Annotated in this window: 50 protein-coding genes and 1 tRNA gene (1 of these 51 running past the window's edge); 17 read left to right on the top strand and 34 right to left on the bottom strand. The window is 58.8% G+C overall.

Annotated features, from left to right (window positions below):
* Window positions 1-550, bottom strand: partial view of a sulfite exporter TauE/SafE family protein gene (locus HMPREF2681_RS03095; protein WP_049193775.1) — the 5' portion only. 476 nt of this gene lie to the left of the window's left edge; only the first 550 of its 1,026 coding nucleotides appear in the window; the start codon lies at window positions 548-550; the stop codon falls past the left edge of the window.
* A 253-nt stretch (window positions 551-803) separates the two neighbouring features.
* Here HMPREF2681_RS03095 and HMPREF2681_RS03090 point away from each other — a divergent pair, with 253 nt between their 5' ends.
* Together HMPREF2681_RS03090 and HMPREF2681_RS03085 are read left to right on the top strand one after the other, a co-directional pair.
* A complete protein-coding gene (locus HMPREF2681_RS03090) occupies window positions 804-2,309 on the top strand; it encodes an FAD-dependent oxidoreductase (RefSeq protein ID WP_049189473.1) in 1,506 nt (501 codons plus the stop codon).
* 64 nt (window positions 2,310-2,373) lie between these two features.
* A complete protein-coding gene (locus HMPREF2681_RS03085) occupies window positions 2,374-2,877 on the top strand; it encodes a phosphoribosyltransferase (RefSeq protein WP_048734520.1) in 504 nt (167 codons plus the stop codon).
* A 93-nt stretch (window positions 2,878-2,970) separates the two neighbouring features.
* Here HMPREF2681_RS03085 and purT read toward each other — a convergent pair whose 3' ends face one another.
* From purT to HMPREF2681_RS03055, 6 genes are all read right to left on the bottom strand, one after another.
* The gene (purT, locus tag HMPREF2681_RS03080) at window positions 2,971-4,191 is read right to left on the bottom strand and encodes a formate-dependent phosphoribosylglycinamide formyltransferase (RefSeq protein WP_049169873.1); all 1,221 of its coding nucleotides are present in this window, start codon (window positions 4,189-4,191) and stop codon (window positions 2,971-2,973) included.
* A 117-nt stretch (window positions 4,192-4,308) separates the two neighbouring features.
* Window positions 4,309-5,340 (bottom strand): nucleoside hydrolase, encoded by a 1,032-nt coding sequence (locus HMPREF2681_RS03075; protein ID WP_070546043.1) that lies wholly within the window; start codon window positions 5,338-5,340, stop codon window positions 4,309-4,311.
* A 96-nt stretch (window positions 5,341-5,436) separates the two neighbouring features.
* Window positions 5,437-6,693: a glycerophosphodiester phosphodiesterase family protein gene (locus HMPREF2681_RS03070; RefSeq protein ID WP_070546041.1), complete on the bottom strand. Its 1,257-nt coding sequence runs from the start codon at window positions 6,691-6,693 to the stop codon at window positions 5,437-5,439.
* A 192-nt stretch (window positions 6,694-6,885) separates the two neighbouring features.
* On the bottom strand, window positions 6,886-7,524 hold the full coding sequence (locus HMPREF2681_RS03065) for an LppP/LprE family lipoprotein (protein ID WP_070546039.1): 639 nt from the start codon (window positions 7,522-7,524) through the stop codon (window positions 6,886-6,888).
* A 162-nt stretch (window positions 7,525-7,686) separates the two neighbouring features.
* On the bottom strand, window positions 7,687-8,277 hold the full coding sequence (locus tag HMPREF2681_RS03060; RefSeq protein ID WP_049169864.1) for an LppP/LprE family lipoprotein: 591 nt from the start codon (window positions 8,275-8,277) through the stop codon (window positions 7,687-7,689).
* Window positions 8,278-8,534: 257 nt separating this feature from the next.
* A complete protein-coding gene (locus HMPREF2681_RS03055) occupies window positions 8,535-9,824 on the bottom strand; it encodes an adenylosuccinate synthase (protein WP_070546037.1) in 1,290 nt (429 codons plus the stop codon).
* A 51-nt stretch (window positions 9,825-9,875) separates the two neighbouring features.
* Between HMPREF2681_RS03055 and HMPREF2681_RS03050 the strand changes: the two genes are divergently transcribed.
* Both HMPREF2681_RS03050 and HMPREF2681_RS03045 read left to right on the top strand, forming a co-directional pair.
* Window positions 9,876-10,820: a hypothetical protein gene (locus tag HMPREF2681_RS03050; RefSeq protein WP_246815984.1), complete on the top strand. Its 945-nt coding sequence runs from the start codon at window positions 9,876-9,878 to the stop codon at window positions 10,818-10,820.
* Between the two features lie 133 nt (window positions 10,821-10,953).
* Entirely contained in the window at window positions 10,954-11,646 is a 693-nt protein-coding gene (locus HMPREF2681_RS03045) for a DUF1707 SHOCT-like domain-containing protein (RefSeq protein WP_016421544.1), read from the top strand.
* Window positions 11,647-11,703: 57 nt separating this feature from the next.
* Here the strand turns inward: HMPREF2681_RS03045 and HMPREF2681_RS03040 are convergent, their stop codons facing one another.
* The 11 genes from HMPREF2681_RS03040 to clpB form a co-directional block, all read right to left on the bottom strand.
* Window positions 11,704-13,107: an FUSC family protein gene (locus HMPREF2681_RS03040; RefSeq protein WP_070546033.1), complete on the bottom strand. Its 1,404-nt coding sequence runs from the start codon at window positions 13,105-13,107 to the stop codon at window positions 11,704-11,706.
* Between the two features lie 97 nt (window positions 13,108-13,204).
* Window positions 13,205-13,615 (bottom strand): DUF3151 domain-containing protein, encoded by a 411-nt coding sequence (locus HMPREF2681_RS03035; RefSeq protein ID WP_016421545.1) that lies wholly within the window; start codon window positions 13,613-13,615, stop codon window positions 13,205-13,207.
* A gap of 132 nt (window positions 13,616-13,747) precedes the next feature.
* A complete protein-coding gene (locus tag HMPREF2681_RS03030; protein ID WP_005510131.1) occupies window positions 13,748-14,965 on the bottom strand; it encodes a glycoside hydrolase family 76 protein in 1,218 nt (405 codons plus the stop codon).
* Window positions 14,966-15,034: 69 nt separating this feature from the next.
* A complete protein-coding gene (locus tag HMPREF2681_RS03025; protein ID WP_070429389.1) occupies window positions 15,035-15,706 on the bottom strand; it encodes a TrmH family RNA methyltransferase in 672 nt (223 codons plus the stop codon).
* Window positions 15,693-16,538 (bottom strand): lysoplasmalogenase family protein, encoded by an 846-nt coding sequence (locus HMPREF2681_RS03020; protein WP_016421548.1) that lies wholly within the window; start codon window positions 16,536-16,538, stop codon window positions 15,693-15,695. Before HMPREF2681_RS03020 ends, HMPREF2681_RS03025 begins: the two co-directional genes overlap by 14 nt.
* A gap of 117 nt (window positions 16,539-16,655) precedes the next feature.
* On the bottom strand, window positions 16,656-17,216 hold the full coding sequence (gene pyrE / locus HMPREF2681_RS03015) for an orotate phosphoribosyltransferase (RefSeq protein ID WP_049189439.1): 561 nt from the start codon (window positions 17,214-17,216) through the stop codon (window positions 16,656-16,658).
* Between the two features lie 51 nt (window positions 17,217-17,267).
* Entirely contained in the window at window positions 17,268-19,304 is a 2,037-nt protein-coding gene (locus tag HMPREF2681_RS03010) for a type III secretion system chaperone family protein (RefSeq protein ID WP_070546031.1), read from the bottom strand.
* 188 nt (window positions 19,305-19,492) lie between these two features.
* Entirely contained in the window at window positions 19,493-20,323 is an 831-nt protein-coding gene (locus tag HMPREF2681_RS03005) for a sulfurtransferase (RefSeq protein WP_016421551.1), read from the bottom strand.
* A gap of 265 nt (window positions 20,324-20,588) precedes the next feature.
* Window positions 20,589-22,127 (bottom strand): HNH endonuclease signature motif containing protein, encoded by a 1,539-nt coding sequence (locus HMPREF2681_RS03000; RefSeq protein WP_070429391.1) that lies wholly within the window; start codon window positions 22,125-22,127, stop codon window positions 20,589-20,591.
* 247 nt (window positions 22,128-22,374) lie between these two features.
* A complete protein-coding gene (locus HMPREF2681_RS02995; RefSeq protein ID WP_049193764.1) occupies window positions 22,375-23,022 on the bottom strand; it encodes a GNAT family N-acetyltransferase in 648 nt (215 codons plus the stop codon).
* A gap of 184 nt (window positions 23,023-23,206) precedes the next feature.
* On the bottom strand, window positions 23,207-25,786 hold the full coding sequence (clpB, locus tag HMPREF2681_RS02990) for an ATP-dependent chaperone ClpB (protein WP_070546029.1): 2,580 nt from the start codon (window positions 25,784-25,786) through the stop codon (window positions 23,207-23,209).
* A 360-nt stretch (window positions 25,787-26,146) separates the two neighbouring features.
* Between clpB and HMPREF2681_RS02985 the strand changes: the two genes are divergently transcribed.
* Window positions 26,147-27,034 (top strand): fructose bisphosphate aldolase, encoded by an 888-nt coding sequence (locus tag HMPREF2681_RS02985; protein WP_038626781.1) that lies wholly within the window; start codon window positions 26,147-26,149, stop codon window positions 27,032-27,034.
* Window positions 27,035-27,165: 131 nt separating this feature from the next.
* On the opposite strand, the gene HMPREF2681_RS02980 is transcribed toward HMPREF2681_RS02985, so the two are convergent.
* The 3 genes from HMPREF2681_RS02980 to HMPREF2681_RS02970 form a co-directional block, all read right to left on the bottom strand.
* Complete coding sequence (locus HMPREF2681_RS02980; protein WP_016421557.1) at window positions 27,166-27,804, bottom strand: DedA family protein; 639 nt, start codon at window positions 27,802-27,804, stop codon at window positions 27,166-27,168.
* Window positions 27,805-27,887: 83 nt separating this feature from the next.
* Window positions 27,888-28,505 carry a trimeric intracellular cation channel family protein gene (locus HMPREF2681_RS02975; protein ID WP_016421558.1) on the bottom strand — a complete coding sequence of 206 codons (618 nt, stop codon included), beginning with the start codon at window positions 28,503-28,505 and terminating at the stop codon, window positions 27,888-27,890.
* Window positions 28,506-28,604: 99 nt separating this feature from the next.
* Window positions 28,605-29,453 (bottom strand): carbon-nitrogen hydrolase family protein, encoded by an 849-nt coding sequence (locus HMPREF2681_RS02970; protein ID WP_070546027.1) that lies wholly within the window; start codon window positions 29,451-29,453, stop codon window positions 28,605-28,607.
* A gap of 143 nt (window positions 29,454-29,596) precedes the next feature.
* Between HMPREF2681_RS02970 and HMPREF2681_RS02965 the strand changes: the two genes are divergently transcribed.
* Together HMPREF2681_RS02965 and HMPREF2681_RS02960 are read left to right on the top strand one after the other, a co-directional pair.
* The gene (locus HMPREF2681_RS02965) at window positions 29,597-29,914 is read left to right on the top strand and encodes a hypothetical protein (RefSeq protein WP_049189443.1); all 318 of its coding nucleotides are present in this window, start codon (window positions 29,597-29,599) and stop codon (window positions 29,912-29,914) included.
* Window positions 29,902-31,464 carry an alpha/beta hydrolase gene (locus HMPREF2681_RS02960; RefSeq protein WP_070546025.1) on the top strand — a complete coding sequence of 521 codons (1,563 nt, stop codon included), beginning with the start codon at window positions 29,902-29,904 and terminating at the stop codon, window positions 31,462-31,464. Before HMPREF2681_RS02965 ends, HMPREF2681_RS02960 begins: the two co-directional genes overlap by 13 nt.
* A 108-nt stretch (window positions 31,465-31,572) precedes the next feature.
* Here HMPREF2681_RS02960 and HMPREF2681_RS02955 read toward each other — a convergent pair whose 3' ends face one another.
* The 4 genes from HMPREF2681_RS02955 to dnaK are packed head-to-tail and all read right to left on the bottom strand — an operon-like array spanning window position 31,573 to window position 35,671.
* Window positions 31,573-31,983 carry a heat shock protein transcriptional repressor HspR gene (locus HMPREF2681_RS02955; RefSeq protein WP_016421562.1) on the bottom strand — a complete coding sequence of 137 codons (411 nt, stop codon included), beginning with the start codon at window positions 31,981-31,983 and terminating at the stop codon, window positions 31,573-31,575.
* Entirely contained in the window at window positions 31,983-33,179 is a 1,197-nt protein-coding gene (dnaJ, locus tag HMPREF2681_RS02950) for a molecular chaperone DnaJ (RefSeq protein WP_005511752.1), read from the bottom strand. The genes HMPREF2681_RS02955 and dnaJ overlap by 1 nt, the downstream gene beginning before the upstream one ends.
* Before the next feature lie 60 nt (window positions 33,180-33,239).
* Complete coding sequence (grpE, locus tag HMPREF2681_RS02945) at window positions 33,240-33,827, bottom strand: nucleotide exchange factor GrpE (protein WP_016421563.1); 588 nt, start codon at window positions 33,825-33,827, stop codon at window positions 33,240-33,242.
* Between the two features lie 2 nt (window positions 33,828-33,829).
* Window positions 33,830-35,671, bottom strand: coding sequence for a molecular chaperone DnaK (dnaK, locus tag HMPREF2681_RS02940; protein ID WP_048734453.1), 1,842 nt, complete (start codon window positions 35,669-35,671; stop codon window positions 33,830-33,832).
* A gap of 518 nt (window positions 35,672-36,189) precedes the next feature.
* Between dnaK and HMPREF2681_RS02935 the strand changes: the two genes are divergently transcribed.
* The gene (locus HMPREF2681_RS02935) at window positions 36,190-36,921 is read left to right on the top strand and encodes a YcnI family protein (RefSeq protein ID WP_049171733.1); all 732 of its coding nucleotides are present in this window, start codon (window positions 36,190-36,192) and stop codon (window positions 36,919-36,921) included.
* 277 nt (window positions 36,922-37,198) lie between these two features.
* Here HMPREF2681_RS02935 and HMPREF2681_RS02930 read toward each other — a convergent pair whose 3' ends face one another.
* Complete coding sequence (locus tag HMPREF2681_RS02930) at window positions 37,199-37,963, bottom strand: cyclase family protein (protein WP_049171735.1); 765 nt, start codon at window positions 37,961-37,963, stop codon at window positions 37,199-37,201.
* A gap of 246 nt (window positions 37,964-38,209) precedes the next feature.
* Between HMPREF2681_RS02930 and HMPREF2681_RS02925 the strand changes: the two genes are divergently transcribed.
* Window positions 38,210-38,986, top strand: coding sequence for an enoyl-CoA hydratase (locus HMPREF2681_RS02925; RefSeq protein ID WP_049193758.1), 777 nt, complete (start codon window positions 38,210-38,212; stop codon window positions 38,984-38,986).
* Window positions 38,987-38,992: 6 nt separating this feature from the next.
* Here the strand turns inward: HMPREF2681_RS02925 and HMPREF2681_RS02920 are convergent, their stop codons facing one another.
* Window positions 38,993-39,601, bottom strand: coding sequence for a YdcF family protein (locus tag HMPREF2681_RS02920; protein ID WP_016421568.1), 609 nt, complete (start codon window positions 39,599-39,601; stop codon window positions 38,993-38,995).
* 790 nt (window positions 39,602-40,391) lie between these two features.
* Between HMPREF2681_RS02920 and HMPREF2681_RS02915 the strand changes: the two genes are divergently transcribed.
* From HMPREF2681_RS02915 to HMPREF2681_RS02905, 3 genes are all read left to right on the top strand, one after another.
* Entirely contained in the window at window positions 40,392-43,781 is a 3,390-nt protein-coding gene (locus tag HMPREF2681_RS02915) for a (Fe-S)-binding protein (RefSeq protein WP_070546023.1), read from the top strand.
* A gap of 249 nt (window positions 43,782-44,030) precedes the next feature.
* Entirely contained in the window at window positions 44,031-45,134 is a 1,104-nt protein-coding gene (locus tag HMPREF2681_RS02910) for a histidine kinase (protein ID WP_246815985.1), read from the top strand.
* A gap of 136 nt (window positions 45,135-45,270) precedes the next feature.
* Window positions 45,271-45,924 carry a response regulator transcription factor gene (locus tag HMPREF2681_RS02905; RefSeq protein WP_070546019.1) on the top strand — a complete coding sequence of 218 codons (654 nt, stop codon included), beginning with the start codon at window positions 45,271-45,273 and terminating at the stop codon, window positions 45,922-45,924.
* A 140-nt stretch (window positions 45,925-46,064) separates the two neighbouring features.
* Here HMPREF2681_RS02905 and HMPREF2681_RS02900 read toward each other — a convergent pair whose 3' ends face one another.
* Genes HMPREF2681_RS02900 through HMPREF2681_RS02890 form a run of 3 tightly spaced genes read right to left on the bottom strand, consistent with a single transcriptional unit; the run spans window position 46,065 to window position 47,991 of the window.
* A complete protein-coding gene (locus tag HMPREF2681_RS02900; RefSeq protein WP_016421572.1) occupies window positions 46,065-46,664 on the bottom strand; it encodes a hypothetical protein in 600 nt (199 codons plus the stop codon).
* An 8-nt stretch (window positions 46,665-46,672) separates the two neighbouring features.
* Window positions 46,673-47,347: a hypothetical protein gene (locus HMPREF2681_RS02895; protein ID WP_005511744.1), complete on the bottom strand. Its 675-nt coding sequence runs from the start codon at window positions 47,345-47,347 to the stop codon at window positions 46,673-46,675.
* Window positions 47,348-47,394: 47 nt separating this feature from the next.
* On the bottom strand, window positions 47,395-47,991 hold the full coding sequence (locus tag HMPREF2681_RS02890; RefSeq protein ID WP_048734421.1) for a hypothetical protein: 597 nt from the start codon (window positions 47,989-47,991) through the stop codon (window positions 47,395-47,397).
* Window positions 47,992-48,509: 518 nt separating this feature from the next.
* Between HMPREF2681_RS02890 and HMPREF2681_RS02885 the strand changes: the two genes are divergently transcribed.
* On the top strand, window positions 48,510-48,701 hold the full coding sequence (locus tag HMPREF2681_RS02885) for a hypothetical protein (protein WP_048734418.1): 192 nt from the start codon (window positions 48,510-48,512) through the stop codon (window positions 48,699-48,701).
* A gap of 49 nt (window positions 48,702-48,750) precedes the next feature.
* Here the strand turns inward: HMPREF2681_RS02885 and HMPREF2681_RS02880 are convergent, their stop codons facing one another.
* On the bottom strand, window positions 48,751-49,518 hold the full coding sequence (locus tag HMPREF2681_RS02880) for an FMN reductase (protein WP_070546017.1): 768 nt from the start codon (window positions 49,516-49,518) through the stop codon (window positions 48,751-48,753).
* Window positions 49,518-50,639: a CE1758 family FMN-dependent luciferase-like monooxygenase gene (locus HMPREF2681_RS02875; protein WP_070546015.1), complete on the bottom strand. Its 1,122-nt coding sequence runs from the start codon at window positions 50,637-50,639 to the stop codon at window positions 49,518-49,520. Before HMPREF2681_RS02875 ends, HMPREF2681_RS02880 begins: the two co-directional genes overlap by 1 nt.
* A 303-nt stretch (window positions 50,640-50,942) precedes the next feature.
* Between HMPREF2681_RS02875 and HMPREF2681_RS02870 the strand changes: the two genes are divergently transcribed.
* The 3 genes from HMPREF2681_RS02870 to HMPREF2681_RS02860 all read left to right on the top strand — a co-directional run bounded on the left by HMPREF2681_RS02870 (window position 50,943) and on the right by HMPREF2681_RS02860 (window position 54,983).
* Window positions 50,943-51,479 carry a YceI family protein gene (locus HMPREF2681_RS02870; RefSeq protein ID WP_016421578.1) on the top strand — a complete coding sequence of 179 codons (537 nt, stop codon included), beginning with the start codon at window positions 50,943-50,945 and terminating at the stop codon, window positions 51,477-51,479.
* A 149-nt stretch (window positions 51,480-51,628) separates the two neighbouring features.
* Entirely contained in the window at window positions 51,629-52,999 is a 1,371-nt protein-coding gene (locus HMPREF2681_RS02865) for a pyridoxal phosphate-dependent aminotransferase (RefSeq protein WP_370449407.1), read from the top strand.
* Window positions 53,000-53,495: 496 nt separating this feature from the next.
* Window positions 53,496-54,983, top strand: coding sequence for a YibE/F family protein (locus HMPREF2681_RS02860; RefSeq protein ID WP_070546013.1), 1,488 nt, complete (start codon window positions 53,496-53,498; stop codon window positions 54,981-54,983).
* Here HMPREF2681_RS02860 and HMPREF2681_RS02855 read toward each other — a convergent pair.
* Window positions 54,980-56,362 (bottom strand): UDP-glucose dehydrogenase family protein, encoded by a 1,383-nt coding sequence (locus HMPREF2681_RS02855; RefSeq protein ID WP_070546011.1) that lies wholly within the window; start codon window positions 56,360-56,362, stop codon window positions 54,980-54,982. The two genes, HMPREF2681_RS02860 and HMPREF2681_RS02855, sit on opposite strands and share 4 nt — an antisense overlap.
* A gap of 201 nt (window positions 56,363-56,563) precedes the next feature.
* Window positions 56,564-57,145, bottom strand: coding sequence for a dCTP deaminase (dcd, locus tag HMPREF2681_RS02850; RefSeq protein ID WP_005511764.1), 582 nt, complete (start codon window positions 57,143-57,145; stop codon window positions 56,564-56,566).
* A 265-nt stretch (window positions 57,146-57,410) separates the two neighbouring features.
* Here dcd and HMPREF2681_RS02845 point away from each other — a divergent pair.
* Window positions 57,411-57,481 (top strand) — tRNA-Gly (locus HMPREF2681_RS02845).
* Window positions 57,482-57,671: the final 190 nt, after the last annotated feature.

The raw sequence follows: 57,671 nt of genomic DNA, 5'->3' as shown, positions 1-57,671 counted from the left end.
CGAGAAATTCCGCCGCAGAGACAGTACCGATAATCTTGCGCGGCTGGTCAGCCTCAGCGCCGAGCAAAGTTGAGGTGGTAACAGGCCCCCAACCACCGCCTCCAGTGGAATCAAGCAGGCCACCAAAGAGCCCCAGCGGAGCGAGCTTCTTCGCCCCCCAGGCCTTCTTCTTGCGCTTAACATTGGCCAAAAAGGCGAAGCGGATAATCACCCACAGACCGAGGAAAAGCAAGATTGTCGAGGTCACAGGCGTCGCGGCATCACCGTCGAGATTCGCCAAAAAGGTCGCACCAATAAAGGCACCGATAGCACCCGGCACGCCAAGACTCAGCGCGCGTCGCCAGTCGACATTGCCGAATCGCCAGTGTGAAATACCGGAGGCCAGTGTCGTACCCACCTCTGCTACGTGAACCACCGCCGACGCAGTGGCAGCACTACTACCAGCGACAATAAACAGCGAAGTAGCGGTGACACCGAAAGCCATCCCCAGAGTGCCGTCGACTAATTGCGCGCCAAGGCCGATTAGCACGAAGACTATGAGTTTTTCCATGACAAGCCCTTCCCCGCTTACCCAACCAGAGCCTGCCGTTGCCACGATGCTCGCACGACGAGCCCCTTTCAGAGCTCATTCAGCAGAAGCGATGCGCAGCAAAACCCTCTCAAGCCAAAGCAGTGATTCTTGCGGTGTTTTGTGTTTGCTTTTTGTAGACCAGTTTGTCTATATTCTGTTTCAGCAAGCATAGACCGGTTGGTCTACGATAAGCAATCGCGACAAAGAAAACGTAGAAAAAGGATTCCACCCAATGACCAACGACCAGACTGCAGCCCAGAACACGGCCGCTTCCTCACTGCCCGATCTCGCCAACTCCACCACGCCACTGCGTGTAGCCGTGGTTGGCTCGGGCCCGGCCGGCATCTACGCCTCCGACGCGCTGATGAAGTCCGGCCGCGATGTCGCCATCGACCTCTACGAGCGCCTTCCAGTGCCGTTCGGCCTCATCCGCTACGGTGTTGCGCCAGACCACCCGCGAATCAAGGGCATCATTAAGTCCCTCCACCGAGTGCTGGACAAGCCGCAGGTTCGACTGCTGGGCAACGTGGACGTCGGCAAGCAGGTCAGCGTTGATGAACTGCGCCAGTTCTACGACGCCATCATCTTCGCCACTGGCGCGACCGGCGACCGCGATCTGAACATCCCGGGCTCGGATCTGCCGGAGCACTACGGCGCCGGTGAGTTCGTAGGTTTCTACGACTCCCACCCGGAGTTTGCTCGCGAATGGGACCTCTCTGCTGAGTCGGTCGCTGTGATCGGCGTCGGTAACGTGGGCCTCGACGTCGCCCGTATTCTCGCCAAGACTGCCGATGAGCTGCACGTCACCGAAATCGCCGACAACGTCTACGACGGCCTGGCAAAGAATGCCGCCCGCGAAGTCCATGTCTTTGGCCGTCGCGGTCCGGCTCAGGCAAAGTTCACTCCACTGGAGCTGAAGGAACTGGACCACTCTGACACCATTGAGGTTGTCGTGAATCCGGAGGACATCCAGTACGATGCCGCCTCCGAAACGTCCCGTCGCGAGTCCAAGATCACCGATCAGGTCTGTACGATTCTGGAAAACTACGCCATCCGCGAGCCAAAGGGCGCCCCGCACAAGCTCTTCATCCACTTCTTCGAGTCCCCGGTCGAAATCATCGGCGAGACCGGTGAAGATGGAGTACAGCACGTCAGCGCTATCCGCACCGAACGCACCGAACTCGACGGCGAGGGTGGCGTCCGCGGCACCGGCAAGTTCACCGAATGGCCGGTCGGTGCGGTCTACCGCGCAGTCGGCTACCGCTCCGACGCAGTCACCGGCGTACCGTTCGACACCGGCACGCACACCATCCCAGATGCCGGCGGCCGCGTGCTTGACGACATCGACGGCAACCACATCCAGGGCCTGTACACCACCGGCTGGATTCGCCGTGGCCCGGTCGGCCTAATCGGTAACACCAAGGGCGATGCCAACGAAGCTGTCGGCAACCTCATCGCCGACTGGGAGGCAGGTCGCCTGGCCGCACCTGCAAAGCCCACGCATAACGACGTCGACGAGTTCCTGGCCGACAAGGGCCTCCAGGTCACCACCTGGGAGGGCTGGCACGCACTCGACGCCGCCGAGCGTGCCGCGGGCGAAGCCGAAGGCCGCGAGCGCAAGAAGCTGGTCGAGTGGGCTGACATGGTTGCGGCCTCCACGGTCGTCGCAAAGCAGCCAGATGCCGATGACGTGGCCGAAGCTGTGCACGAAGCTGTTGTGGAGACCGTCGCGAGCTAGCGCATCGGGTCTAACCGGACAGTTGATTGTGCACGTCAGTCGATCTTCGGATTAGAGTTAATACATGGCTTATCATGCAGACTCATCCAACCTGGACGTCAAGGAAGTTCTGACCTGGGAAGGCTTCGGCGTCGCCTCCCGTGAACTGGCACAGCAGATTGTCGACTCGGACTTCGACCCGGAGATTATTATCGCCGTGGCCCGCGGTGGCCTGCTGCCAGCAGGCGCACTCAGCTACACCATGGGCGTCAAGCTCTCTGACGCCATCAACGTCGAGTTCTACACCGACGTGGCGGAGACCCTGCCGGATCCGGTTCTGCTGGAGCCGCTCCTGGACATCGAATCGATTTCCAACCGCCGCCTGCTGGTCGTTGACGATGTGGCCGACTCCGGTCGCACGCTGCATCTGGTGCTCGACCTGCTCAAGAAGCACGGCGCTGAAGTCCGTTCCGCTGTGCTCTACGGCAAGTCCCGCTCGGAGATTGCACCGGACTACGTCTGGAAGCACACCGATGACTGGATCGTCTTCCCCTGGTCGGCCGAGCCACCGGTACAGAAGTCCAAGTAGATCAAGTAGCTTACGCACCACAGCGGGCACAAAAAAGTGCGCTGCAGCGTTCCTTTCCCAAGCAACACCAGCAGCGCACACTAGGTCGTCGAACTAGCCCAGTTCGACGACCTTAATCTTTGATGCCGCCTCCGATGCACGCTCACGAGCAGCATCGACAGAATCCGCGGTTGAAACAGCAACGCCCATGCGGCGACGCGGGCCAGCGACCGGCTTACCAAAGATACGAATATCAGTCTCCGGAATAGCCATGGCCTCCGTCAGCCCGGTGTAACCCGGCTGCTCGATGTCAGCACCGCCGTAGACCACAGCGGAGGCTCCCGGGGACACCAGCGTGACGTCGATAGGCAGACCCAACACTGCACGCGCGTGCAGCTCGAACTCAGAGAAACGCTGGGTGCCCATGGTGACCATGCCGGTGTCGTGCGGACGCGGGCTGACCTCGGAGAACCACACCTCATCGCCGCGGACAAACAGCTCGACGCCGAAGATACCGCGACCGCCCAGCGCGTTGGTGATGCGCGCGGCGACAGAGCGCGCATTGTCCAGGGCGTTTTCACTCATGGCAGCCGGCTGCCATGACTCAACGTAGTCGCCGTCCTGCTGACGGTGCCCAATGGGCTCACAGAACCACGTTGCCCCCTCGCCGGTCTCCGGATCAACGGAGCGCACGGTCAGCAGCGTGATCTCGTAGTCGAAATCGACGAAGCCCTCCACAATGACGCGGCCGGACTCGACGCGGCCGCCACTCATGGCATAATCCCACGCGGCCTGGACATCCTCCGGCGAACGCAGCGTGGACTGCCCCTTGCCCGAGGAACTCATGACCGGCTTGACCACACACGGGAAGCCAATCTCATCGACAGCTGCGGTGAATTCATCAAAGCTGGAGGCGAAGTGATAGCGGGAAGTCGGCAGCCCAACCTCTTCCGCAGCCAGACGGCGAATACCCTCTCGGTTCATGGTCAGCTGAGTCGCCCGTGCGGTTGGAATAACGGTGACGTCCAGCGTCTCGTCTTCCTCAACCTCTTCCAGCACCTCGGTTGCCAGGGCCTCGATCTCGGGGACGATGAAGTGGGGCTTGACCTGGAGAATCAGATCCCGCAGTGCACTGGAATCCGACATATTCAAGACGTAGGCGTGGTGAGCGACCTGGTGTGCCGGTGCATGCTCGTAGCGATCGGCAGCGTGCACCTCAACGCCAAGACGTTGGAAAGCAATGGTCACCTCCTTGCCGAGCTCGCCAGAGCCGAGCAGCAGAACTCGCGTTGCTTCCGGCTGGTACGGGGTTCCGGTGACTTCAGGGGTGAACATCGAGATAAACTCGCTTTCGTCTACGGCACGTACGCTGCACAACCAGCAGCTGTGAAATTGATTGTCTCCAGCATACGACAGCGAGCGGATTCACCGCGGCGGGCACGGGCGGGGAACCTAGCGCGGGAACACCCGCTGGAACTCAGCCAGCGCCACCTCACGGTCAGCGGCCAGGACAACATTCGCCACCGAACCGGCAGGATCTTCCACCACCTGTCCGCGCCGCGCAGGCTCATCTGCAAAAGTTCGCCTATCGACGCCCACGAGGCGCATCTTCTCCACTTCCCCGGTCACCGCACCGACGGCCACCATCGCAGCGAAGAGGTCATGAACCTGCGCCTTGTAACCGACTCCAACTCCCTGGTGGAACTCAAAGTAGAACTTCAGCGAGCGGCGCAGAACACGCAGCAGCTCCGAGTTCATACCGGCATCTCGCCAGGATTCAATCTCAGTATCACTAATGGTGATGGTCTCGGTGACATTGAGCGGAACCAGCGTCGGCACCGGCGCGCCTGCGGCGGTGGCGATGCTGCGCACGGCATCCTCCGGGCGCTCGACGGCCACAGCGCCCGCGGTGCCGAAGACCTCGGTGACCGCGGTGGGGTCGACCCAGAAGTTCCATTCCGCAAACTCGGTAACGTTACCGTGGTACTCCACAGCACCGCCCATAATGGTCACACCGTCGAGCTCCCGCATGAGTTCTGGGTACTTCTTCAAAGCGGCCACGTAGGTAGTCATAGGGCCAGTGACCAGCAGGTGCACCTTCTCCCCCGTCGACCGCGCCTGTTCGATGACCTGGCGCCACAGCGCCAGCGGATCCGCCGCCCCTCCGCGCCCCGGCTCGTAGATGACGGCCGGTGGCGCCAGGTTGTAGCCCAGCCCGTACGGACCATGAGTCTCAGGCGTGGTAGTCAGCTCACGGTCAGCGGGCCCCTCGAAACCGCTGACAACCGGGACCTCCGGGCAACCGCAGAGATTCAACATGTACTTGGTGTTGCGAGCGGACCATGCCGCAGTGGTGTTACCACCTGCGCAGGTCACACCCACCAGCTCGATCTCGCCTGCGGTATGTAACCCTGCGAGGTAGACGAGAGCAAGACTGTCATCGATACCCGTGTCAACGTCGGCAAGCACTTTCAAACGCGTCATAAGGTCAAGTGTGACACGAAACACGCTCAGCCCGCAGAGCTAAACACGGGCAAAACAGGGATACAGACGAGTTTTCGCTGGTGCTAGCCGGGTTTACTAGTTCGTCGACATCGCTGCATCACCCACCGGAGCGGGCTCTGGCAGCGGCATATTCAGCTCGGCCAAGACCTCGCGCAGTCGCGTCGGGTAGTCGGTGATGATGCCATCGACACCAGCGGCAATCTGCTCGCGCATGGTCTCCTTTTCGTTCACCGTCCACGGCACCACCTTCATGCCGGCCTCGTGTGCGCGGGAAATCAGCTCCGGCGTGGCGACCGGGTGGTAGTCAGAATCCGACGGTGTCTTGCCGTAAGGAATGCTGTGCGTCGGTGAGAGCACCTGCACGCCGAGCTGCTTGGCGGCCTCGATGATGTCGCCATCGACCTCGTCGTAATTGACATCGCCGATCCAAGGAGAATCCTTCTTCCAGGTGGTTTCGTCCCACAGCATGACCAGCGGAATCTCCGGGTTCCGTTCCGCGACCAGCGGCAACGAGCGCCAATCGAAGGATTGAATCATCACACGATCAGCCACACCCGCGCGGTCAATCTCGTCGAGAATCACATCGACGAACTCCTGCGGTTCTGCCGAGTCAGCGCGCTTTTCGCCCTCGATCTTGGTCTCAATGTTGAAGTGGATGTCCTGGTTGTCCTTAGTCAGCTCGAACAGCTCCGGCAGGGTCATCATCCTATTGCCCTTGATTGGCTCCGCATCCGGGAAGTCCTCGAGCTTCTTGTCGCAGACCAGGGTTTGTACCTGCTCATAGGTGAGATCATGTACGAGCTTGCCGACGTACGGGTACTGCGGATCCCCCTCCGTCACTGGCTCGGTGTCCGAGCACTTGTCATCTTGGATTTCCGGATCGTGCCAGACCATAGGCACGCCATCCTTCGTCAGAACGATGTCCAGCTCCAACGTCGTAACGCCCAGCTCCAGCGAGTTGGCCATCGCCTGCTTGGACTCCTCCGTCCACTCACCGCGACCACCACGGTGCGACTGCAGATCAAACCCCTCCGGCAGCTTAGCCATCGCAGCCGGCCGCACATTCGCGGACGCATTCAGCTCAGCGACCTGCTGCTTTTCAAAGGTCTTCTCTTCGCTCGCCGTAGTGCTAACCGCGCTTGCACTGCTTGACGACGATGCCGCATCGTTGTCCGCATCATTGCTGCAGGCTGCAATGGGAGAAATAGCAAACGCGCCCATAGCAATCGCCGCGATTGCGCGGCGCGTGCCGTGGACGCGTGAATTCTGAGGCTGCTCGCTCTGCTTGGCCCGTTCGTCAAACATGGAGTCAGATGAGTTGCGAGAAGACATGGCCGGTGATTTTCCTCTTTGGGCGTAGTATTAGCGACTTCATAGCGACGGCGCAGTACCGACAACACAGTGTCGACAAACTACCGTCGGAGGTTTACGGAACACAGAAATCTAGATGAAAACTGTGTGGCGCGCCACTACTTTAAAACGGCCTGACAGCACTCGCATCTGGAGAGAGTGCGGGGTGAGCGTTTAATTTCCCTCTGCTTTTGGAATCTCGCCTTCTTGAGCGACCTCTGACCCATCCCAGGAGTACGTAACGGGAGCGTTGTACTGGTCTTTAAAGGCGAAGGCACCGCCGTCTTCGATCATTTTATTGACATCGAAGAAATTGACGGTCACAGTTTTGCCATCGCCCTCGACCGAGTTGATTGTCTGCGGACCACCGGCGGTACCCACGTACTCGCCCTTATGAAACAGCAGCACTGCACCAGCGGTAGTTGAATGCGTAATTTCATTCTGTACTGCTGAGGCAAAGGTCAACTCGCTGGTGGTATCCCAGTTCGTATCGTCCGTGACTGTCCAACCGCTGCCATTGCCACCTTCCATTGAGTTCAGGTCGGCAACCGCTTCTTCGAAAGCCTCTTCCTGGGTTGGCGCAGAAGAACCCCCATCGGAGTCGTTGTCATCGACATCCGGATTGGGGGTATCTGCACTTTCACTGTCATCCTCGACAGTGGTGGTCGTAGTGATGGTGGTCGTTTCTTCATCTACCTGAGGAGCAGAGGTCGGTGCTGCAGTCTCATCAGTGGAGCAACCGGACAAAGCCACTACACCTGCGACCGCCGCGCTAACCAGCATCGACCCGCGACGAACTGAACGACCACTCATGGCTGGAACCTCTTCTGTTCTCTCAAGTTTTCTCAAACACTTAGCGACGGCGGAGCATTACTTTCTCATGTCCGACTCTGAATTGAGTTTACTTGGAAAAAATCAAGAGTCCCCGCGAGTGCCCAAGAATTCTCGAAAGCTCTCGAGAGTTCTCGGGAGCCGTTAGGAAGCGGGCTTCGCGCCGCCGGGAATCTTCCCCTCGTGAACGACGTGATCGCCGTTCCAGAAGAAGTGAACATTAGAGGTGAACTTGGCCACATCAGCGTTCGGCGCACCTGCGGCCTCCTGGGCCTCCCAGTCGTGGTAGATGACCGAGATGTTCTTACCATCAGGGGTCGGCGTCACCTTGTTGATGTGCTGAGGCCGGTCAGAGTCCGTACCAATGTATTCACCCTTGTGGAACATCAACAACACAGTGGAGGACTGAGCGTTACCCTGCTTGGCCTGATCTGCGAGAGCAAAGCTCAAATCGCTACACGGGCTGAAGTTGGAGGTGCCAGTGTACTTCCACCCATCATGGTTGTTCGGACGCTCCCTGTTGACCTTATCCAGGGCCGCCTGGATTTCAGGTGCAGCCGGGTTCGGGGTACAGCTATCCGCCTGCGCCGGAGCTGGAGCCGGTGCTGGTGCCGGAGCTGGTTTCGCCTGAGCCGCAGGAGCTGCAATTGCTCCACCTACTGCGGAGAAAACCATCGCGCCGGAAAGCACGGCGGAACTTGCCAGTCGTTGTACTCGGTGTCCTGTGTTTTGCATGAAAACCACACGCCTTCTGTCGTTTGGACTTCTGTCGTTGGACTACGCGGTGAGGCCTACGATACAAAAATGACTCTGGGATGCCAGGGGCAACTGACAATTCCCAGAGCCTTCGCGTGGTTAGCAAATGTTCTTTTTTACAGCAGCCAGCGGTTTCGGCACCGAAGATTTTTTATCTAACAGTTCGATAAAGCCGGGTCGAAAGCCGGACTATTTTCCGGTTAGTTCGCCACTGCCTCCAGGTTAAGTGTCCAGCGCTAGTTATCCAGCACGTCGTGAACAACGATGGTCTGGTCACGACCCGGACCAACACCGATGTAAGAAATGCGAGCGCCGGAGAGCTCCTCCAGTCGGTTCAGGTAATCCTTGGCCTTGTCCGGCAGCTCATCGAAGGTGCGGCAGCCAGTGATGTCTTCGTCCCACGCAGGCATGGTCTCGTAAATCGGGACAGCGTGGTGGAACTCCGACTGGGTGAGTGGCATTTCGTCGTGACGCACGCCATCAACGTCGTAAGCGACACAAATCGGAATCTCACCGATACCGGTCAGGACGTCCAGCTTGGTGATGAACAAATCCGTGAAACCGTTGACGCGCGCGGCGTAGCGAGCCAGCACCGAATCGTACCAACCACAGCGGCGCTTACGGCCGGTGTTGACTCCGACCTCACCGCCGGTGGTCTGGAGGTACTCGCCCCACTTGTCGAACAGCTCCGTCGGGAACGGGCCAGCACCGACGCGGGTGGTGTAGGCCTTCATGATGCCCAGCACCGAAGTAATCTTCGTCGGGCCGATACCGGTACCCACGCAGGCACCACCAGCGGTTGGGTTCGAGGAAGTCACGAACGGGTAGGTGCCGTGGTCGACATCGAGCATGGTGGCCTGACCGCCCTCCATGAGGACATGCTTGCCGGCATCCAAAGCCCGATTGAGCTCAAACTCCGAGTCGATAATCATCGGACGCAGACGATCGGCGAAGCCCATGAAGTAATCGAAGACCTCATCCGGGTCGATGGCGCGGCGGTTGTACAGCTTGACCAGAATCTGGTTCTTCTGAGCCAGCGAAGACTCAATCTTCTGGCGCAGAATCGACTCATCCAGAATGTCCTGGACACGCAAGCCCGTACGTCCGACCTTGTCGGCGTACGTCGGGCCAATACCGCGGCCAGTGGTGCCGATAGCGCGCTTACCCAGGAAGCGCTCGGTCACGCGGTCCAGCGTCTGGTGGTACGGAGCAACCATGTGGGCATTGCCCGAAACGCGCAGGCGGGAGGCCTTTGCACCGCGGGCTTCGAGGCCATCAATCTCGTCGAAAAGCGCCTCGAGGTTGACCACACAGCCGTTACCGATAATCGGCACCGCGTTTTCCGACAGCACACCCGCCGGAAGCAGCTTCAGCTCGTACTTCTCACCGCCGACGACAACGGTGTGGCCGGCGTTGTTGCCACCGTTGGGCTTGACGACGTAGTCGACGCGGCCACCGAGAATATCGGTTGCTTTGCCCTTGCCCTCGTCGCCCCACTGGGCACCGACGATAATGATTGCGGCCATAGTCCTACTTCAACTCCTGGGATTGCAGACGACGCATTAGAGTGTAGTCCTATGCGTATTGTTGTGCTGCAGTGTGGCCCCGATGTACCCGCGTTTTCCCAATTGCTCCGCCAATCATGGTCTACATCAGCACCGTCCACACCATCAGCACCAGCTACTCCGGCACCACCCGCCTATGCGCTTCACGACGTCGCGATGATCCCCACCCGCAAGGAGCTGGCTTTCATCGACGACCTGGCCAAGGACGTACTGCCTGTCGATACAGCTCCGACGCCGGAGGAAATCTCCAAGCAGAAGAAAGTCGACCACTTAGGCGCTCCGCAACCCGCTCCGCAAAAGCCGAGCGAGCCGTTACGAATTGTGGTCGTTGGCCCCGACGCGGCACTGGCTACCGTGGCAACCTACCTGATGCGCAAGAACCTCCTGTGGATTGAAGTGGCACATGTCCCCACCGCGCCCTCGACCGCGGCCAAAAACTGGGGCATCGAAGGAGGAGAAGGGCTCGATGCGGCGGCCGCGCTCACACGCCCGACGACGCCAGTGCCGCTGATTCGCGACGACACCGGCCACGCAATTGTTGGTTACGCCCTACTGACAGAGCCGGGAATTACCGGAGTGTCCTCGGCAAACGGGTTTACTGGCGAGGTCTATGTCGACGAGCATCAGATGTTCTCCGGCACATCCACCGGCCTGCAGATTCGCCCTACCCCCGATGCCCCGGGCATCGTTGCGGCCGAAGTTCCGGCGCCGGATGCGGAAAACGGTAACGAGGGTGAGAGCGGCAAAGGCCTGCTGAGCCGACTCGGATTGGGGCGCGGTGGCCGTCGTAAAGCGAAAGAAGCCCCGGCCCGCGAGCTACACCGTCCGATGACGGGTCGGGCAGTTCAAGTTGGTGGCCTGGGCTTCCGATATGTGCGCGATGGCGTGGAGTCACGAAAGCCGAGAGAGAAGACAACTCTGTACCGACACCTTCGCGACTTGCAGATTGTGCACTAACTGCGGCGGGCAATAGCCACGGTCTGCCTGTGCGAAAGTGGCGTGCATGAAAGTGACCTGCGCGAAAGTTCGAGTACAGATAACATTTGGGTGTTAAAGCCACTGCCCGCCACTGCCTCGATAGGACAGCATCATGACTGACAACACCCCACGGCTACGCGCTGGCGACCAAGCCCGCCACACTGCGCTGGAACGCTTGGAATGGGCATTCCGCGATGGCCAGATTGACTTTGCGGAACTGCAGGAGCGCACCGAGAAAGCCCAAAAGGCAACGTACATTGATGAGTTGCCCACATTGACACAGGACTTGTCGCTGCCCGCGAACCTGGCCGAGCCGACTCCACATGCGCACCCAAACCCTAACCTGCGCCCGAACCTGCACAGCGTCCCGGACGAGCACCATTCAGTGGCACCGAATGCAGCCAGCAATCATCAACCAGCCCGGATTGATAGCTCCGCCGCGGCAACTGGTTCGAAGCTCTCCATCGGCATCTTTGGCGGCACCGACAAGAGAGGCCCTTGGACGTGCGCTCCCACGCACACCACGGTGGCGGCCTTCGGCGGGACTGGCTTGGATTTCCGCGAGGCCATCCTTACCGCGGAAACCACTGTCGTCAACATTGGCTGCGCCTTCGGTGGAGTCGACGTCATTGTCCCCGACCACTACCAAGTTGATGTCGACGTGCTGCCCATCTTCGGAGGCACGGATGTTACTGGAAAGCCGGGACGCAACCTTCCTGCTCCTGGCGCAGGACAGGCTCCGAAGATTATTGTGCGCGGCTTCGTCGCTTTCGGCGGCGTCGAGGTCAAGCGCGTACCGCACTAGAGCATGCTGCAGTAGCAAGTGCGCCTGGCGAGCCACTACTCGCCCACGTCTCACCGGCTACTCGTCCCATACCTCCGGCGGCATTGCTGGGAACGGCGTCGTCGGCGGCAGCGTTGCCACAGCTGAACGTCTGGACAGGCCACACACCTGCAACAGGTCCACCACCAAGGAGTGGGACTGCGCAAACACAACCTGTTCCGACAGCGTTGCGTCCTCGATCACGCGCGGGTGCATTTTCGCCGCTAGACGACGCAAGTACCGAACCACGTCTTCAAGCTTGACCTCTCCGGATCCCTCGGAAAGCTGAGCGATAGCGATGTCGCCGGATTCGAAAGGCAACTCGCCCCACTCTGGGATTCGGCGCACGGCGGCTTCGTCGTCAAGCACATGACTGACCAGGCGCGTACCTTCAGACACGCCGAGAACAAGTGCGCACAGTTCGGACGAGAAGTCGATGTGATCCTCACGTGCGGTGATAGCGCGACGCGCGAGCACACGGATGTTGCGCATGGCGTTGTCGACGGGATGTACCATGCGCGACAGCGAGTGGATTCTATCCCGAGAGCGCCAGAGCAACGGCGAGATACGGACCTGCTCGCCCGCGTCGGCGACAGTGCGGTCCATCAGCGAGACCTGCGCCTGCATGGAGCGCACCACGCTCAGTGCGGTGCGGATGCGATCGGTGTCGCCCTCTTTCATGCCGATGCCGATGTCATAAAGTACGTCTGCACCCATGTCGAGGACCTTGGCCACCTTGCGGCGAGCACCCGCCAGCGGGCTTCGCGGCAATATCATGAGCACAATAATGCCCACCACACCACCGACGAGAGCATCGATCATTCGGTAATAAGAACCGGCGGTGCCCGGCGGAATAATGGTGGCGATGAGCACGGCTGAAGATGCCGCTTGGTTGACCACAAGCGGACCGCGACCGACAAACACGCCAATGACCATGGCGACGAACACACCGACAGTCAGCTGCCAGATACCCGAGCCGAGGATGGAGATAATCACATCACCAATGCCGACTCCCAACGAGGCGCCGAGCACCAACTCCACAGAGTGCTTTAGGCGAGGACCTGCGGTCATCACGTTGAGGCTGATGAAAGCGGCCATCGGCGCGAAGAACGGGTTGGGGTGCCCCAGTACCTCAAGTGCGAACCAGTAGGCCAACCCAGCGGCTAACGTGGCTTGGACAATGAGCATCCAACGGGAGCGCACACGGTCAATCGCATGGAGGAAACGCGTGCGGGGCCTCACTTTCTGACGCAGCTTGTTTGCTGCGCGGGAGGCCGGATGTAGGTACGTATTGCGAAAGTCTTGGAAATCCGGGCGCGGATTATCCTCGACGAATTGCGTTTCCTTAGCTTCGACGAGGTCGTCGACATGCGCGGGAGCAAGGTCCTCTAGATTCCTGGCAGCTGCGGCATCCTTATCTTCCCCACCAGCTATGCCAGCCATGCCGAAGTCACCATCCTCATGTAAAAAACTGTGCGCTTTTTATGTACCCGTTGTGCTGTTGTGCACTCTTATGTGCCCGCTGAATCTCTATGCGCGATTAAAGACCCAGTTCTGGCAACGCGGATTCATCACTGTCACGCAGCAACGCCATCATGCGATCGAATTCATCATCCTCGCCGATAGCCTTAGCAGCCTTAGCCAACGCTGCGAAGGCGCGGAGCACACCACGATTCGGCTCGTGCTCCCACGGAATGGCTCCGAACCCCTTCCAGCCGTTTCCACGCAGCAGGTCCAGACCGCGGTGGTAACCAGTGCGAGCGAAGGCATAGGCCTGAATCTCCTGGCCCTCGGACAAGGCGCTTTCAGCCAAATCCGCCCAAGCCTGGGAATCGCGCGGGCATGCGCGAACCACGGCCTCCGGGCTTGCGCCACCGTTGCGGGCAGCAACGGCCTCGTCAAGAACGGGGAGCTTCACGGGAGCAGGAGCCATCATGTCATTGAGTTTCATGCGTCCTATTGTGCCAGGCATCACGTGGCGATGGCAGGGGCTCAGTATGTGACTCTCTGTTGGCAACGGCGGGCACAGCGTGGTGGGGCGACGTCGGCAAGCGCCAGATGACGACCAACTAGCGTTCCCCGACTACTCCGGGCAGCTCGGCTTCGTCGAATCCAACGACTCACCATTTTCCAGCTTGGTCGCAACAAAATCGGCCACTCGGGCGCACGCTTCCATCAGCATCCAACCCGACAGCTGGACAGAGAGGTCACGCTCCTTAATCGCCGAACCGCGAACCGCGCCACCGACTGATTGCGCAACCGAACCGCCCTGTGGGAACTGAGCATTGTCGTTCCAATCTGCGGGGAAAAGCGGCAGGCCATCAACCTCGAGGCGGTGGTACCAGCACTTCTCCCCCGAAGCCAGAACCAGTCGGCGAGCAATGCGGGCCGCCGCGCGATTCATGCGATTGTCTCCAGGCAAACGCACCGCCGCATCGGCGAGGTATCGCACGAGGATGCCGTTGAACAGACCACCATCGCCGCCACCGGCACCGGCGATGACATTGTCGGTGGTCGCCAAATCCTTTGCCACCGCGTGGATGAGGTTTTGCACGCGCGTGAAATACTTCGTCGCCTGTTCACGCTGGCCGTGCGCCCGAAGCGCAAGTCCCACTTCGAGGCAAGCGCCAATCATGACACCCTGGTTGTACGTAAACATGCCCTTCTGTACGACGGCACCTGCCATGGACAAGCGAATGCCGTCGTAGAGCAGCCCTGAGTCCGCCAGGAGGTTGGCGTAAACCCAATCGATAAGTTCCTCTGCCTCCTTGATACGACCAGCCCGGGCCAGAGCGATGGCTGCAGGACCGTTCGAGGGAACGTTGAAGAAGAGGTCCTGCTCACGCCACGGCAGCACACCCGTGGACTCCTGCCGACCATCACCCAAGCATGAAATCAGCCGTGCTGTCGTCTTCTTGGGCACCGATGCGCCGAGGACCGCGTCGGCACGCCCGAGCGCCAACGCCATCCACGCGCGATCGTCGTAGTACTTGTTCTTGGTCAGCAGCGTGAGGTTGCGAATGCGGATACCCCGAGTGGTCTGGCGGATAGCGCGGTACTTCTCCTTAGAAGGCACGCGCTTGGCTGCGTCTACCAGGCAGTCGAGATACTGCGCCTGCCACCAGTAATGCCAGTTGATGAAGACCTTATGTCGCAGCGGCGCGGGCCAGGAAGCCATTGCCAAATTCGTGCCCGGAAGACCCCACAGCTTCGCCGCATGACGGTTGCGAATCGCCTGTTCAGCCACGTCCGCACGATAGGCCCACGTTTCGGCCTCCGGACGCGACATTTTTAGAACCACTGGCTCTCCTTAAAACGGCTGTGAAACAGCTCTAAAACAGCCTTCGAAATAAAACACCTAAGCAGACAATTACCAGGCCGCGGTGATATCTGCATGAGTACGAATCCAAGAGTGCATGGCAATACCCGCCGCTACCCCCGCATTTATCGAACGCGTCGAGCCAAATTGGGCAATCGACACCGTCAAATCCGCCGACTGCTGTGCTTCTTCAGTCACTCCCGGCCCCTCCTGGCCGAAGAGCAAAAGACAACGCTCGGGCAACTCAACGGTTTCGATGGGTACGGAGCCCGGCACATTGTCCACGGCCACGACAGCCAAATCATGCTCGCGCGCCCAGCTAATGACCTCCGACACCGTCTCGTGGTGCAGCAAGTGCTGGTAGCGGTCAGTCACCATCGCGCCGCGACGATTCCAACGCTTGCGCCCCACGATGTGCACGGCCTCCACCAGGAAGGCATTTGCGGTGCGTACCACGGTGCCAATGTTGGAGTCATTCTCAAAATTCTCGATGGCGATGTGCAACGGATGACGACGCTTATCCAGCTCCGCGACGATAGCCTCCATCGTCCAGTAGCGGTAGGCATCGACGACATTACGTCGGTCGCCCTCATCCAGAAGCTGCTCATCGTATTCTGGGCCGGTCGGCCGGGGTTCGTTCGGGTGCTCCTGCTCCCACGGCCCCACCCCGACACGAGCCTCAAACCATTCCGTCGGCCCCTTCCCGGGCTCAGGCGCGGTCAAGAGCCAACAGCCCCTCGACCAGGAACAACTGCGCCACGGTGTAGGTGTCCATCACTGCCGCATTCAGAAGCTTGCCGACGACGCCCTCCTCCGCAAACATCTTTCGAGCCATCAGTAGCGTGTCGGAGACGAGGAACAGGTTGCCACCGTGGCCGAGGCCGTAGGCGGCATCGGCAATCGGTAGGCCGGTCTGCTCATCAGTACCGACAGCACCGGCACCCTCCAGCAGCGCCGGGTCATCGGCCAGTGCGGAGGTCACAGCCAGCAGCGGACCGTAGCCAACAGCAGCGGGCAGCGCCTCGGGCTTTACAGCACCGACCAGCGGTACCGAACCAGCCCACAGTGGGAAGCGAATGGCAGCACGCAGCGCGCTAATCCGAGCTCCGGCACGCCACAGCAGCACGTGGTAGGCAACCTGGTTAACTGCGAACGGCACAGAACCGCGGTTCAGGTTCGGCTTATTCGGCATGAGAATCAAGTCGCCCAGCCAACCGCCGGCGAGGCCGATGAGCAGGGTGGTCGTCGTAAAGCGAGACGTCTCGTGGCGACGGCGCCAAACATTGGCCGCCAACAGTGGCATGAGGACAGTCTTGGAAACTCGACGTGGAGTCTCCCAGCCGAAGGCACTGGAGACAACGTTGACCGCACTGGCGGCGATGTAGCCGGCACGTTCTGGGGCACGGCGAGTGTCGGAGCTCGCGCTGGCGATACCGACGAGTGCGCCGAGGCCCTCGCCCGTGCGACGCACAAACATGTCAGCGACGGTTTCCTTTGTGCCGGGAAGTTTGGTCGTGGTGAGCTTGGACAGGAGTCCTGCGCGCTTGGTGGTCATGGGGATGTTCCTCTTTCGTGGGACTGCGTTGGGGCGGTGAGCTGGGTGAGGCTCGGTGAGCAGGGTGAGGCTCGGCGAGCAGGGTGAGGCTCGGCGATAGCTCTAGCGCTCAGATTCTTAGGCCAGACCCAAGTCATCCAAACCGAGCAGATAACGGTACTCCAGGCCTTCAGCCTTGATGACCTCGCCGGCACCCGTCGCGCGGTCAACCACCGTGGCGACACCGACAACCTCAGCACCGGCCTCACGTAGGGCAGCGACGGCGGTCAGCGGAGAGTTGCCCGTCGTGGTGGTGTCCTCAACAACCAGGACCTTCTTGCCCACAATGTCCGGCCCCTCGATGCGGCGCTGCATGCCGTGCTTCTTGGCTTCCTTACGCACCACAAAGGCATCAATTGGGCGCCCTTCGGCGTGCATGACAGAGGTAGCCACCGGGTCCGCGCCAAGCGTCAGACCACCGACGTGCGCGTAGTCCCAGTCTGCAGTGAGCTCCCGTAGCAGGGAACCAATCAGACGCGAGGCCTCATGATGTAGGGTGGCGCGGCGCAGGTCAACGTAGTAGTCAGCCTCACGTCCAGACGACAGCGTGACCTTGCCATGGACAACCGCCAGCTCCTTGACCAACTCGGCCAAACGCTGCAGCTTCTCCTGATTGACATTGCTCGTGTGGATGCTCATCTGAGGTTGTCTCCTAAATAAACGACTGTGTGCTCAAGGATATGTCTGGTTCTACTCGTCCGCGGAATCAGGGGTTGCGCCCTTGTCCTCGGATACAGATTCGGTGGGGTCGTCGCTGCTGTCGAGGTCTGGGGCGGCGTCGGTAAAAATACTGGCGGGCTTCACAATTGATCGCACCACACGCCCCTGGCTCGAGCGCATCCGGCTATGTTCGGGGTCCTCACCAAGCGCAGGAATCTGCTGGCCAGAATCCCCAATGTCCTCCGACTCACCAACGTTTGCACCCATCTTTCGTGCCGTTGACCGCGAAGGCAGCGCCGTCGGATCCAGCGGTATATCCCGCGTAGGGCGCCACGACGAACCGTCAATCGCCTGCACCACCGTGGGTTGTGCATTGCTTTGCGACGGCCACTGCGAATCATCCGTGGTTGCATCCGCGGTAGCAGCGGACGAGGACGAAGGAGAATCTGCGTAAACAATTTCCTCAACGTCCAGCGGCTCTTCGCCCTTGCTATTCTGCGCGCTGTGACTCTGGGCATGCCCGTTCTGTGAGCTGTGATTCTGCGATTCGTGGTTAGCAGAACCGTTGCGACGCTGATCTGGTACCGCGTGCAAGTGCCCACGCCCGGTTCCATCCGAAATCAAGGAACCAGAGTCAACGGACTGCTCGGTGAGCTGCAAACGAGTGGGATCCCACTGATTAGTGTCCGGAGCGACGGTTTCGCCTTCCGCCGGTGGCAACCTGCGCGCAATGTCGGAGAAGTCCGACAGCGATGCCAGTGCACCGTCCCAGTCCTCTGGCACTGAATTATCAATCAGCTGAGCCAAGGACCAGGAGTTTTCGGACCACATGCGGGTAATGGCCGGGTGTACGTCGGCAAGCATGCGGGTTGCACGGTCGTCGAAGATGCGATGAATGAGCTCTGGGTCGGTAGCTGCGACTACCAGGCCGGCTTCGGTAGCTACGTGAGGCAGCGTCGTGCCGCCGCTGCGGCGCAACTCGAAAACCTCATCGCTGGATACAGAGCGGCGGATGGCGATGGTGGTGATGCCGCCGACATCGGCGAGGTGCATTTCCCGGCCAAAGGCGAAACCGGAGACCACGGCCTTGGCATCGCCGTCCGGCGTACGCTGCCAGTACGACGGCAGCTCATGGTCCACACGGTTATAGACAGAATTACGTTCCTGCGCCCAGGCCTTCCGCAAGTGACGCACACGGCGACCGCTGATACGTCGACGGATAGGGGCCACTGATTGCTGCTGAGCGCGCTGCGGTTGCGCGGGCTGGGTGGGCTCAGTGGGCGGGGTGGGCGGGGTGGCCTGGGTGCGCGCCGCACGATCGGATGATTGCGGCACTTCGTCAGTCTCGGCATTTTCGCCGGCTGCAGCCCGGAATTCTGTACCCCCAACAGTTCCAGTGCGAGCGTCAGCAGCGGTGGTGCTGTCGGCCCCTGTGGCAACGGCATCGCCCACTAAACCTGTCTCGGGCTCATCCGCGGTATCGGTATCTTCAGCAGTCACCGACTCGGCTGGCTCCGCGCCAGGCCCTGCTCCAGATTCTGTGCCAGACTCCGCGCCGCTTCGGAGAGTCACGTCCGTTCCCGCATTCAGATCAGCTGCTGCTTCCGATGTTTCGGCAGCACCCGCGTCTTCTGTTGCTTCGGGCATTTCAGCAGTGGCCGCCGGCTCGATTCCCGAGACAGATTCAGGCTCCGTCGGTGTCTTTTCTACAGCTGAAGTCCCCAGTTCTGTCGTCGAAACCTCAGTTTCAGAATCAACTTCAGCGGCGCTATCAGTCTCAGCGGCAACCTCAGAGTGAGAGTCAGCATCAGCTGCGATATTCGGTCTCGCCACAGAAGCTGTCTCGGAGCTTCCTTGCTCTGAAGAATCCGGCAGTTCGGGCACAACATCTTCTGCCGCCACACCGGTTACTTCGCCGGTGAAGTCCGAGGGCTCGTCGTAAAGCGATGGCGATGACGGAGACGCCACAGCAGTCTCACTTGTGCTGCGACGGCGGCGGTCGACAACGAACAGCGCGACTGCGGCGATGATGAGAATCGCTGCGAGGGTGAATACTAGGGGAATCATTAATCTCCTAGCTTAAGCCAGAAGCCGTTCTATTTGGTCAGCGACAAGATGCCGTCCCCCGTCTGGCGCAATACCAATGCCCGAGGCGAGAGCGTTCAGGACTCTCTAGGACGGTAAAGGGCGAGGGGCAAAAGCCACATGGACGGCACATCAGGGGTCCTGGGGCGGTCGCCCTGGCCCGAGCCCGCTTAGAAGCGGACGATAGGCAGGCTCGGATCGCCAGCCCACTGGGACCAGCCGCCGACATACAGAGCGGCGCCCGTGATGCCCGCTTCTTCCATAGCCTGAATGAACAGCGAGGAATGAAGACCGGAACCGGAGTAGACCGCTACATTGCGACCGTCTTCGATACCGACGGAGGCAAAGCGCTCACGGAGCTGCTCAACAGGCAGGAAGGAGCCGTCGGCATTTTGCAGACTGCGAGCCGCCAGGTTCACGGCACCCGGGATGTGACCCGCCTGCAGATCGACGCGCTCACTACGACCTTCAAAACGGCTGGGCTCACGCGCATCCACCAAAATTCCACGCTCAGACCAGGTGCGTACGTCATCGAGGCTGGCAACAGGCATATTGCCTTCACTCACCGCAATCGTTCCAGGCCGCGGCAGATTTCCGGGCCCGAAGGCAGTCTCGTTTCCATCTGCTTCCCAAGCAGCTAACCCACCGGTGAGGACACGCACATTCTCCAAACCTGCCCAGCGCAGAATCCACCAAGCACGTGACGCGAACAGTCCATCGCCCGCGTCGTAGACGATCACCAGATGCTCCGAGCGGACTCCCCATCGACGGACGGCATCGCGCACACGCTCGATATCCGGCAACGGGTTGCGACCAGCTTCTCGGCTTGGAACACCTGCTAGGTCCAACTCGGGATCACAGAACACGGCCAGTGGGATGTGAGCCGTGGCGTAGGAGTCATATGGTTTTTTAGCACGCGACCAGCGTGCGTCAACGACGACGATACGACCGCCGCCGGCAATCTTGTCACGAAGCTCTTGTACCGAGATGGATGTTGTCATAATTCCGGATTCTAAATCGATTGACTTGGTAGCGCGATATGTACGTTATTAAAACTAGGAGCTTGGGAAGGTGCATGAAGACGCTGCTCACCTGGCCGTTTTCATCTCAGGCACAGGCCATGGAATCGGCTGTGCCACCGCAGAAAAACTGCTGCACTATGCCGCCAGCATCGGCACCCCCCTTTCCTCAACCGCTTTATTAACACAAAGCTGACTACGAAACGGAAGATCAGCCTCTAAGCCAGGCCTCGGTCTCCCAATCCGACTACCCACCGGGATCCGGCCCCATCTCGTCATTGCCATCCACTGTGTCCCCCGCCCGTTTCTCTCGCGCTTTACGACGCAACCAGCGCCCCGGGCTATCGAACGTATCGGGGTCCTCATTGGATTCCGCTTTCCGGTTTCCTTCCTCGTCTTTCGGGGGCACCCAGACCACACGATCAGTAGAGGCCTGCTCACACTCCCCGCTAACCCCGTCCCCTTCGTCAGTTCCTAGAATCTCCGCCACCTCATCCGGCCGGAGCGTCCACCAAGCATTTTCATTACATCGAGCATCGTCGATCTTTCGATGCGTACCCGGATCCACCAACGTGAGATTATCCAGGTCAGTGCCACCACCGGAAGCCCACGACTGCACATGGTGAACATCGCACATAGCTCCCGGAGTGCCCATGCCCGGCGCGGAGGAACCTCCTTCCTCTCCAAGAAGGGCCAGATACTGCGGCAAAGTCCCCAGCCTGCGGGACCGACCAAAATACAAGGTCTGCCCCTCATTCCCCAATACTTGGAGGAACGAATTTCTATCAACCATCTGTTGCACGGCCTGACTAATGGAAATTCGCACTCCCGCGTCTGAGACCGCTTTGCCCGATCCAGGAAGTACAAAATCTTTCCCCTCAGGCAGGGAGACTCCAGCTAACGCTGCCACATCTGCGATATGCGCGACGGTGACCACCGATGTCGTCCCCCGCGCCGGCTGAAGCTCACCGCCTGGTTGAAAGCCCCCGTTCACCGCCGCTTCCACGGCATCATGGAAACGCTGCTCCGGATTCCGCTGGTCATCGGCGCCTTCTTCGAGTAACCCACCAGGCCGCGCATGATCTGCCTGCAGCCTTTTGAGCACCGCCGCAAACGAAGGCGTAACCACACCGCTCAACCGGCTCATGCCGTCCGGCCCCTGAGCACCGATTTTTAGACTTCGTTTCCGAGCGCGGTCCTCATCCGTATACGGGTCATCAACCCCCAACATCGCCCGCAGGCGGTTCGGCAATTTATTGAGATCATCAACACGGATTTTGTCCACTAAATCTGAAATGTGCTTGTCCAGCAGCCTAGACAGCTGTGCATGCTCCGTTGCCGGCAGCTCCCGAACGGCTTTGTCAATCTTCGCAACAGCATCCGCACCGACAACACCTTCCTCAACCTTCTGACGAAGGTTCGGCATTCGCACATCCTCATTCGCCGGAGCAAACGGATCAACATTCCTACTCAGACGTCCGACGACATTGATACGCTGCCTCGCTTCTGCTCGCGAGATTCGCATCTCCTGCGCTAGCCACGCGATCCTTCGGTGCTCCGCGCTGGGCATCCGCCCCTTCATAGTCTCCACATAAGTCGCATCAATTACTGCGAGTCGTTTTCGCGCTTTCTCAATCGACTTATATGCATCGTGCGCATGATCCGGTGCAAGTACTTCGAAGTTCTCCACGATGACTGTCGACAGAGCTTCAAACTGCGCAACCGCATCTAAAACCTGCGATGTCGAAAGCGGTCCACCGCCGTTTGACGCCGATGGTGTAGACATTTCCCCACCCCTTTTAAAACGCTAGCAATCCGAATCCCCAAATGGACTAACTAATTTCCCTCCCCCACATTATCGCACACCCATTCGACACACCACAACCCCCTAAGTCAACTTTTTCGAACCTTTTTCCGAAACGCTGCCTCGCTTCCAGCGCCTAAACACCCCACCATCCGCCCTGAAAACCCCACCAACTCGCGCAGTCCCTCACCACCCGCGCAGCCCCCACCAAAAACTGCACGCCGAAAACCTAAAACCGCACCACCATCACATCATGGTCCGGGAAGCTCGAGCGTCCCACTAGCTCAAACCCCGCCTTCACATAAGCTTTCGCCGCCCGCGGATTGGCATCATGGACAGCCAGACTAACCCCCGGGTACCCCAGCTCACGCGCATACTCAAGGAGCCCCGCAATCATCGGCTGCGACAGCCTGCGCCCAACAACACCTGGACGCAGCGCAATCGCTACCTCAGGAATCCCATTTTCCACGAAACCGTACCCCGGTCCGTCCTGCGTAAACGTACGCAGCCAGGCCGCCCCCACCGGCACTTCATAGCTCTCGTGCTCTTCGCTTGACGACGAATCCCCGCGCTCCAACCATTCCTTCTTAATGGCGGCCGCACTGTAGGTAGCCTCGCGAGAAACCCTCGGTTCAAATGGGTCAGTGCGGGTCATGTCGCTACTGAGCGACTCGAGGTCAGCGTCGTCAAGCGAAGTGGCGAAAAGGATAACCCCGCCCTGACTCGCGTCCCACTGGTCGACGTATTGACGCCTCGTGACTACATAATCTTCCGGCAGTGGCTGACTTTCATCTCCGAATGTTTCCGTTAGTTCGTCCATCCAGGCAATGAAGGGGAGGTCGGAGTCTGTCGCTGGTCGCCACTGAAAGTTAGTCATATTTGCGCACTATACCGGCGCACTCCAGACTGACCGGAATGCAACAAGCCCACACGGTCGGTCACAAGACACATAAATCTGGACAATAAAAGCACAAAAAGGGCGGTTCAGGAGAATACTCTCTCAAACCGCCCCAACAAACAGACAGCCTGCTCAGCAGTTATCGCCCTGAGTATCAGGCGCCCTAGATTCGGGCTACGCCATCCTCGTCATAGCCGACAACCTTCAGCGACTCGCCATCGTCAGCAACCGTGACCTCTACGCGGTCACCATCGCGAACATCACCAGCGAGCAGTCGACGTGCCAGCTCATCGCCGATTGCCTTCTGCACCAGACGACGCAACGGACGGGCGCCGTAGGCCGGGTCGTAGCCGCGCTCCGACAGCCAATCCAGTGCCTCATCGGAGACATCCAGCACCAGACGACGTGCCTCCAGGCGTTCTGCCAGGTTGCGAACCTGAATGTCCACAATGCCGCGCAGCTGCTCGGAGGTCAGCGGATCGAAGATCACTACATCGTCGAGACGGTTGATGAACTCCGGCTTGAAGGCCATCTTGACCGCATCCATGATCTGCTCATGCGTACCACCAGCACCGAGGTTGGAGGTCAGAATCAGAATCGTGTTTCGGAAGTCCACGGTTCGGCCCTGACCATCGGTCAGGCGACCCTCATCGAGCACCTGCAGGAGCACATCGAACACGTCCGGGTGAGCCTTCTCGACCTCGTCGAAAAGCACGACGGTGTACGGACGGCGACGAACAGCCTCGGTGAGCTGACCGCCAGCGTCGTAGCCGACGTATCCAGGAGGAGCACCAATCAGACGAGCGACAGAGTGCTTCTCGCCGTACTCGGACATATCGATGCGCACCATCGCACGCTCATCGTCGAAGAGGAACTCCGCCAGCGCCTTGGCCAGCTCTGTCTTACCAACGCCAGTTGGACCGAGGAACAGGAAGGAACCAGTCGGACGGTTCGGATCGGCAACACCCGCACGCGAACGGCGGACGGCATCGGAGACAGCCTCCACAGCGGCATTCTGACCAACAACGCGACGGCCGAGGTTGAGCTCCATTTCGAGCAGCTTCTCGGTCTCACCCTGCATCATCTTGCCAGCCGGGATACCCGTCCAGGCGGAGACAACCTCAGCGACTTCCTGAGGCGTGACCTCCTCCTTGAGCATGGAGTTTTCCTCTGCGTCAGCGACCGATTCCTCGGCGGCCTCCAGCTTCTTCTCCAACTCAGGGATGCGTCCGTAACGCAGCTCTGCGACGCGCCCGTAGTCACCTTCGCGCTCAGCCTTTTCGGACTCAGTGCGCAGGGCATCGAGCTCTTCGCGGACGGAGCGGACATCATCAATCGAGGACTTCTCGTTCTGCCAGCGAGTCTTCAGAGCGTTGAGCTTCTCGCGCTCATCTGCAAGTTCCTCACGGAGCTTGTCCAGGCGTTCCTTCGACGCGATGTCAGTTTCCTTCTCCAGGGCCATTTCCTCGATTTCGAGGCGGCGCACGATGCGTTCCGCGGAGTCGATTTCCTCCGGCGAGGAGTCAATCTCCATACGCAGACGCGATGCGGCCTCATCAACCAGGTCGATAGCCTTATCCGGCAGGAAGCGGGATGTGATGTAGCGGTCCGACAGCGTTGCTGCAGCCACCAGCGCGGAGTCCTGGATGCGAACACCGTGGTGGACCTCGTAGCGCTCCTTCAGACCACGCAGAATACCAATGGCGTCCTCAACGCTCGGCTCACCGACAAAGACCTGCTGGAAACGACGCTCCAGCGCAGCATCCTTCTCGATGTACTTGCGGTACTCATCCAGGGTCGTCGCACCGACCAGACGCAGCTCACCACGAGCCAGCATCGGCTTGATCATATTGCCCGCATCCATCGAGCCATCACCCGTGGCGCCAGCGCCAACGATGGTGTGAATCTCATCGATGAAGGTAATAATCTGACCGTCGGATTCCTTAATCTCGTCCAGAACCGCCTTCAGGCGCTCCTCGAACTCACCGCGATACTTCGCACCGGCGACCATAGAGCCCAGATCCAGGCTCATCAGCGTCTTGCCCTTCAGAGATTCCGGCACATCACCTGCAACAATGCGTCGTGCCAGCCCCTCTACAATGGCCGTCTTACCAACGCCCGGCTCACCAATGAGCACCGGATTGTTCTTGGTACGACGACTCAAGACCTGTACCACGCGACGAATCTCCGCATCGCGGCCAATAACTGGGTCAATCTTGCCCTCACGTGCCCGCGCGGTTAAGTCCGTCGCATACTTTTCCAGAGCCTGGTACTGCTCTTCTGGATTCTCCGTTGTTACCTTCCTCGATCCACGCACACTAGTCAGCGCACCCTTTAACGCCTCGGCAGTAGCACCCGCCGACTGCAGCACAGTTGCCGCCTCCGACTGGCCAGTTGCCACACCGATAAGCAGAATTTCCGTGGAAACGTACTCGTCTCCCAGCTCCCCCGCCAGCTCCTCGGCGGCGTTCAGAGCATTAACGGCGTCCCTATTAAACTGTGGGTTCGCCATATTCGCCCCGCTTGCCGACGGGTACCCCGCGACCAACTCCTTAGCGCGGGTCAAAACCCCGGAAGGATTAACGCCCGCTGCTTCAAGCAGTGGAGCCGCAATACCCTCCTTTTGCTCCAGCAGTGCTACCAGAATGTGCCCAGGCCGGATATCCGGGTTACCCGCGCTGGTCGCGGCCTTCATAGCTTCCTGGAGAACTTCTCCAGTCTTAGTTGTTGGTGTAAAACTCATAACTTGCGCCCCTTTGGCTCAACTTTGTCATTCACTACCCATAACGCATTCAACCTTGAGTCTGTTCCACTCAACTTCAAGTTTTTCAATTTCCCGACCGTGATTCACACCACACCTATAGCAAAAAGGATTGAGCTCGGCAGCGTCGTTAAGCGTAGTAGCACGCCGGAAAGCACTAGAAAACGTTGGAAAGCTCCAGAAACCACGTGCGAACACACTCCGACACACCGCCCGACGTCCTCACCAGCACACTCCCGCCGGATTCAACTTCCCCCATGTGAGTGATGGGTGGACAGCGCACTCATACTGTTTTGGTTACCCTGGTAGGTGACATTCCTTCATTCTCACGAAAGGACTCGAATGAACATCGAGCAGGCACGTCAGATGACTGAGGGCAAAGGCTTCATCGCCGCTCTCGACCAGTCCGGTGGATCTACCCCGAAGGCTCTGCGCCTGTACGGCATCAACGAGGATCAGTACTCGAACGAAGATGAAATGTTCGACCTGGTTCACGAGATGCGTACCCGCATCATCACTTCCCCGTCCTTCAACTCTGAGCAGATTATTGGCGCGATTCTCTTCGAGCAGACAATGGATCGCGACATCGAGGGAATCCCGACCGCTCAGTACCTGTGGGAAAAGAAGGGCATCGTCCCGTTCCTGAAGACCGACAAGGGCCTGGCAGACAAGGAAAACGGCGTTCAGCTTATGAAGCCGTGCCCGGGCCTGGATGAGCTGCTGGAGCGCGCTGTCGCTAAGGGCATCTTCGGCACCAAGATGCGTTCCTTCATTGCTGAGGCAAACGAAGAGGGCATCAAGGCCAACATTGCTCAGCAGTTCGAGTTCGGCAAGCAGGTTCTGTCCCACGGTCTGGTTCCGATCCTGGAGCCGGAGGTCGACATCAACGCTGCTGACAAGGCAGAGGCTGAGGACATTGTCCTGCGCGAGCTGCTCGCTGGCCTGGATGACCTGGCTGATGACCAGAAGGTCATGATCAAGGTTTCCATCCCAACCAAGGATGACCTGTACAAGCCGCTGATTGAGCACCCGAAGGTCATGCGCGTTGTCGCCCTGTCCGGTGGCTACGAGCGCGAGGACGCCAACGAGCGCCTGTCCCGCAACCACGGCATGATTGCTTCCTTCTCCCGTGCACTGTCTGAGGGCCTGTCCGCTCAGCAGTCCGACGAAGAGTTCAACGCAACTATGGCTGAGTCCGTCAAGGGCATCTACGAGGCTTCGATTTCCTAATCGTCCGCGCTGTGCATCTGCGCTTGTGCGCGCCTCTAGGTAGTCGCTAGCGCAATTAAAAACTCCCGCACCAGGTTTTCTTGGTGCGGGAGTTTTTCTGTCGGCGCCTCTGCCCTTACGACAGCACCGTCCTACACCGAGCGCTTCGCAACAGCTGCTTTACGACGCGCATTCACACCACCAATGACAACCGGTAGCACGGAAATTGCAATGACCAGCAACATGATCTTGTCGATGGAACTGGTGATTCCCGGAATGTTGCCCAGCAGCACACCAACAGCGACCATACTGGCGACCCAGCCAATCGCACCGGTGACATTCCAGCCGATGAACTTTCCGTAGGGCATATTCGCAGTGCCCGCCGCCAGCGGAACGTAGGTGCGCACAATGGGAACAAATCGCCCCAGCACCAACGACAGTGGTCCGTACTTGGCAAAGAACTTCTCGGCCGCTTCCAGCCGATTAGTTCGGAGCACCTTGGCATTGTCGCTGAACAGTTTGCGGCCGAAGGAGTGGCCTAAGAAGTAACCGACTTGATCACCCAGCACCGCGGCAATAATACCGATAACCAGCACCTGCCAGGTGTGGACATCTAGCTCTGACCTTAAGACGGCAGCAGTGACCAACAGCGAGTCACCGGGCAGAAAAGGAAAGAGCACACCGGACTCAATAAAGATGATGAGTCCAAGCCCCGCAAGCACCCAAGGGCCAAACCCCTGGAGTAGAGCTTCGGGGTCTCCGATACCGGAGAGGAATCCAGAAAAATCCATAACGGCAATCTTTTCAGCAACAACTATCGATTCTGCTGAGCTAATTAGAGTATTTTGCTGAGAGTTTTTCTGGGTACTGTGTTTTAATCGCGCCCCTGATAGTCAAATACCGGCAGCGACCAGCCACGCCAAAGCGCCGCTAGTCGAATGAACAGTGCGGACAGCACCGCACAGATGATGTTGATGTTCTCGTGCAGGCCAACCATGTCGAGCACGTAGTAAAGCGTCGCCGCGACGACTGCGATGGAGGCATAGAGCTCCTTTTGAAACACCAGCGGGACGCGGTCACACATCAGGTCGCGGAGCACACCTCCAAACGCACCGGTAAGAACGGCGCCGACAATAGCGATGATGACGCCGTGCCCCATTTCCATGGCCACGCGGGCACCAATGATGGAAAACGCCGACAAACCGATTGCGTCAGCGACCAAGAACACGACCCGGAAGTGCTTCATCAGGAAGTCGGCCAACAGCACCGTGATCAGTGCTGCACCGACAATAACCAGCAAATATTGTGGGCTTGCAACCCACACCAACGGATAGTGACCGAGAATGACATCGCGCAGGGTACCGCCGCCGATAGCAGTCATGCACGCAATTGTTGAAACTCCAAAGAGATCCATGCGCATTCGACCGGCCGCTAGTGCGCCGGTGACGCCTTCGGCCGTAATTCCGATGACCCAGAGGATGTGGAGCAGCATGATAAGAAATATAAAGGACTTCGCCCGAATCGGTAGAACTATAGGCTAATATCCCGCAATCTTCGCCCCCTCGACTCGGCCCGCTTCATTGCTTCCCGGCTAGCCCTGATCGCGAATTTCCAGCACCGGAATCGAGCGACGAATCCGCTCCACCTCCGCTATATCCACATCGGCCACAAGCAACTGCGGGTCGTAGCCCGCCGAGGCAATAACTCCGCCGTCCGCATTGACCAACATGGAGTGCCCCGCGCCGGTCGGCCCCTCATCTTTCCCCGCGGCCTTCGCCCCACCAGGCCGGGCTGCATCGACTGCCGCAATCACACAAGTGCTATCCAGTGCGCGTGCCGACACCAGCGTCTGCCACTGCCTTACCTTGCCCGGGCCGTCATTCCACGATGCAGGCAGCGCGATGACCTCTGCGCCCAGGTTGGCCAGTTGAATGAATTGCTCCGGGAACCTGATGTCAAAGCATGTCGCAAGACCGAGGGCGACCGACGATCCGTCGGCAAGCGGGACATCACAGACCACGTGCGCGTTGCCCGGCGCGACAGTATCCGATTCGCGAAACCCAAAAGCGTCGAAGAGGTGGAGTTTGTCGTAGAACTCGACACCGGGGCCGTCCTCATCACGCCAAGCCAGAAGCAGCGAATTGAAGACGCGGTGCATCGTCTTACCGTCGCGCTCCACTTCATCTGCCGGCCGGAACATGCCGACCACCACGCTGATTCCGGCATCGTGAGCGGCCTGCGAGACCTCCGCTACGAACCTATCGCTGCTGGACTCCGCCACGACATCCAGGCGACCGGAATTGAACGCCTTCATCGTGGCTTCGGGGAAAACCACCAAATCGGCGTTGTCCTGTGCTGCCCGCGCGATAGTCACCTTCACCGCGTTCAGATTCTCTTCAACCGACGCTGACAATTCCAACTGAGCCAGTGCAATACGCATGCCTAAATGTTACCGACTACCCCGGATTGACCGCCCTGAAGTTATCCACAGCGCGGCTTCCTGCGTTGCTTCCGCTCAGAGTTATCCACAGTTCGCTGAAGATGGTCTTCCGCTGCCTTACTCCACCCAGCAGAATCAAAAACATGGCCGAACACATCACAGTCAACCCAGCTCAACTATCCGCCTTAAGTCGTTCCTACCAGCAGATTTCCACTCGTATTGATGCTCTTTCCACCATCGTCGCAGCTGCCCCAGGAAGCGCCGGGCTCACCTCTGCCCTGCCCGGTTCACGGATTGTCCCCGCGGTCTCCACTACTTGTGGGAAGTGGTCGGAATCATTGCTTGCCGCGTGCACAAACATCGACGTTATTGCGCAGGCTGCCGATGCCCTCGCTGTCAGCGCTCTCGCGCACGAGCATGACCAGTCCGCCGCCTTGGAAAAGCTGTCATGGTCACGGTAGGCGAAGCGCTGCTGTGGCGTGTGGATTCGCTGGAGACGCTTGCCCGGGCACTGCGTTCCGGGGCGCGCGCCCTCGCCGATTCCGCCGACAGTTCCCAGGCCGCACTCAACGCGCTTTCAGAGGATGACTTCGCCGGCGACAACCGCAGCGCCGCCGAGGTTTCTGTCACCCACAGCTCCACGCGTCTGCGCCGAAGCAGCGTCGCGCTCGAACGTCTCGCCGCCTGCTGCAGCGACACCGCCGCCATGCTTAACGACGTCATCCGCGAACTTACCGACGCGGTAAACCAGGCAACCAACCTGGGATTTCAGGTGAACCTGGTTTCTGGTGCGGTGACTCCGCCGGAGGGCATGCTTTCTACGATTGCGCGCAGCCTCGTTCATCCCAAAATTCCTTCCGGGCCTTTCACCATGGCCGAATGGCGTGCAACCTCGCAGCTTCGGATTCAGTCGGCTTTGGCTGAACTCAACCGACTCGATGAGAAGGCGGCGGGCGCAATCTCAGCTCTTTCACCACTGGTGGCAAGCGGAGTTAGCGGCTCGGGTAGATTGCAGCCATCACAGGCTGGCAGTGGTACTGGCAACCCTGCTGACAGAGGGCTTGACGGTGGTTGGGACTTGGAAGTTGGGAGCGGATTGACTGGGGCGTATTCGAGTAGACCGCTATCGGAGATAGACGCTGCCATGTCCGCTCGCGCCCGGTCTTTGGGGCTGCCTCCTGGACAACTATTGGAGTCCTCGCCTGGACATTCTGCGATTGCGTTCGGTGACGTTGAGCGAGCATCGACTGTGATTACTCTCGTCCCCGGCACCAGCTCTAGCGCGGAGGACGCTAGCAGGCAGTTCGAGCGCGTAGCCGCGACCTTCCACGCCGCCGGTGAAGATCCGGAGGATGTGGCGGTGGTGTTGTTTTCCTATGACGCGCCACCCGACCTCCGTGAGGCCATACGCACCGAGTATCACAATTTTGCCGCTGAGCGGCTGCAGCATTTGCAAGCTGGTTTGATTGAGCGTTCCGGTGGCGTCGATAGTGGTGACACTGCGATTGCCGGTGGCCTTACTAGCCACGGCACGTCTTCTACTCAGCGGCACGTTGTCGCCGGCTATAGCTATGGGGCGACGGTGGTCTCGCAGGCTTCCCTTGGTAGTGGCCTCTACGCGGATAGGGTGCTGCTCATAGCTCCGCCAGGTGTTGGCCCCGGACTGGAGCGCGCAAACGACATGAAACTACTCAAGCCGGACGGCACAGTCCGACCCGAAGATGAAAATAGCCACCGTGTGGCAGTGGCGACGTCCCCGATGGACCCCATTCGTATTCCTGCCGAACTGGGGATTCATGGGAAAAACCCAGCGGATAAGGATTTCGGCGCGTACGCACTCAACCTGAGTGAGCGTGGCCTGTCCATGCGAGACTTGGCCGAATTCATGGTCACTCCCGTGCAGGATATTCCTCAAAAGTATCGGCACATCCAGGGCAACCCACACATCGAACACTACTTTGACGACGAAGTTTTCACCCGCGAGGCCAACCGGTGGCTAACTGACAGCTGACCGGTCTCTCAGATCAGCGGTTGCGAATCCACGGCCCAAATTAACAAGCCAAAAGAAAACGGACTAACCAGGCGACGCTGGTTAGTCCGTTCACTCAGCCGTGTGGGATTACCTTTCCCCACCGCGGTTGTCTTTGTGCCGGCGTCGTGTGCGCGGCTCCCACATCACCACTGCCGTAGAGCGTGGGACGTGAACCAGTTCGCCTCGCGAACGACGAGCCTGTGCCTTTGCTTGATAGAGCTGCTCTCGCAGTTCTGCATTTTCCTGCTCAAGCGAATCCACCCGCTCAGTCAGGTCGATGATGGCCTTAATACCGGCCAGGTTGACGCCGTCTTCCTGACTCAGACGCTGAATCTCACGCAGCAGCGCCACATCGCGTTTGGTGTAGCGCCGACCTCCGCCGGAGGTTCGCTGCGGAGTTACCAACCCGAGTCGGTCATAATTGCGCAGCGTCTGCGCATGCATGCCCGCGAGATTCGCGGCTACGGATATGACATAGACCTCAGTGTTGTCGGACATTATTTCGCACCTGCCCAACCCTCACGAGGATTGAACCCGCTGGCACGTTCCGCTTCGACGTAGGAGCGCAATGCCGAAGTGGCATTGTCGTCCAAATTGGTCGGCACCTTCACACGCACGGTTACCAGCAGGTCACCCGGAGTGCCATTGCGCTTCGGGATTCCTCGACCGCGCACACGCAGTGTTCGGCCATCGGCTGTGCCAGCCGGGACACGCACGCGAATCTTGTCACCCAACGTCGGCACGGTAATGGTGCCGCCGAGTGCGAGCTCGCCGAAGCTCACGGGCACCGTGACCTCAAGGTCGTTGCCGCTGCGGGTGAAGACTTCATCCGGGCGAACATGAACGGTGACAAAGAGGTCACCGGCCGGACGTCCCCGCAGTCCCGCTTCACCTTGGCCCGCAAGACGGACCTTCTGGCCGTCCACCACACCTGCGGGGACGCGAACGGTGATGGTACGACGGCGGGTGGTCACACCGGTGCCGTTACACTGCGAGCAAGGGTTCTCGATACGAGTGCCCTGGCCACCACAGTCCGCACACGGACTGGAGAAGCCGAAGGCCCCCTTTTGCTCCTTGACATATCCCGAACCATGACAGGTGGTACACGTCACCGGTGAGGTTCCCGGCGCTGCACCCGAACCATTGCAGTTCGTGCATGGCGACGGGTTGGTGAGCTGCAGCGGGATGGTGACACCTTGGGCAGCCTCGCGGAAATCGAGCGTAATCTCTGTCTCCACATCCGCACCACGGCGGGCCTTCTGCCGCCCGGCAGCACCAGCGCCACCATTGCGGTTTACGAAGCCGCCCAGGAAATCACCTAGGCCACCTGCACCACCAGCATTGCCACCGAATCCGGCACCTCCGCCGAAGAGATCCGACACGTCGAAGTCGAATCCACGTGCACCGGCAGCACCGGCTCCGCCGGCACCTGCGGCACCGGGGAATCGGAAACCACCTGCGAGAGCTGCACGCAGCTCATCGTATTCGCGGCGCTTGTCCTCGTCACCGACCACCGAGTATGCCTCGGAGATTCGCTTGAACTTATCTTCAGCGGCCTTGTTACCCGGGTTCTTGTCCGGGTGGTTCTCCCGGGCTAACTTGCGGTAGGCCTTTTTAATCTCGTCGAGTGACGCAGACTTAGAGACGCCCAAGTCAGCGTAATAGTCCTTATCTGCCCATTCCCGTTGAGTCATGGTGCATCTCCTCCTTTCAGAAAAACTAATTCAAAGAAATCTGCGTCACTTGTGTCTCCGCTACTGCGGATCGCCGATGATTACCATCGCCGTACGAATGACACGGTCATTAATTCGGTAGCCCTTGCGCAGCACATTGGCTAGAACCTTGTCATCCCCTTCAGAGAGATCCTGGACAGCCTCGTGGATGTCCGGGTTGAACTCCTCTCCTGCGGCACCAAATTCCTCAACACCCTGTGCGGTCAGCACGCCACGGAATTTATCCGCGAAAGCCTTCAGCGGCGTGCCGTCTGCCAAGTCGCCGTGCTCTTCAGCCCGGTCGAGGTCATCAGCCAAAACCAGCAGTTCTCCAGCCAGCTTTGCCTTCGCCTGTACGCGCTCGGCTTCACGGTCTCGGTCAACTCGACGACGGTAGTTTGCGAACTCCGCCGACAGGCGCTGCAGGTCCTCCGTGCGCTCATCCAACTCACGCTGGATGGCTGCAACTGGGTCTGCAGCTTCCTCCGCGGCGGTGTCGCCGGCGGCACCTTCGGTCGCCGGCTCCACGTCGTCGTCAAGCTTGGCCTGCTCGAAGACCTCGTTGACCTGATCGGCCAGGTTGGCCGGCTCCTCCGGGGTGGGCTGGTTTCCCTGATCCTGGTCAGTCATTCTTACTTGTCCTTCTCGTCCTCGTCGACGACCTCAGCGTCAACGACGTTGTCGTCAGCGTCAGCGGCCTCAGCACCCTCGGCTGCGGTTGCACCCTCAGCTGCCTGAGCCTCGTAGATAGCCTTACCCATCTCCTGGCTCTCGGTGGACAGCTTCTCGACGGCGGACTTGATGGCCTCGATGTCGGAGCCCTTCAGAGCCTCGTCGACTTCCTTGGCGGCCTCTTCAACGCGGTCGCGGATGTCCTGGGAAACCTTGTCCTCGTTCTCCGATGCGAACTTGCGGGTCTGGTAAGCCATGGACTCAGCCGAGTTGCGGACTTCCTGCTCCTCGCGGCGCTTCTTGTCCTCGTCAGCGTGCTTCTCAGCGTCCTTGATCATCTGGTCGATCTCCTCCTTGGAGAGGCCGGAGCCGTCCTGGATGGTGATCGTGTTTTCCTTACCAGTGCCCTTGTCCTTAGCGGTGACGTGGACAATGCCGTTGGCGTCGATGTCGAAGGTGACCTCAATCTGCGGGACACCACGCGGTGCCGGAGCGATACCGCCCAGCTCGAAAGAGCCCAGCAGCTTGTTAGCTGCAGCCATCTCACGCTCGCCCTGGAAGACCTGAATCTGAACGCTCGGCTGGTTGTCTTCAGCAGTGGTGAAGGTCTCCGAACGCTTGGTCGGGATAGTGGTGTTGCGTTCGATCAGCTTGGTCATGACACCGCCCTTGGTCTCAATACCCAGCGACAGCGGGGTGACGTCGAGCAGCAGCACGTCCTTGACCTCACCGCGCAGAACGCCGGCCTGCAGAGCAGCACCAACTGCGACAACCTCGTCCGGGTTAACGCCCTTGTTCGGCTCACGACCACCGGTCAGTTCCTTGACCAGCTCGGAGACTGCCGGCATACGGGTGGAACCACCGACCAGCACGACGTGGTCAATGTCGGAAACCGAAACATCAGCGTCAGCAATGACCTGCTGGAACGGCTTACGAGTGCGGTCAAGCAAATCAGAGGTGATGCGCTGGAACTCAGTACGGGACAGGGTCTCGTCCAGGAACAGCGGGTTCTTGTCAGCATCAACGGTGATGTACGGCAGGTTGATAGATGCCTGCTGCGAGGAGGACAGCTCAATCTTGGCCTTCTCAGCAGCCTCACGCAGACGCTGCAGAGCCATCTTGTCCTTGGTCAGGTCAATGCCGTTGCTGGACTGGAACTTCTCAACCAACCAGTCAACGATGCGCTGATCCCAGTCATCGCCACCGAGCTTGTTGTCACCAGCAGTTGCGCGAACCTCAACAACACCGTCGCCGATCTCCAGCAGGGAGACGTCGAAGGTACCGCCACCGAGGTCGAAGACCAGAATGGTCTGCTCCTTGTCGGACTTCTCCAGACCGTAAGCAAGTGCAGCAGCAGTCGGCTCATTGACAATGCGCAGGACGTTCAGGCCAGCAATCTGACCCGCTTCCTTGGTTGCCTGACGCTCAGCGTCGTTGAAGTAAGCCGGAACGGTAATAACCGCATCAGTGACGTCGTCACCCAGGTAAGACTCAGCGTCGCGCTTCAGCTTCATCAGCGTACGAGCGGAAATCTCCTGCGGAGTGTACTTCTTGTCATCAATCTCGATGCTCCAGTCAGTACCCATGTGGCGCTTGACCGAACGAATAGTGCGATCAACGTTAGTGACAGCCTGGTTCTTAGCGGACTGGCCAACCAGGACCTCACCATTCTTTGCAAATGCAACCACCGACGGAGTGGTGCGCGAACCCTCAGCGTTCGCAATCACCTGAGCCTCGCCGCCCTCGAGGACGGAGACACAGGAGTTCGTCGTACCCAAGTCAATACCAACAGCGCGTCCCATGATGAACACCTTTCTAGAAAAGTAAAAGAATTGCCCTTAAGTCTTACGCGCTCAAGTCTGCATTGCCGTAGAAAATCTGTCAAGCAAACTTGAGTGTGTCCGACTCAATGTTTGTCATGCTATGCAACGGACTATGGGACAAAGTTATTCCAACCCGACTCAACTTTTCTAAAAAAACCGTCATCACCGCAGGTCACCGCGATAAAAGATTTTTACAAGACTATGCTCTAAAGCCACTCACGGTAGCCGACAGCGCAATTTTCTATACAGAATCCTGCCTCTGGACTCCAGGGGGACAAAGAATTTCCTAGCACTAGCCCTGGGAACTTTCCTGCACAGCGAACCGACTAATCCCCTGACGTGTTTTGCAGCCACCGGCTCATCAACAGGCCATGCCCTTGTTACCCCATGGCCTGACACCGAATCAGCTCTGGCGGCTCCACTAATACATGTCTAAATTCTCCCCATTTACGGGGCGATTGAGCCAAGAATTCATCCCACTTATTTAGGAGTTTTTCGTGCCTCAGAATGCACAGCGACACCATTTCCCCTTTTTCCGTGGGCTCGCAGTAGCGTCGGCAAGCGCCGCACTAACCCTCGCCTTCCCTGCCATTGCATCCGCACATGTGCATGCAACCCCGTCGTCTGCCCCGATTGGCGGCTACGCGGATCTGGCTTTCGGGGTCGGCCATGGCTGCGACGGTTCGCCGACGACGAAGGTCGAGTTCACCATCCCGGAGGAGTTCGAAAAGGTTACGCCGAACGTGAACGCGAACTGGGATGTCACCAAGGAGTCGACCGGCTCTGGCAAGAATGAAAAGGTGCAGAAGGTCATCTACACCGCAAAGACTCCACTGCCGTCGGACCTGAAGGATTCTCTGACGCTCAGCGTGAAGGTGGCTGATGACGCAAAGCCGTCGACAGTTGAGGTGCCGACGCTGCAAACCTGTGAAAAGGGTTCGATGAACTGGGCTGAAAAGGACCACGATAGTGACTACCCGGTTCCAACTGTGGAGCTGATTGAGAAGTCGGAAGACAATGAACATAGCCACGGTCACGACCACAGCCACAACCATGGCACCAGCGAGACAAACCACGGCGATAGCCGCTCAGACGACGTGGAGCATTCCGCAGCTGCTACCAGCGAGGATTCGAGCAGCACGCTTGGCGGCTGGGGCCTGGGGCTCGGCCTCGTGGGCGCGCTGACCGGTATTGCCGCATTGGTAGTTTCACTGCGTAAGCGAGGTTAAGACCACAGGCGGATTGCCACTCGGGAATCCGCCTTCACCGCGGCACTGCCGCCCATGCCTTCACAGAGCTCACCCCATGCGAGCACATAGAGCCGGCCGATCTTGACAATGCACGCCGGAGGATAATCCGTGCTGTCGGCTCGTCGTTTCGGTCGACGCAGTGAACGGACAATGCAAAGCTCTCAAACAATGACGGCTGAATCACGCATCTAGGCTCGGATTGAGTTAGGCGAAGCTTTATGGCGTATTCGAAAACCGTTCGAAGGCAGTGGGAGGATTACACTGGCAAAACAGCAAAAACTCGAGCTGGGAACCCCGTCCCATCCTTTGGCTTTGGCCAGGAGGCAACCACGAGAGCCCCCGTTTCCGGCACCTGGTCGAGCCCAGCCAGAAGTTCAATCTGCCATCGGTCACGCCCTAATAGATAGAGTTCCGTCGGCAAGCTGCCACCATGAGCCACGATGCCGGGGTCCGTATCAGTGGTCTCGTGCCCAATCGCCACAACGCCACGGTTGTCTATCAACCATTCGACAACCTCAACGTTCCATCCTGGGTAGTGAGTCACGCCCTCTTCATCCGCATTGGCCATTGCCTCAGCGTCAGGCCACCGCTTTGACCAGTCACTGCGAAATGCGACAAATGCACCGCCCGGAATCAAACCATTGCGTTCCTCCCACGCCTCGACATCAGCAATCGAAGGGGAGAAATCATTATCCCGAGCGACTTCAGCAGTGAAATCTAGGACGACCAAAGGCAGGATCATCTGCTCGACGCCAATATTGTCAAGAGTTCTCGTCTCTTGGACGAAATGCACAGGCGGATCCACATGCGTACCCCACTGGCCAACAAACTGATACTGGTCGATTTCAAATCCATGCTCAGCAACGGTGAAAAGCCGTGTTCGCTGTTCGTCGGGAAGCGCAGGGAATTTCGGCTGACCGGCGTGAAACGCGTGAGTCAAGTCAACATAGGTGTGGTTTTCCCGAAGCTTGCGAGCAATGTCCCATAGTTCGTGCGTGTTTGCGGTGTTCTTGTTCGACATAAAGCGAAGTATATAGACAAAGCTGTCTAGTTAGCCAATATGGCCACCGGCACATCGAGCACTAAAAGACACCAACTCGCCCCACCCTGCACCTATCAGCTCAAACAGCCTGACGACACCCGCTACCGCAGGTACCCTCGCATACAGGAAAGACTTTTCAAGCCGCAGCCACGTTCTTCAGATTTTGGAATTGCGGGCTACATACACAACTTTCACCAAACTCAAGCCATCCCAAAGGAGTATCTAATGACCACCTACGAAAACATCCTTACCGAAACCCGAGGTCGCGTCGGCATTATCACCCTGAACCGCCCGAAGGCACTGAACGCCCTGAACCACAAGACCATGGAAGAGATCGGCGCAGCAGCCACCGCTTTCGACAACGACTCGGGAATCGGCGCGATTATCATCACCGGCTCCGAGAAGGCGTTTGCCGCAGGTGCGGACATTAAGGAGATGGCGGACAAGTCCGGCACCGAGATGTATGTCTCTGACTGGTTCGCACGTTGGGATGTTCTGACTTCCGTCCGCACTCCAGTTATCGCCGCCGTCAACGGCTACGCCCTGGGCGGTGGCTGCGAGGTCGCTATGATGGCGGACTTCATCATCGCTGGCGCTAAGGCCAAGTTCGGTCAGCCTGAGGTCAACCTCGGCATCTCTCCGGGCATGGGCGGCTCGCAGCGTCTCACCCGCGCAATCGGCAAGGCTAAGGCAATGGAGATGTGCCTCACCGGCCGCATGATGGGTGCCGAGGAAGCTGAGTGCGCAGGTCTGGTCGCCCGCGTCGTCGAGCCGGACGCGCTTCTCGACGAGGCCCTGAAAGTCGCCGACACCATTGCGTCGAAGTCTCTGGTTGCCACTACCCAGATTAAGGAACAGATCAACCAGGCCTACGAAATGACGCTGTCGCAGGGACTGCTCTTTGAGCGTCGCACCTTCCACTCCCTGTTCTCCTCCAATGACCAGAAGGAAGGCATGGCCGCTTTCACTGAAAAGCGCGAGGCAAACTTCACCAATTCCTAGAAACTGCTAGTTCACAGTCGACGGGACTGCCAGCCACAGAGCCGAGTTGTCGGCGGCAGCATAGGTGTCTCGTGCACGCGGTGTGTGCGTTGGAGAAGTCACAATGACAGCAGCACGAACGCCACGGGCTCCCGATCCTGCAAGGTATGCAGTGCCTGCCGCGTTTTCAACGGTGGAGTCTGAGTTTGTTTCCATCGTGATTCGTCGCTTCCACACTCCCATAGATGCAAGCGCATCACGCATGTACTCAGCCTCAGTCTGGCAGCCCGGCTGAGTACGACCACCCGTGACGACGACCGGGTTAAGCGGATGACGCAGCGCCAGCGAACGTGCAGTTTCCAATCGGGACGTCAAAACAGCAGGAGCACTGCAGTCGGGATTAAGACGGGCCCCGAGCACAATAATCGGCACCTGAGGATCAAGTAACGCAGTCTCCGCAGCTGCACGTCCGACCGGGGACACCACCACTGGAGTCACAAGCGAGCTATTGAACGCCTTGACTGCGACCGCACTGACCGGATTGGCGTTTGCCACTACACCCGAGCCAAAGACCGCACTCGCAGTAAGAATAAGGCCTGCTCCAGCCATAGCGATTGCACGGAAAGATCGCGCCATTAAAGTCCCTCTCAAGAAAAAGTGGCACGGAGAAATCCACACTCCACATGCCATTTAGAATCAGGCGGATAAATCCGCAGTATCACGCTGCTAATACTAGGCGCTACACAAAATGGCGCCTACATAAGAATTACGCGGGGATGGCCAGGCACTCTCTTCGCCACCAAAATAGCACGCCGCGTACCAGGTAAATTGCGGACGTAGAGGCTTTTAAATCCACTTGGGATTCATAAAAGTGAGTTACATTTAATGACTTTTTCGTTAACTGCCAGCAAATCCCGGGATCCAATAGCAAATTATCCACCAAAACACAGGTACAGAAGTCACTATTGTTATTTATGTTAAGAATGTAACGCATGTGAATACATGTCTGCTTCAGTCAATTTTCGAAGGCCAACACACCACCGAGCACCCCCTCCGTCTCGCGACACAGTCCCGCCCCGACACTCCGGCACTACCCCCACAATGCGTCCGCAAAACATCGAATCGGCAACACTCGACAACTACATACACGCAACGCCGCCGCCACTTCCGCCCATAAAAGCGTGACGACGAAAGTGCCGCGCGCCGTCGTTAAGCGAAGGCGTTAAAACCCGTCGAAACCCTCTCGAATAAAACAACGATTTTTTTGCGTAATTCGTCAAATAACCGCTGGTTACACCGTGTATCGATGAATTCAGCACTATTTTGCACATTAGTTAGGTAAGCGTCCGCGGCTCGTGATAGAACTCACAAGAGAACTATTTTCACTCAGCCATCACCCTGGCTGAGCCAGCCTAGAAGGAACATTATGAGCGTGCTCAACCTCGCCGCGGCGACGGCTGACACGGCGATTCCGGAATCTACCGGATTCACCGTCGCAGTCGGCGTTATTGGCGTCCTGTTGTCCCTGCCCTGCTGGTTCATCTTTATTAAGGGATTCACCCATATGGTGAAGACCATCATGGTGGGCCAAAAGACGTACGGTCACACCGGTGAATGGGGAACCCGTATTTGGACCATGATCCGAGAGATCGTCGGTCACACCAAGATGGCCAAGAAGCCCGGCGTTGCTGTGGCTCACTGGTTCGTCATGGTGGGCTTCCTCCTCGGTTCCCTAGTGTGGTTCGAGGCGTACATTCAGACCTTCTGGCCAGCCGGTGGTTGGCCAATCCTCAGGAATCTGACCGCCTGGCACTTCATCGACGAACTGCTCGGCCTGGGCACCACCCTGGGCATCCTGGCACTGATTCTCGTCCGCCAGACCAACCTGGGCAAGGAGCGTCTGAGCCGCTTCTACGGATCCAACGCCAAGGCTGCCTACTTCGTTGAGGCCGTCGTCCTCATCGAGGGCCTGGGCATGATGTTCGTCAAGGCTGCCAAGCTGGCTACCTACGGCGACCACGGTCACACTGGCGCCGAGGTCTGGACCTGGGCGAACTTCGTCACCGGTGGTATCGCACAGATTCTGCCGGCCTCCGAAGTCATGGTGTCCATCTTCGCGCTGATTAAGCTGCTGTCCGGTATGGTCTGGCTCTTCGTTGTTGGCCGCAACCTCACTTGGGGTGTCGCATGGCACCGCTTCCTGGCGTTCGCCAACATCCTGCTCAAGCGCAACGCTGACGGCTACAACGCCCTCGCTGGGGCTAAGCCGATGACCTCTAACGGCGAGATCCTGAACCTGGAAGAGGCTGACCCGGAGGTTGACTCCATGGGCACCGGCGTGGTTACCGACCACTCCTGGAAGGCTCTGCTGGACTTTACCTCTTGTACCGAGTGTGGTCGCTGCCAGGAGCAGTGCCCGGCCTGGAACACTTCCAAACCGCTGTCCCCGAAGCTGCTGGTTAACCAGCTGCGTGACCACGCTTACGCTTCTGCCCCGTACCTGTTGGCTGGCGAGACCATCGAAACCGCTCGCGAGGGCGAAGGTGCTGGCGCAGCACTCCTGACCAAGCCGCTGGTTGGCGACGGCGATGAGGGCATCATCGACCAGGACGTCCTGTGGTCCTGCACCAACTGTGGTGCCTGTGTTGAGCAGTGCCCGGTTGACATTGAGCACATCGACCACATCGTCGATATGCGCCGCTACCAGGTTCTGGTTGAGTCGGACTTCCCGACCGAGCTGGCTGGCCTGTTCAAGAACCTCGAGACCAAGGGCAACCCGTGGGGCCAGAACGCTTCCACTCGTGCCGACTGGATTAACGAGGTCCGCAAGGAAGGCATCGTCGTCCCGATTTGGGGCGAAGATGTCGAGAGCTTCGACGACACCGAGTACCTGTTCTGGGTCGGTTGTGCCGGTGCGTACGACGACAATGCGAAGAAGACCACCAAGGCTGTTGCAGAAATGCTTTACACCGCCGGTGTGAAGTACGCTGTGCTCTCCCAGGCTGAGGGTTGTACTGGCGATTCCGCTCGCCGCGCTGGTAACGAGTTCCTCTTCCAGATGCTGGCTGAGCAGAACATCGAACAGCTCGATGAGGTCTTCGACGGTGTCCCGCCGAAGCAGCGCAAGATTGTCGTCACCTGTGCGCACTGCTTCAACACCTTCAAGAACGAGTACCCAGAGCTGGGCGGACAGTACGAAGTTGTCCACCACACCCAGCTGCTAAATAAGCTGGTTCGCGCTAACCGCCTCCAGCCGGTTGCTTCCGGCCAGGGCCGCCAGGTCACCTACCACGACCCGTGCTTCCTGGGTCGCCACAACAAGGTCTTCGAGGCTCCGCGTGAGCTGATTGGTGCATCCGGCGCTAACCTCGTCGAGATGCCGCGTAACAAGAACACCGGCTTCTGCTGTGGTGCAGGTGGCGCGCGCATGTGGATGGAAGAGACCATCGGCCAGCGCATCAACGTCAACCGCACCGAAGAGGCTGTCGGCACTGGCGCTGAGGCAATTGCCATCGGCTGCCCGTTCTGTAAGACGATGATGAATGACGGTGTCAACAACGTCATCGAGGACGACGAGAAGAAGCCGGAAGTCCTGGACATCGCCCAGATGCTCCGCGACTCTGTGAAGGTCGACGGCGAGCTGCCACAGGCACGTGAGCCGGAGTGGATTGAGCAGCCAGAGCGTGGCTGGGTCGATCCGAAGAAGGCTGAAGAGGAAGAGCGTCAGCGCCTCGAGGAAGAGGAAGCTAAGCGCAAGAAGGCCGAGGCTGCCGAGAAGAAGAAGGCAGAAAAGACTGCCGCTGCCGGCGCTGGTGCCGCAGCTGCTGGTGCTGCTGCAGGCGCTGCTGGTGCTGCTGCAGGCGCTGCTGCCAAGGGTGGCGCTCCGAAGCCAGGCGGCGCTAAGGGCGGCGCACCGACTCCAGGTGGTGCCAAGAAGGGCGCTCCAGCTCCGGGTGGCGCTCCGAAGCCAGGCGGCGCTAAGGGCGGCGCACCGACCCCGGGCGGTGCCAAGAAGGGCGCTCCAGCTCCAGGTGGCGCTCCGAAGCCAGGCGGCGCTAAGGCCGGCGCACCGACCCCGGGTGGCGCCAAGAAGGGCGCTCCAGCTCCAGGTGGCGCACCGAAACCAGGCGGGGCTAAGGCCGGCGCACCAGTTCCGGGTGGCGCTCCAAAGCCAGGCGGCGCAAAGGCCGGCGCACCGGTTCCAGGTGGTGCCAAGAAGGGCGCTCCAGTTCCGGGTAGCGCCAAGGCTGCTAAGCCGGCCGCGCAGGCAGAGCCAGCAGCTGCGGAAACCGAAGCTCCGGCTGAGACCCCGAAGGCAACCAAGGGTGCTCCGATTCCGGGTGGCGCACGCAAGGGCGCACCTGTCCCAGGTGGCGCTAAGAAGGCAGCTCCAGCCGCCAAGCCGAAGGCCGAGGAAACCGCTCCTGCCGAGGACACCGCTGCTGAGGTTACGGCCACCGAGTCCGAGCAGCCAGCAGCTGAGCAGCCGAAGACCGCATCCGGTGCCCCGGTTCCGGGTGGCGCACGCAAGGGCGCTCCGATTCCAGGTGGCGCGCGCAAGGCAAAGCCGGCCGCTAGCGCCCCTGCCCCGGCAGCCGAGGAAACCGAGGCTCAGGAAGCATCTGCCCAGCCAGAGGCGGAGCAGGCTCCGGAACAGCCAGAGGTTACCGAAGAGCGGGCGACGGAAGAAGCCACCTCCACCGAGCAGACTGCTGATGCTCCTGCCGAGGAGACGCAGGCACCGTCGGCAAGCGCTAAGAACCTTCCGCGCAACCAGCACGGAGTTCCGCTGCCAGGATCAGCGCGACGTAAGTAACGCTCGCTAAGTAAGCCAAAATCCGCCCGAGAGGTTATTCTTCCCGGGCGGATTTTTTGTGCTTTACGACGACCCCCGCGCCACGGCATTAATCATGCAAATGGCACTCTCAACCGCACTGACAATATATTGATTACTGCATCCCGTTAGAGATGACCGCGTTGTGGTGTGGAAAGAGGTCTTGGCGTAGTGATTAAGAAATCGCTGTCACAGATAAGAGACTTTCTGAGGACTCCGGGGTCAGTGGAGATGGTCATTGCGCTGATCCTCACTGCTCTCGATGCGCTAATTCTCCGCGAGAGCAACTCTGATCTATTGTTGCCAACCATTATCGGTGGCCTTCAGGTCATTCTTGTTGCAGTGGCGACGTATTTGCCGCTCTTTGCCATGGTGGTTGTCCCAGCGAATTTCTTGGCGTTGACTTTCCTTCCTACAGAGCAGGCTCCAATGCAGATTTTCTGCGCGCTTCTCATCGTGGAAGTGATGCGTGCTAACAACAACAAGATGCCGGCGAGAATCACTGCGTTGCTCTTGTTGGTAATTTCAAACTACGACGTAAACACAAATACGTTCGCGCGCGACCACGTCGCGACCTTTGTGACAACGCTGCTTTTTGTAATTGCCTACGCCATCGGCATGATGCGCAGTCGCTACAAAGAGCAACGCCGGCAGGCAACGATTGAATCTAACCGCGCCCTGGAAGAACAACGCCTTGAGTTGGCGACCGTGCTGCACGACTCCACCGCCAAGTCCTTTACTCGCGTAACCATGCTGGCGCAGGCGCTCGCCATCGAGCGAGAAGGTACAGATGAAAAGCTTGAAGAGTCCCTGGAGGACATCGCAGAAACCTCCCGAGAAGGTCTGCTACAGCTTCGCCAGTTGCTTTCACTGCTGAAATCCGCTGACAAAGAAAGCTCTTTGACCTCGGCTATTGGCCAAGATGAGCGAGTTCCTAGCATGAACAGGGTGCTCCAACAGGCCAAGGATGAACTGCAGGAAGCTGGGTTTAACGTTTCGCTGGCCACGAGCATTGAAACCGAGCCCTCCTTGACGCAGATTTCAGAAGTTATCTCGCCGGCGCTGTCGGAGTTCTGCACGAATATTCAGAAGTACGGCGAGCCGCAAACGAACGTCCACATTCTGGCGCTGGGCAATGAGGAGGATGGCTTCACGCTCGACATCAGCAATCAGATATCGAAGGCGCTACCGCATTTTCTGCCGCGGGCGATGCTCTCGAGCGGTTTGGGGCTTTCCTCACTGCATCGGCGAGTGCGACCATGGGACGGTTCCATCACATCAGAACGAGAAGGAAATGTGTGGAATACCAAACTCCACATGCCACCTACCAATTAGTAGGTTACGCTAGCGTAGGATAGGTATAAAAGCTCATTGTGGCGAATATGACTCTCGAAACGTCCTGGTTAGCGTAGTAATATCGCACAATGACAGACATTGTTCGGTTTTTATAAATTCTATGAAAGGTTCGCGGATGTCTGACATCAAGGTTCTCATTGTCGATGACGACCCACTCGTACTCTCGACGCTGCGAACTTACTTCAAGAAGGCACCGCACATTACCGTGGTCGATGAAGCCAGCGATGGCCACGAGGCCCTCAATATCATTGCCCGCGGTGGCATTGACGTAGTTTTGACCGATATTCATATGCCCAACATGGACGGCGTTGAGCTGCTCGAGCGCATTAAGAAGGTGGAGAATCCACCGAAATTCATCGCTATCACCTCATTTGATACCGATGAAACAATGCTGAAAATCTTGAGCCTCGGCGGAAACGGCTACATTCTCAAAACCGCCCGCCCCGAATCCGTCATTGGCACCGTTGAAGATGTCTTCCAGGGCGGCACCGTCATCTCCCCGATTTCTGCGACTCGGCTGATTAAAACGCTGCCGTCCCGCAACATTTCCTCGTACAAGATCACTCATGCCGAGCGAGAGGTTCTCGGCCTGATCTGCCGCGGTAAATCGAACCACGACATCGCCAAGGAACTCGGCAAGTCGCCGGGCACCATCAAGAAGCACCTCTCCAGCATGTTCAATAAGTTCGGGGCTACCTCACGCCTGGACTTGGCTCTGAAAGCAATAGACGCAGGCTTCCAGCCTCCGGCATCCGCTGCCGCAGAATAACCAGGGGCTCTGAGATTTGGCCGGTTAGCGGCTCTGAATTGAGCCTTTGCAGGCCCGAGATGGATAGCAAAAAGGGGCATATTCACTTTCGCGAATATGCCCCTTTTACCCGTGCTGAGTGTGGAGAGAGAACTGTGTAACTACTGGATGGTCACCTCGACATGTCGCTCGCGCGGAGCCACACCGAAGTAGGTGCGCCCAATTGGCTCCCACGTCTTCGAGTTGGCGTTGCAGCGAACAGTCTGTCCGGCGAACTCGTCAACCAGGAATCCCCAGCTCAGACGACCAGTTTCACCCTTGCGTACTTCGTATGGCCCGATCTTCTGCCCGAGGCTCCAAACCATCTCTCGGGAGTATTCCCAGGAGTACTTGCGGTTGAGCTCCTTGCTGACCTTCACACTGACAGAGATATTGGTCCACCACTTCTTGGTCTTGGACTCCTTGATGGTCTGCGTCAGCGGAATCGGCTCATCACCGATGTCATTCTTCGTAGAAACAACGCCCTCAACGTCGTAGCGAGAGCCGGTGATTTCCACGAACTCAGCCACCGAACCCGGAGCTTCACAAGTGGTTCCCGGTGCCGGACCGCGGTCAACTGCCGCCGGCTTGGGCACTGGTACCCACTCCTCCGGCGCGAACGGTTCACCGGCTCCTGGATTCGGGGCGGCCACCGCTGTCGGAGCACCGAGTCCGAGCGCAAAGACCGTCGTCAAGCACATGGCGACAACACGCTTTTTCATAACTGCTCCTAGTCGTTAATCGTGGCGGATGCCGGGCCGCCGTCACCGGAGTTACCGCTGACAGGCGCCCACTGCTGACGGTGCTCGCCCTCCTTGGTGGTCTTGTGCCAGACCACGAAGCGAGTCGACGGCCCCTTGCCGTTGTACTCACCGAAGTAGGGCTCACCGCGCCACAGGCCGGTCTTCTGGTCACAGGTGCGAACACGGCCAATGAAGGACTTCATGTGCACGCCGTAGTCTGCGCGAACGGTCTCACCGGGGTTGACGGTCACCGGGCCCAGCTTGTCGCCAACCGACCACTGACTGACCTCGACGATGCCGTACTTGTTCTTCACCCCGTGGAGGAACACGTCCCACATATTTCCGGAGCTCATGGCCTTCACAGACTCGTTGACTCCCTCTGTCACCTCGAGGGTGTACTGAATAGGGCGGTCAGTGCGGTTGGTGAATGAGTTAGTGCCGTTGTAGCGGTCCCATTCGTCGGTAATCCACTGTTCCCAGGGGTGACGCTTGGCATCCTTGACCGGGTCACATTTATCCGTATTGGTGAAACCGGTGTGGTGCTCATCCTGGTCAGGGGTCTGGGTCAGCGGGGTCGCCGCGGCCTGTCCAACGATGCCTGGTGCAAGAAGACTTGCACCCATCACCGCGCAGGCCAGGGCCTTCTTTTTCAGGCTCAACATGGAGAAACTTCCTTCTGCTTCGAGGTCTTAAAGAGGCTCAGCCCGTCTTAGACGGCGTACTCCTTGACCTGTGCCGGAGCAGCACCGTCGACGGAGCGATCAGCTTCGTTGGCGCGCATGGAAACGCGAATGTGGCGCTCCTTCGGGATGGTGCCCCAGTACGGACGACCTGCGTCGATCCACTTTCCGCCCTTACAGGTCAGGTGAGTACCTTCGAAGGACTGGTTCAGGAAGCCATACTCCAGAACACCGGTGTAGCCAGGCTTGACTGGGTACGGGCCGAGGGTCTGGCCAACTTCCCAGGTCTGAGTGGACTGGTAGCCGGCGCTAAAGGTGACATGGAAGAGCTTGAGCAGGTCGAAGTCGACCGAACCGCCGACATTCCAGGACTTGGTCTTGCCCTCCTTCAGGGTCTGGGTCAGCGGCAGGTCGGTGTCGCCGTAGTTAGCGACAGTCGCAGTACCTTCGACCTCGAACTTCGAGCCGGTGATCTTCAGGGACTGGCCGGACTGGCCTTCAACGGAGCAGGTGCCACCGACGGTGCCCGGGGTAGGGGCTGGGGCAGCTTCGGCCATCGGGGCGACAGCCAGCGAGGACATGGTAACCAGGGCTGCAATGGAGCCGGAGAGCAGGGTCTTCTTCACGGCGAAATCCTTTCAGGATGTGACGAGCAACTCGTAAGGAAATACTTGAACTGACACCTGCAAAGGTAAGTCGAAATTCAGCGTTTTGTAATGGAAAATTTTCGACTGGCTTTACGACGGCCGCAGCAATTATCCACATAGTAAAAATGGAATCTCACCGATTTCTGCCACGCGAAAATACGACATCTAATTGACCCTGACCAGCGATTATGGGCGCCACAATAAGATTTCGGCGATCAATTTAAACGCATTAGAACTACGCCTTTTGAACCAATTCAAAAATGCCTCGGTCGGCCACTTGGTACTAGACAATCAACATTTCGGCCACTAGCCCACCTACATAAAGACACCAGAGAGTAGCCGAATGGCCACCCCCAGGCGCGGGCAGGTAGAGAGACCTCCACACTTCACACTCTTGATTAAATAGTTATGATTTCTTTATTAATCACTGGCGAAGTCCGGCAGTCCACAAAGCCCTGACACTTTGCCGAGGCAGATATCTTTCGGAGTACTACCTAATGTTTCGACGCACTTCTGTTCTTGCTACCACCATTGCATCCGCAGCACTTTCCCTGGGCGCGCTGACCGGCGCCCCGGCCGCTACCGCAGCACCGACAGCTACGACCAGCAGCGACGACCTGCAGGTTAAGGAATACGCTCTTTCCGATACCTTCTCTTGCGACTACTACAACCTGCCGTGGTGCCGCTAAAGAGCGCTGACGCCGCCCTCCCCTGCCCTCCCTTCACGTGAGCGCACGGCTACTTCGCGGTACCGTCGAGCCCCTCTAGCAGCGTGGCAAAATCCGTGACGTTAGTATCCACCCGCGTGTTTGTACTGCGTCGCTGGTTCGGCTCGCTGGCACCCCGATTCCCCTCGCTGGCCCCGCCCGCTGAATGCTCCGCACCCTTTTCTTCAGCTTCGTTCCCAAAATCTGAACCAAAACCGACTACGGCCGAGCGAACACCGACAAGGTACTCGGCAAGCTCACGAGCTGCACGCACGACGCGATTGTTCATCTCCGCGCCGGACACTCCGCCGGCGCCATCGCCGGTACTATCGCCAGCGCCGAAGTCCTCAGTGGCTGCAAATACAGCAGTCGGCATAACCGTGCCGCGCAGGTAGCTAAACAGCGGACGCATCGCATACTCCAGCACCAACGAATGTCGTGCTGTGCCAGCCGTCGCAGCAATAATGACCGGCATGGAAGTCAGCACATCCTTATCCAGGGCGTCGAAAAACATCTTGAACAACCCCGAGTAGGACGCTGCGAACACCGGGGTCGCGGCAATCAATCCATCAGCACCGCTGACAGCCTCGAGGGCGGCGCGCAATTTTTCGTCGTAAAGCCCTGTGGACATCACAGTGCCGAGGCTGACAGCGAGTTCGCGCAGCTCGACGTACTCAATTTGGAGCCCCTCGCCACGCTTGGAGACCTGCGCCTCGACGGCCTCCGCGATGCGGTCGGCAAGGATGCGCGTGGTTGATGGATCGGAAACACCGGCACTTACGACGACGAGCTTTTTCACTACTGATTCCTTTCAGCCGGGCGGACGAGAAGGTGCGGGGAATCTGCGCCCTCGGCAACCAGCGAGGCATGCGTCGGCGGGTCGGAAGGCACGTGCGCCGGACGGCGGCGCTCGAACTCTTCACGCAGGACCGGAACGATTTCGGTTCCCAGGATTTCAACCTGCTCCAACGCCATTTCCAGCGGCAGGCCGGCGTGATCGATAAGGAAGAGCTGACGCTGGTAGTCGCCAACGGCGTCTGCATAGCCCAGGTAACGTTCGATGATTTGCTCAGGCGTGCCGACGGTCAGTGGAGTGATGTTCTCGAATTCTTCCAGAGATGGCCCATGTCCATAGACCGGGGCATTGTCGAAGTATGGGCGGAAAATCTCCTTGGCCTTCTTCTCCGTCTCAGCGGCGAAGACCTGACCGCCAAGCCCGACGATTGCCTGATCAGCAGCACCATGACCGTAGTGCTCATAGCGCTGGCGGTAGAGATTGACCATGGCTGTGGTGTGCTCGATATTCCAGAAAATGTGATTATGGAAGAAGCCGTCCCCATAGAAGGCGGCCTGCTCAGCAATCTCAGTGGAGCGGATTGAGCCGTGCCACACGAAAGGTGCTACACCGTCGAGCGGGCGCGGTGTGGACGTAAATGACTGCAGCGGAGTGCGGAATTGACCTTGCCAATCCACATTCTCCTCACGCCAAAGGGTGCGCAGCAGGTGATAGTTCTCGATGGCCAGCGGAATTCCCTTGCGAATATCCTTGCCAAACCACGGATAAACCGGCCCGGTGTTGCCGCGGCCCATCATCAGATCAATGCGACCTTCGGAAAGGTGCTGGAGGTAGGCGTAATCCTCGGCGATGCGCACGGGGTCGGTGGTGGTAATCAGCGTTGTCGAGGTCGACAGAATCAGATTTTCGGTCTGTGCTGTGAGGTTGGCTAATAAAATCGGCGGATTCGCCGGTGCCACAAACGGTGGATTGTGGTGCTGGCCAGTAGCAAATACATCGAGGCCGACCTCTTCGGCCTTCTTCGCTAGGGCGACAGTTGCCTTAATGCGCTCATGTTCAGTAGGGATTTGTCCAGTCGTGGGATCTTTTGTGACGTCGCCAATTGTAAAAATTCCGAATTGCATAATTCTCAATCCTAAATAGCAGTTGTTGACATGTCAACGCCTGTTATGCTGGGCATAAGCACTTAAAACGACTCCATATGAACCGCCTCCAACCAAAGGAGCCTCGCCCAGCCATGACAAAACCGCGAACCGATCGCCCGACCGGATGTGCGCTTCTAAAAAATATTCGGCATTTTCTTTGACCTTTGTTGACACATCATCACATCTAGAGTTATCGTTGACACGTCAACACCGGAAGTTGGTTCCGGCGGACAAAAATACTTCGAAACATTCGAGATACTTTTAACTTTTAGGAGATTCACTATGGCTCTTCAGTCTGGCAACTACGTTCTTGATGCACAGCACTCCACCGTTGGATTCACCGTTCGTCACGCAATGATCACTAAGGTCCACGGTCAGTTCACTGAGTTTGAGTCCGTTATTAATTTTGATGCCGACAAGCCGGAGAATTCCACGGCAAAGGCGACCATTCAGGCGAACTCCATCAACACCAACAATGAAGAGCGCGACAACCACCTGCGCTCGAAGGACTTCTTCGGCACCGACGAAAACCCGACCTTCGAATTCGTTTCCACCGCTATCGAGCTCCAGAGCGAAGAAAAGGCCACCGTTACCGGCGACCTAACCATCAACGGCATCACCAAGCCGGTCACCCTGGATGTCGACATTTTCGGCTCCGCTGAAGACCCATGGGGTCAGACTCGCGTTGGCTTCGAGGCAGCCACCAAGATTGACCGCACCGATTTCGGCATCGATTACAACGCTCCTATTAAGACTGGCGGCCTGCTCCTTGGCAACGAGATTTCCCTGCAGATCGACGGCTCCGCAGTTAAGCAGTAACTAGCAGCCAGAACCCCAGCTGCCCGCACCCCAGTAAAGCGTCCTGCATCCTCATGCAGGGCGCTTTTGCGCAATCAATGTGCAATTAATCTGCCCCCCGCTGTGAGAAAAGCATGGTGCGGGAGCAAAAAAGTGGCATGCTTAGACAGGTGAGTTCCAGTAAAGACACTTCCCAGGGCACCGAAACCACCAACGAGACAACGCAGGACGCTCAGGCTGCGCAGGCCGCTCAGGCCGAGCAGTCCCGTGCTGCCCGTGTTGCCGCCCGTCGTGGAAACATCAGGGCACCTCGCCGCACTCCACTGAAGACACTGGACCAATCCTCCAAGCTGCAGAACGTCCTCTACGACATTCGCGGTCCGGTGACTACTCTCGCCGAACAGATGGAGGCCGACGGCCACCGCATCATGATGCTCAACACCGGCAATCCGGCAAAGTTCGGCTTTGATGCACCTGACACCATCGTGCAGGACATGGTCCGCGCCCTCCCCCACGCACAGGGCTACTCCGAGTCCAAGGGTATTTACTCCGCACGCCGTGCCGTCGTCACGCGCTATGAGATGGACCCGGACTTCCCCCGTTTCGACGTCAACGACGTCTGGCTGGGCAACGGCGTCTCCGAGCTGATTTCCATCACCACGCAGGCGCTGCTCAACGAGGGCGATGAGGTCCTCATTCCAGCTCCGGATTACCCGCTCTGGACTGCAGCAACCACCCTCGCCGGCGGCAAGGCCGTCCACTACACGTGCGATGAGGAGAATAACTGGGCCCCGGATGTCGAAGACATTCGCTCGAAGGTGACGGATCGCACGAAGGCGATTGTCATCATCAACCCGAACAATCCGACCGGCGCGGTCTACACACGCCAGACACTCGAAGCCATCGTCGATATCGCTCGTGAGCACTCACTCCTGCTGCTTTCCGACGAAATCTACGACCGCATCCTCTACGACGATGCAGAGCACATTTCCACTGCCTCCTTGGCCCCGGATTTGCTCTGTATCACCTTCAACGGCCTGTCCAAGACCTACCGTGTGGCCGGCTACCGCGCTGGCTGGATGGTGCTGACTGGCCCGAAGCGCCACGCAGAGGGCTTTATCGAGGGCATCAACTTGCTGGCCAGCACCCGTCTATGCCCGAATGTCCCTGCTCAACACGGCATTCAGGTGGCACTTGGCGGCTACCAGTCCATCGAGGACTTGATCTTGCCAGGCGGTCGCCTTCTGGAGCAGCGCAATGTCGCCTACGAGGGACTGACCTCAATTCCAGGCGTGAGCTGTGTAAAGCCGATGGGCGCCATGTACGCATTCCCGAAGCTGGATCCGAACGTCTACGAAATTCACGATGACGAGAAGCTGATGCTCGACATCCTGCGTGAAGAGAAGATCCTGATGGTCGGCGGCTCTGGCTTCAACTACCCGACGCCGGATCACTTCCGAATTGTCACCCTGCCGTGGGCACGCGACCTGAAGGAAGCTATCGAGCGCCTAGGCAACTTCCTGGTCAGCTACAAGCAATAGCAGTACTTAAGGTTGCGCACGCTACTGGTTCTACCCTTCTCACATATCGATGCGCTATTCACTTATGGCCGCACTGGAGCGCATCGATGAGTGAGTATTGCATCGATAGGTGAGCCATAGCGCTGATGACTACGGCTCGGCGCGCCGGAATGGCGGTACGCCTTCCGGTGCTGGTGCAGCGATTAGGTTATTAAGGGTGGGCAGGCATTCAAAAGATTCAATGAACTCTGACAACCAGCAACCTTTTCGCGTTGCTCCGGGTTCCGACATAGGTGCGCATCTCGACGTACTGAAGAACTCGAACAACGGCTCCCCTACCGGCCGGTTCCGGGCTGTCAATGCCGCGAATCAACCCAACTCTGCAACTTCGGCTGCCCCAGCACGACATGCAGAGCCTGCCGCACATTCAAAACCAGCACCGGCACGGCAAAACGAACCTGCGCAAGCCAAACCAAAACCAACGAAACCGCGGCACAACCCCACAAGAGCACGTCGCTTGCTGGCCACAGTTCTCACAGTTGCTGGTATTGCCACTTTCCTCGCAGTGATTGGGCTCTGGCCATCGGGTGAAGCTCCGAGCCCAGGGCCGGGATTCCTGCAGTCACAGACGTCAGCTGCAGAGACGGTTAAGGGAACCGTCGTAAAGCACAGCGTCGGCGCGTGCAATTCGCCTGACAACGGACGCGTCTTCGACGACCAGCCGCGTCCAGGGCTGACGGCTTCGCTCAACGACCCCGCGGCGCCGAAGTGCCAGATCTCGGTCATTGAGCTGACCTCGGGTCCAGACGAGGGCAAGAAGACGCTTCTGGAGGCATCCGGCCTTCCCGGCGAGATTGAGCTGGCGGAGGGCGACAAGGTCGTCCTGGCAATTCACCGTCCAAACGCGGCCGGTACCGGAGCTGTCGACAATGGTGCCGTGCCGGATTCGGGGTTGATGACACCGGCTCCCGGCGTTGTTCCCGCGCCTGCCCCTGAGGGCGCAGAGGGTGAGCCTGCTCCTGATGCAGAGGCTCCGGCACCAGCTCCAGCCCCGGAGCAGGAACCAGCACCTGAATCCGACGCAGAAGCCCCCGCTGCCCCCGCTGCCCCCGAAGCTCCTGCTCCTGCCACCGACACTAATGTCGTCGACCTCGCACCTCATCAGGTTGTCGACACCGCTAGCATCGGCAACACCTACACCTTCCTGGACATGGATCGCACCACGACCATCTGGATGTGGCTCGGCGCAGCGGTGCTGCTCATCATCCTCGTCGGCATGACTCGCGGAGTCTTGAGCCTCATTGGTCTTGGCATCACGCTGGCCGCAGTGATGGGATTCCTGGTTCCGGCACTGCTACGCGGTGGCGATCCTGTGGCCTTAGCCATCACGGCGGGCGCGGCGATCCTCTTCCCGGTGCTCTTCCTCGTACATGGCATCAATTGGAAGTCAGCTTCCGCACTGGCGGGAACACTCACCACGATGGTGTTGGCGGCGGGCCTGGCCAACCTCGCAATCTCCACGTCACAGCTACGTGGTCTCGGCAACGAGGACAACCTGCTCATTCAGCTTTACCTGCCTGACGTCTCCGTCACAGGTCTGCTTCTGGCGGGATTCATCATCGGCGCGTTGGGCGTGCTTAACGACGTCACCATCGCCCAGGCATCGACCGTCCAGGAGCTTTACGAAGCAGCTCCGCGGTCGCGGCCTATGGAGGTCTTCCGCTCGGCAATGCGCGTCGGTCGCGATCACATCGCGTCGATGGTCTACACACTGGTACTGGCGTACCTCGGCACCGCACTACCGCTATCGATTTTGTTAAGCGTCTCCGACCGGCCGCTGATGCAGTCGTTGACCTCCGATGTCGTGGCCACAGAGCTGCTGCGTTCCACCATCGGTGCGGTGGCTTTGGTACTCGCAGTGCCGATTACCACCCTCATCGCCGCCTATACCGTGGCCCCGGAGGGTATGAAGTTTCCGAAGCGCTCGAGGGCGGCTAGCATTTAGCCGCGGCCGAGGCAGGTGACATCCCAGCCTGCGGCACGCCACTGGTCGGCTGGCAGGCAGTTGCGGCCGTCGAGCACTGCTGCACGCTTGACCAGCTTCTTCGCAGCCACCGGGTCGATGTCGCGGAACTGCTGCCACTCGGTGGCGACGACAACCATCTCCGTGCCTTCCAGGGCAGCTTCGATGCTCGGTGCGTACTCCAAGGTCGGGAAATTCTTCTTGGCGTTCTCCATGGCCTGCGGGTCATAAACACTCACCGAAGCGCCCGCCAGAGACAGCGAACCAGCAATCGACAGCGCCGGGGAGTCACGCACATCGTCAGAGTTCGGCTTGAAAGCCGCACCCAGCACGGTCACGGTGTGGCCGAGCAGCGAGCCGCCGAAGCTACCACGCACCAGGTCAACGGTCTTTTCACGGCGACGCATGTTAATCGCATCGACCTCACGCAGGAAGGTCAGCGCCTGGTCAACGCCCAGCTCACCGGCGCGGGCCATGAATGCGCGGATATCCTTCGGCAGGCAACCGCCGCCGAAGCCCAGACCCGCGTTGAGGAAGCGGCGGCCAATTCGGGCATCCATACCGATGGCGTCGGCAAGCGTAGTGATATCCGCACCTGTGACCTCACAGATTTCAGAGACCGCGTTGATGAAGGAAATCTTGGTGGCGAGGAATGCGTTCGCCGACACCTTCACCAGCTCTGCGGTGGCGGTGTCCGCGACGATAAGCGGAGTCTCGCGCTCGAAGATAGGGCCGAAGCACTCGCGCAAACTGGCCTCGGCAATCGATTCGACCTCCTGACCCGCACCATTGAGGATCATGCCCGGCTTCTGGGTGCCCAGCACCACACGGTCCGGCTCCAGGGTGTCCTTTACCGCGAAGCCCTCGCGCAGGAACTCCGGGTTCCAGGCGATTTCGAGGCTGGTGTTCTTCAACTGCTCATCACCGGCTTCGGCGCGCTCACCAATCATTTTCGCAGCCAGCTCCTGCAGGCGCGGTGCGGTACCGACGGGCACAGTGGACTTACCAAACACTAAATGCTTGCCGACGACGCGCTTAGCCAATTCGGTAATGGCGGCGTCCACATAGCGAACATCGGCGGCGTACGAGCCCTTAACCTGCGGAGTTCCGACACCTACGAAGTGGACGTTCGCAAATTCAACGGCTTCGTCGTAGTTAGTGGTGAAACGTAGTCGCCCCGACTCAACGTGCTTCTTTAGCAGTTCGGGCAAGCCAGGCTCAAAGAAAGGAACTTGGCCTGCGGACAATGCCTCAATCTTGGCGGGATCAACATCTACGCCGAGAACCTCGTGGCCTAACTCCGCCATCGCCGCGGCATGAGTGGCGCCTAGGTAACCCGTACCAATAACCGTAATACGCATAAGGGCTATTATTTATCGAAAGATAAAAGGCCATCAAGCCGATTTAACCCTTAAATGGTGTGAACTAAAGGCCCATATTTAGGCTTTTCACCTGCGAAAACTCTTTATTGAACAATTGTTTCCATTTCTTCACCGAGAATTCACTCGGGGCTATTCACAATTCATTTATATTCCGAGTTCATATCCCGAGTTTCAGGTGCCTTATTCCTCATCGCGGAAGTTCAGGTACGCACGCGACGGCGTCGGGCCGCGCTGCCCCTGATACTTCGAACCGAGCTTGCCGGAACCGTAAGGCACCTCTGCCGGCGAGGACATCTTGAACAGTGCCAGCTGGCCGACCTTCATGTTCGGCCACAGTGCGATAGGCAAGTTCGCCACATTGGATAGCTCCAGCGTGATGTGGCCGGAAAACCCTGGGTCAATAAAGCCGGCGGTCGAGTGCGTTGCCAGGCCCAGACGCCCCAGCGAAGACTTACCTTCCAGGCGGCCTGCTAGGTGCGGAGGAATAGTGAAGTACTCCAGGGTCGATGCCAGGACGAATTCGCCCGGGTGAAGAATGAAGGGCTGCCCTTCTGGAACCTCGTGCGGGGACGTCAGTTCTTCCTGCGGCAACTTCGGATCGATGTGCGTGTACTGCGAGTTGTTAAAAACTCGGAAGAACTTGTCCAGACGCACGTCGATGGACGAAGGCTGAATCATCTTCGGGTCAAAAGGATCAATGCCGAGATGGCCGGAGCCTTCGGCATCGATAGCGGCACGAATATCACGATCTGAGAGCAACACATAGACCAGCTTAACCGCTCTGTAATGCACAGCGTGTGCGGGTTGCAGGATATGCCCGCACTGAATCCCCCGGGAAGGACTGGATAAGGTCCTACAAGGAGATCAGCGCTTAACCCGAAAAGACGGACAGAGGGTCTTCAAGACCAATTTTTTCGACACGAATCGAGAGTGCTACATTGAAGTTACAGAGGGCGACTGATTGCCTGCATGCCACACCTACTGTGCCAATCCCGTGGCGTGCTTTTAATCATTCCGCCTACTGTGTGCCGATGTAGTTCAATGGTAGAACTCCTGCTTCCCAAGCAGGCGGCGCGGGTTCGATTCCCGTCATCGGCTCCGCCCAATGAGGCTCAGCGTCAAGCTGAGCCTCATTTTTGTTTCCGCTGTTTTCAGCTACATCCCGCGGTACCACAACAACCAAACAACTCCGATTAGCACATCCGAGTAACACTCTTGCACAGCACAAACCCATTAGAAACTACTTCTGAAATTAGGGTTAAGTAGCAAAAAGTGTGTCCGCTCGGCG

Origin of the sequence: Corynebacterium sp. HMSC064H12 (assembly GCF_001809925.1) — a bacterium.
Classification (GTDB): Bacteria; Actinomycetota; Actinomycetes; order Mycobacteriales; family Mycobacteriaceae; genus Corynebacterium; species Corynebacterium jeikeium_D.
Note: the sequence above shows the minus strand (reverse complement) of the source record. Positions and strands in the feature narration are given on the sequence as shown.

Coding starts and splice junctions, on each gene's coding strand:
- HMPREF2681_RS03090 (WP_049189473.1), top strand. CDS start 804: ATGACCAACGACCAGACTGCAGCCCAGAACACGGCCGCTTCCTCACTG.
- HMPREF2681_RS03085 (WP_048734520.1), top strand. CDS start 2,374: ATGGCTTATCATGCAGACTCATCCAACCTGGACGTCAAGGAAGTTCTG.
- purT (WP_049169873.1), bottom strand. CDS start 4,191: ATGTTCACCCCTGAAGTCACCGGAACCCCGTACCAGCCGGAAGCAACG.
- HMPREF2681_RS03075 (WP_070546043.1), bottom strand. CDS start 5,340: ATGACGCGTTTGAAAGTGCTTGCCGACGTTGACACGGGTATCGATGAC.
- HMPREF2681_RS03070 (WP_070546041.1), bottom strand. CDS start 6,693: ATGTCTTCTCGCAACTCATCTGACTCCATGTTTGACGAACGGGCCAAG.
- HMPREF2681_RS03065 (WP_070546039.1), bottom strand. CDS start 7,524: ATGAGTGGTCGTTCAGTTCGTCGCGGGTCGATGCTGGTTAGCGCGGCG.
- HMPREF2681_RS03060 (WP_049169864.1), bottom strand. CDS start 8,277: ATGCAAAACACAGGACACCGAGTACAACGACTGGCAAGTTCCGCCGTG.
- HMPREF2681_RS03055 (WP_070546037.1), bottom strand. CDS start 9,824: ATGGCCGCAATCATTATCGTCGGTGCCCAGTGGGGCGACGAGGGCAAG.
- HMPREF2681_RS03050 (WP_246815984.1), top strand. CDS start 9,876: ATGCGTATTGTTGTGCTGCAGTGTGGCCCCGATGTACCCGCGTTTTCC.
- HMPREF2681_RS03045 (WP_016421544.1), top strand. CDS start 10,954: ATGACTGACAACACCCCACGGCTACGCGCTGGCGACCAAGCCCGCCAC.
- HMPREF2681_RS03040 (WP_070546033.1), bottom strand. CDS start 13,107: ATGGCTGGCATAGCTGGTGGGGAAGATAAGGATGCCGCAGCTGCCAGG.
- HMPREF2681_RS03035 (WP_016421545.1), bottom strand. CDS start 13,615: ATGAAACTCAATGACATGATGGCTCCTGCTCCCGTGAAGCTCCCCGTT.
- HMPREF2681_RS03020 (WP_016421548.1), bottom strand. CDS start 16,538: ATGACCACCAAGCGCGCAGGACTCCTGTCCAAGCTCACCACGACCAAA.
- pyrE (WP_049189439.1), bottom strand. CDS start 17,216: ATGAGCATCCACACGAGCAATGTCAATCAGGAGAAGCTGCAGCGTTTG.
- HMPREF2681_RS03010 (WP_070546031.1), bottom strand. CDS start 19,304: ATGATTCCCCTAGTATTCACCCTCGCAGCGATTCTCATCATCGCCGCA.
- HMPREF2681_RS03005 (WP_016421551.1), bottom strand. CDS start 20,323: ATGACAACATCCATCTCGGTACAAGAGCTTCGTGACAAGATTGCCGGC.
- HMPREF2681_RS03000 (WP_070429391.1), bottom strand. CDS start 22,127: ATGTCTACACCATCGGCGTCAAACGGCGGTGGACCGCTTTCGACATCG.
- HMPREF2681_RS02995 (WP_049193764.1), bottom strand. CDS start 23,022: ATGACTAACTTTCAGTGGCGACCAGCGACAGACTCCGACCTCCCCTTC.
- clpB (WP_070546029.1), bottom strand. CDS start 25,786: ATGAGTTTTACACCAACAACTAAGACTGGAGAAGTTCTCCAGGAAGCT.
- HMPREF2681_RS02985 (WP_038626781.1), top strand. CDS start 26,147: ATGAACATCGAGCAGGCACGTCAGATGACTGAGGGCAAAGGCTTCATC.
- HMPREF2681_RS02980 (WP_016421557.1), bottom strand. CDS start 27,804: ATGGATTTTTCTGGATTCCTCTCCGGTATCGGAGACCCCGAAGCTCTA.
- HMPREF2681_RS02975 (WP_016421558.1), bottom strand. CDS start 28,505: ATGCTGCTCCACATCCTCTGGGTCATCGGAATTACGGCCGAAGGCGTC.
- HMPREF2681_RS02970 (WP_070546027.1), bottom strand. CDS start 29,453: ATGCGTATTGCACTGGCTCAGTTGGAATTGTCAGCGTCGGTTGAAGAG.
- HMPREF2681_RS02965 (WP_049189443.1), top strand. CDS start 29,597: ATGGCCGAACACATCACAGTCAACCCAGCTCAACTATCCGCCTTAAGT.
- HMPREF2681_RS02960 (WP_070546025.1), top strand. CDS start 29,902: ATGGTCACGGTAGGCGAAGCGCTGCTGTGGCGTGTGGATTCGCTGGAG.
- HMPREF2681_RS02955 (WP_016421562.1), bottom strand. CDS start 31,983: ATGTCCGACAACACTGAGGTCTATGTCATATCCGTAGCCGCGAATCTC.
- dnaJ (WP_005511752.1), bottom strand. CDS start 33,179: ATGACTCAACGGGAATGGGCAGATAAGGACTATTACGCTGACTTGGGC.
- grpE (WP_016421563.1), bottom strand. CDS start 33,827: ATGACTGACCAGGATCAGGGAAACCAGCCCACCCCGGAGGAGCCGGCC.
- dnaK (WP_048734453.1), bottom strand. CDS start 35,671: ATGGGACGCGCTGTTGGTATTGACTTGGGTACGACGAACTCCTGTGTC.
- HMPREF2681_RS02930 (WP_049171735.1), bottom strand. CDS start 37,963: ATGTCGAACAAGAACACCGCAAACACGCACGAACTATGGGACATTGCT.
- HMPREF2681_RS02925 (WP_049193758.1), top strand. CDS start 38,210: ATGACCACCTACGAAAACATCCTTACCGAAACCCGAGGTCGCGTCGGC.
- HMPREF2681_RS02920 (WP_016421568.1), bottom strand. CDS start 39,601: ATGGCGCGATCTTTCCGTGCAATCGCTATGGCTGGAGCAGGCCTTATT.
- HMPREF2681_RS02915 (WP_070546023.1), top strand. CDS start 40,392: ATGAGCGTGCTCAACCTCGCCGCGGCGACGGCTGACACGGCGATTCCG.
- HMPREF2681_RS02910 (WP_246815985.1), top strand. CDS start 44,031: ATGGTCATTGCGCTGATCCTCACTGCTCTCGATGCGCTAATTCTCCGC.
- HMPREF2681_RS02905 (WP_070546019.1), top strand. CDS start 45,271: ATGTCTGACATCAAGGTTCTCATTGTCGATGACGACCCACTCGTACTC.
- HMPREF2681_RS02900 (WP_016421572.1), bottom strand. CDS start 46,664: ATGAAAAAGCGTGTTGTCGCCATGTGCTTGACGACGGTCTTTGCGCTC.
- HMPREF2681_RS02895 (WP_005511744.1), bottom strand. CDS start 47,347: ATGTTGAGCCTGAAAAAGAAGGCCCTGGCCTGCGCGGTGATGGGTGCA.
- HMPREF2681_RS02885 (WP_048734418.1), top strand. CDS start 48,510: ATGTTTCGACGCACTTCTGTTCTTGCTACCACCATTGCATCCGCAGCA.
- HMPREF2681_RS02875 (WP_070546015.1), bottom strand. CDS start 50,639: ATGCAATTCGGAATTTTTACAATTGGCGACGTCACAAAAGATCCCACG.
- HMPREF2681_RS02870 (WP_016421578.1), top strand. CDS start 50,943: ATGGCTCTTCAGTCTGGCAACTACGTTCTTGATGCACAGCACTCCACC.
- HMPREF2681_RS02855 (WP_070546011.1), bottom strand. CDS start 56,362: ATGCGTATTACGGTTATTGGTACGGGTTACCTAGGCGCCACTCATGCC.